This window comes from Kitasatospora sp. NPDC101183 (assembly GCF_044767945.1).
In the GTDB taxonomy this organism is placed as follows: Bacteria; Actinomycetota; Actinomycetes; order Streptomycetales; family Streptomycetaceae; genus Kitasatospora.
This window is the reverse complement of sequence record NZ_JBIWOW010000016.1, coordinates 115,344-171,458: the sequence shown is the minus strand read 5'-3', so window position 1 is coordinate 171,458 and position 56,115 is coordinate 115,344. Positions and strand designations below refer to the sequence as shown.

General features: G+C 72.8%; 51 protein-coding genes and 1 pseudogene (2 of these 52 running past the window's edge). 32 read left to right on the top strand and 20 right to left on the bottom strand.

The features are described from left to right. The 5 genes from ACIRRS_RS23590 to ACIRRS_RS23570 all read left to right on the top strand — a co-directional run. A protein-coding gene (locus tag ACIRRS_RS23590; RefSeq protein ID WP_402973970.1) for a heme-copper oxidase subunit III crosses the window boundary here: on the top strand, positions 1-434 show its 3' portion. It extends 187 nt beyond the left edge of the window; the window shows 434 of its 621 coding nt (coding positions 188-621); its start codon lies beyond the left edge, outside the window; its stop codon occupies positions 432-434. A gap of 187 nt (positions 435-621) precedes the next feature. Beyond that, positions 622-1,431 carry a c-type cytochrome gene (locus ACIRRS_RS23585; protein ID WP_402973967.1) on the top strand — a complete coding sequence of 270 codons (810 nt, stop codon included), beginning with the start codon at positions 622-624 and terminating at the stop codon, positions 1,429-1,431. 8 nt (positions 1,432-1,439) lie between these two features. Then, the gene (locus ACIRRS_RS23580) at positions 1,440-2,492 is read left to right on the top strand and encodes a Rieske 2Fe-2S domain-containing protein (protein ID WP_402973964.1); all 1,053 of its coding nucleotides are present in this window, start codon (positions 1,440-1,442) and stop codon (positions 2,490-2,492) included. Continuing rightward, complete coding sequence (locus ACIRRS_RS23575) at positions 2,489-4,150, top strand: cytochrome bc complex cytochrome b subunit (protein WP_402973962.1); 1,662 nt, start codon at positions 2,489-2,491, stop codon at positions 4,148-4,150. Before ACIRRS_RS23580 ends, ACIRRS_RS23575 begins: the two co-directional genes overlap by 4 nt. Positions 4,151-4,255: 105 nt before the next feature. Beyond that, on the top strand, positions 4,256-4,627 hold the full coding sequence (locus ACIRRS_RS23570; protein WP_402973959.1) for a GntR family transcriptional regulator: 372 nt from the start codon (positions 4,256-4,258) through the stop codon (positions 4,625-4,627). On the opposite strand, the gene ACIRRS_RS23565 is transcribed toward ACIRRS_RS23570, so the two are convergent. From ACIRRS_RS23565 to coxB, 4 genes are all read right to left on the bottom strand, one after another. After that, a complete protein-coding gene (locus ACIRRS_RS23565; RefSeq protein ID WP_402973956.1) occupies positions 4,628-5,887 on the bottom strand; it encodes an Ig-like domain-containing protein in 1,260 nt (419 codons plus the stop codon). Between the two features lie 189 nt (positions 5,888-6,076). Then, positions 6,077-6,493 (bottom strand): cytochrome c oxidase subunit 4, encoded by a 417-nt coding sequence (locus ACIRRS_RS23560; protein WP_402973954.1) that lies wholly within the window; start codon positions 6,491-6,493, stop codon positions 6,077-6,079. Beyond that, positions 6,493-8,268: a cytochrome c oxidase subunit I gene (gene ctaD, locus ACIRRS_RS23555; RefSeq protein ID WP_402973951.1), complete on the bottom strand. Its 1,776-nt coding sequence runs from the start codon at positions 8,266-8,268 to the stop codon at positions 6,493-6,495. Before ctaD ends, ACIRRS_RS23560 begins: the two co-directional genes overlap by 1 nt. Beyond that, positions 8,265-9,119 (bottom strand): cytochrome c oxidase subunit II, encoded by an 855-nt coding sequence (gene coxB / locus ACIRRS_RS23550; RefSeq protein WP_402973948.1) that lies wholly within the window; start codon positions 9,117-9,119, stop codon positions 8,265-8,267. Before coxB ends, ctaD begins: the two co-directional genes overlap by 4 nt. 363 nt (positions 9,120-9,482) lie before the next feature. Between coxB and ACIRRS_RS23545 the strand changes: the two genes are divergently transcribed. After that, positions 9,483-10,940: a cysteine desulfurase/sulfurtransferase TusA family protein gene (locus ACIRRS_RS23545; protein ID WP_402973945.1), complete on the top strand. Its 1,458-nt coding sequence runs from the start codon at positions 9,483-9,485 to the stop codon at positions 10,938-10,940. Between the two features lie 15 nt (positions 10,941-10,955). On the opposite strand, the gene ACIRRS_RS23540 is transcribed toward ACIRRS_RS23545, so the two are convergent. Next, on the bottom strand, positions 10,956-11,933 hold the full coding sequence (locus tag ACIRRS_RS23540) for a carbohydrate kinase family protein (protein WP_402973942.1): 978 nt from the start codon (positions 11,931-11,933) through the stop codon (positions 10,956-10,958). 272 nt (positions 11,934-12,205) lie between these two features. Between ACIRRS_RS23540 and ACIRRS_RS23535 the strand changes: the two genes are divergently transcribed. Further along, the gene (locus ACIRRS_RS23535; RefSeq protein ID WP_402973940.1) at positions 12,206-12,412 is read left to right on the top strand and encodes a hypothetical protein; all 207 of its coding nucleotides are present in this window, start codon (positions 12,206-12,208) and stop codon (positions 12,410-12,412) included. Positions 12,413-12,501: 89 nt separating this feature from the next. After that, a complete protein-coding gene (locus ACIRRS_RS23530; RefSeq protein WP_402973937.1) occupies positions 12,502-13,161 on the top strand; it encodes a hypothetical protein in 660 nt (219 codons plus the stop codon). Positions 13,162-13,236: 75 nt separating this feature from the next. Here ACIRRS_RS23530 and ACIRRS_RS23525 read toward each other — a convergent pair whose 3' ends face one another. Continuing rightward, the gene (locus tag ACIRRS_RS23525; protein ID WP_380223702.1) at positions 13,237-13,590 is read right to left on the bottom strand and encodes a HesB/IscA family protein; all 354 of its coding nucleotides are present in this window, start codon (positions 13,588-13,590) and stop codon (positions 13,237-13,239) included. 245 nt (positions 13,591-13,835) lie between these two features. Between ACIRRS_RS23525 and ACIRRS_RS23520 the strand changes: the two genes are divergently transcribed. Next, positions 13,836-14,696, top strand: coding sequence for a GNAT family N-acetyltransferase (locus tag ACIRRS_RS23520; RefSeq protein ID WP_402973934.1), 861 nt, complete (start codon positions 13,836-13,838; stop codon positions 14,694-14,696). A 109-nt stretch (positions 14,697-14,805) separates the two neighbouring features. On the opposite strand, the gene ACIRRS_RS23515 is transcribed toward ACIRRS_RS23520, so the two are convergent. Then, positions 14,806-16,173 (bottom strand): pyridoxal phosphate-dependent decarboxylase family protein, encoded by a 1,368-nt coding sequence (locus ACIRRS_RS23515; protein ID WP_402973931.1) that lies wholly within the window; start codon positions 16,171-16,173, stop codon positions 14,806-14,808. Positions 16,174-16,362: 189 nt separating this feature from the next. Continuing rightward, on the bottom strand, positions 16,363-16,827 hold the full coding sequence (locus ACIRRS_RS23510; RefSeq protein WP_402973928.1) for an Lrp/AsnC family transcriptional regulator: 465 nt from the start codon (positions 16,825-16,827) through the stop codon (positions 16,363-16,365). 340 nt (positions 16,828-17,167) lie between these two features. Between ACIRRS_RS23510 and nadA the strand changes: the two genes are divergently transcribed. Then, positions 17,168-18,352, top strand: coding sequence for a quinolinate synthase NadA (nadA, locus tag ACIRRS_RS23505; protein ID WP_402973925.1), 1,185 nt, complete (start codon positions 17,168-17,170; stop codon positions 18,350-18,352). A gap of 227 nt (positions 18,353-18,579) precedes the next feature. Here nadA and ACIRRS_RS23500 read toward each other — a convergent pair whose 3' ends face one another. Together ACIRRS_RS23500 and ACIRRS_RS23495 are read right to left on the bottom strand one after the other, a co-directional pair. Continuing rightward, on the bottom strand, positions 18,580-18,873 hold the full coding sequence (locus tag ACIRRS_RS23500) for a hypothetical protein (protein WP_402973922.1): 294 nt from the start codon (positions 18,871-18,873) through the stop codon (positions 18,580-18,582). Between the two features lie 30 nt (positions 18,874-18,903). Beyond that, on the bottom strand, positions 18,904-19,719 hold the full coding sequence (locus ACIRRS_RS23495; RefSeq protein WP_402973919.1) for a PspA/IM30 family protein: 816 nt from the start codon (positions 19,717-19,719) through the stop codon (positions 18,904-18,906). 301 nt (positions 19,720-20,020) lie between these two features. On the opposite strand from ACIRRS_RS23495, the gene ACIRRS_RS23490 reads away from it, so the two are divergent. Together ACIRRS_RS23490 and ACIRRS_RS23485 are read left to right on the top strand one after the other, a co-directional pair. Beyond that, a complete protein-coding gene (locus ACIRRS_RS23490) occupies positions 20,021-20,620 on the top strand; it encodes a DUF3043 domain-containing protein (protein WP_402973916.1) in 600 nt (199 codons plus the stop codon). Positions 20,621-20,796: 176 nt separating this feature from the next. Next, a complete protein-coding gene (locus ACIRRS_RS23485) occupies positions 20,797-21,519 on the top strand; it encodes a class I SAM-dependent methyltransferase (protein ID WP_402974120.1) in 723 nt (240 codons plus the stop codon). 1 nt (position 21,520) lies between these two features. On the opposite strand, the gene ACIRRS_RS23480 is transcribed toward ACIRRS_RS23485, so the two are convergent. Next, complete coding sequence (locus ACIRRS_RS23480; protein WP_402973914.1) at positions 21,521-21,721, bottom strand: hypothetical protein; 201 nt, start codon at positions 21,719-21,721, stop codon at positions 21,521-21,523. An 81-nt stretch (positions 21,722-21,802) separates the two neighbouring features. Between ACIRRS_RS23480 and cobU the strand changes: the two are divergent. From cobU to ACIRRS_RS23445, 7 genes and pseudogenes are all read left to right on the top strand, one after another. Then, positions 21,803-22,405: pseudogene (gene cobU, locus ACIRRS_RS23475) on the top strand (bifunctional adenosylcobinamide kinase/adenosylcobinamide-phosphate guanylyltransferase); the annotation flags it as partial. 28 nt (positions 22,406-22,433) lie between these two features. Next, on the top strand, positions 22,434-23,558 hold the full coding sequence (locus tag ACIRRS_RS23470; protein WP_402973911.1) for a nicotinate-nucleotide--dimethylbenzimidazole phosphoribosyltransferase: 1,125 nt from the start codon (positions 22,434-22,436) through the stop codon (positions 23,556-23,558). A 111-nt stretch (positions 23,559-23,669) separates the two neighbouring features. After that, positions 23,670-24,452 carry an adenosylcobinamide-GDP ribazoletransferase gene (locus ACIRRS_RS23465; protein ID WP_402973908.1) on the top strand — a complete coding sequence of 261 codons (783 nt, stop codon included), beginning with the start codon at positions 23,670-23,672 and terminating at the stop codon, positions 24,450-24,452. A 260-nt stretch (positions 24,453-24,712) separates the two neighbouring features. Further along, a complete protein-coding gene (locus tag ACIRRS_RS23460; protein WP_402973906.1) occupies positions 24,713-26,215 on the top strand; it encodes a leucyl aminopeptidase in 1,503 nt (500 codons plus the stop codon). 402 nt (positions 26,216-26,617) lie between these two features. Beyond that, the gene (gene lpdA / locus ACIRRS_RS23455) at positions 26,618-28,006 is read left to right on the top strand and encodes a dihydrolipoyl dehydrogenase (RefSeq protein WP_402973903.1); all 1,389 of its coding nucleotides are present in this window, start codon (positions 26,618-26,620) and stop codon (positions 28,004-28,006) included. An 88-nt stretch (positions 28,007-28,094) separates the two neighbouring features. Further along, positions 28,095-29,873 carry a 2-oxoglutarate dehydrogenase, E2 component, dihydrolipoamide succinyltransferase gene (gene sucB / locus ACIRRS_RS23450; protein ID WP_402973900.1) on the top strand — a complete coding sequence of 593 codons (1,779 nt, stop codon included), beginning with the start codon at positions 28,095-28,097 and terminating at the stop codon, positions 29,871-29,873. A 128-nt stretch (positions 29,874-30,001) separates the two neighbouring features. Continuing rightward, the gene (locus ACIRRS_RS23445; RefSeq protein WP_402973898.1) at positions 30,002-30,517 is read left to right on the top strand and encodes a DUF4240 domain-containing protein; all 516 of its coding nucleotides are present in this window, start codon (positions 30,002-30,004) and stop codon (positions 30,515-30,517) included. 11 nt (positions 30,518-30,528) lie between these two features. Here ACIRRS_RS23445 and ACIRRS_RS23440 read toward each other — a convergent pair whose 3' ends face one another. After that, positions 30,529-31,629: a DUF2510 domain-containing protein gene (locus tag ACIRRS_RS23440; protein WP_402973895.1), complete on the bottom strand. Its 1,101-nt coding sequence runs from the start codon at positions 31,627-31,629 to the stop codon at positions 30,529-30,531. A gap of 97 nt (positions 31,630-31,726) precedes the next feature. Next, the gene (locus tag ACIRRS_RS23435; protein ID WP_402973892.1) at positions 31,727-32,224 is read right to left on the bottom strand and encodes a GNAT family N-acetyltransferase; all 498 of its coding nucleotides are present in this window, start codon (positions 32,222-32,224) and stop codon (positions 31,727-31,729) included. Between the two features lie 63 nt (positions 32,225-32,287). On the opposite strand from ACIRRS_RS23435, the gene ACIRRS_RS23430 reads away from it, so the two are divergent. The 3 genes from ACIRRS_RS23430 to ACIRRS_RS23420 all read left to right on the top strand — a co-directional run bounded on the left by ACIRRS_RS23430 (position 32,288) and on the right by ACIRRS_RS23420 (position 36,326). Further along, on the top strand, positions 32,288-33,193 hold the full coding sequence (locus ACIRRS_RS23430; protein WP_402973890.1) for a TIGR01777 family oxidoreductase: 906 nt from the start codon (positions 32,288-32,290) through the stop codon (positions 33,191-33,193). A gap of 406 nt (positions 33,194-33,599) precedes the next feature. Continuing rightward, complete coding sequence (locus ACIRRS_RS23425) at positions 33,600-34,931, top strand: NAD(P)/FAD-dependent oxidoreductase (RefSeq protein WP_402973887.1); 1,332 nt, start codon at positions 33,600-33,602, stop codon at positions 34,929-34,931. A 162-nt stretch (positions 34,932-35,093) separates the two neighbouring features. Next, positions 35,094-36,326, top strand: coding sequence for a cation:proton antiporter (locus tag ACIRRS_RS23420; protein WP_402973884.1), 1,233 nt, complete (start codon positions 35,094-35,096; stop codon positions 36,324-36,326). Positions 36,327-36,396: 70 nt separating this feature from the next. Here ACIRRS_RS23420 and ACIRRS_RS23415 read toward each other — a convergent pair whose 3' ends face one another. Continuing rightward, on the bottom strand, positions 36,397-38,235 hold the full coding sequence (locus ACIRRS_RS23415) for a regulator (protein WP_402973882.1): 1,839 nt from the start codon (positions 38,233-38,235) through the stop codon (positions 36,397-36,399). Positions 38,236-38,649: 414 nt separating this feature from the next. On the opposite strand from ACIRRS_RS23415, the gene ACIRRS_RS23410 reads away from it, so the two are divergent. The 7 genes from ACIRRS_RS23410 (at position 38,650) to ACIRRS_RS23380 (ending at position 46,082) form a co-directional block, all read left to right on the top strand. After that, positions 38,650-39,423 (top strand): 3-hydroxybutyrate dehydrogenase, encoded by a 774-nt coding sequence (locus tag ACIRRS_RS23410; RefSeq protein ID WP_402973879.1) that lies wholly within the window; start codon positions 38,650-38,652, stop codon positions 39,421-39,423. A 135-nt stretch (positions 39,424-39,558) separates the two neighbouring features. After that, positions 39,559-40,899: an MFS transporter gene (locus ACIRRS_RS23405; RefSeq protein ID WP_402973877.1), complete on the top strand. Its 1,341-nt coding sequence runs from the start codon at positions 39,559-39,561 to the stop codon at positions 40,897-40,899. An 82-nt stretch (positions 40,900-40,981) separates the two neighbouring features. Then, positions 40,982-42,916 (top strand): helix-turn-helix domain-containing protein, encoded by a 1,935-nt coding sequence (locus ACIRRS_RS23400; RefSeq protein ID WP_402973874.1) that lies wholly within the window; start codon positions 40,982-40,984, stop codon positions 42,914-42,916. A 105-nt stretch (positions 42,917-43,021) separates the two neighbouring features. Then, entirely contained in the window at positions 43,022-43,795 is a 774-nt protein-coding gene (lipB, locus tag ACIRRS_RS23395) for a lipoyl(octanoyl) transferase LipB (RefSeq protein WP_402974117.1), read from the top strand. A gap of 140 nt (positions 43,796-43,935) precedes the next feature. Beyond that, positions 43,936-44,889 carry a lipoyl synthase gene (locus tag ACIRRS_RS23390; RefSeq protein ID WP_402973872.1) on the top strand — a complete coding sequence of 318 codons (954 nt, stop codon included), beginning with the start codon at positions 43,936-43,938 and terminating at the stop codon, positions 44,887-44,889. A gap of 210 nt (positions 44,890-45,099) precedes the next feature. Then, a complete protein-coding gene (locus ACIRRS_RS23385) occupies positions 45,100-45,312 on the top strand; it encodes a hypothetical protein (RefSeq protein ID WP_402973869.1) in 213 nt (70 codons plus the stop codon). Positions 45,313-45,392: 80 nt separating this feature from the next. Next, complete coding sequence (locus ACIRRS_RS23380; protein WP_402973866.1) at positions 45,393-46,082, top strand: DUF4191 domain-containing protein; 690 nt, start codon at positions 45,393-45,395, stop codon at positions 46,080-46,082. A gap of 108 nt (positions 46,083-46,190) precedes the next feature. Here the strand turns inward: ACIRRS_RS23380 and ACIRRS_RS23375 are convergent, their stop codons facing one another. Beyond that, complete coding sequence (locus ACIRRS_RS23375; RefSeq protein ID WP_402973863.1) at positions 46,191-46,658, bottom strand: RDD family protein; 468 nt, start codon at positions 46,656-46,658, stop codon at positions 46,191-46,193. 344 nt (positions 46,659-47,002) lie between these two features. Between ACIRRS_RS23375 and glnA the strand changes: the two genes are divergently transcribed. Continuing rightward, positions 47,003-48,415, top strand: a complete 1,413-nt coding sequence (glnA, locus tag ACIRRS_RS23370) for a type I glutamate--ammonia ligase (RefSeq protein ID WP_402973860.1) — start codon at positions 47,003-47,005, stop codon at positions 48,413-48,415. Positions 48,416-48,502: 87 nt separating this feature from the next. On the opposite strand, the gene ACIRRS_RS23365 is transcribed toward glnA, so the two are convergent. Together ACIRRS_RS23365 and ACIRRS_RS23360 are read right to left on the bottom strand one after the other, a co-directional pair. Then, positions 48,503-51,103, bottom strand: coding sequence for an ABC transporter permease (locus tag ACIRRS_RS23365; RefSeq protein ID WP_402973857.1), 2,601 nt, complete (start codon positions 51,101-51,103; stop codon positions 48,503-48,505). Next, positions 51,103-51,900: an ABC transporter ATP-binding protein gene (locus ACIRRS_RS23360; RefSeq protein WP_402973855.1), complete on the bottom strand. Its 798-nt coding sequence runs from the start codon at positions 51,898-51,900 to the stop codon at positions 51,103-51,105. The genes ACIRRS_RS23365 and ACIRRS_RS23360 overlap by 1 nt, the downstream gene beginning before the upstream one ends. A 207-nt stretch (positions 51,901-52,107) precedes the next feature. Between ACIRRS_RS23360 and ACIRRS_RS23355 the strand changes: the two genes are divergently transcribed. After that, positions 52,108-53,340 carry a sensor histidine kinase gene (locus tag ACIRRS_RS23355; protein ID WP_402973852.1) on the top strand — a complete coding sequence of 411 codons (1,233 nt, stop codon included), beginning with the start codon at positions 52,108-52,110 and terminating at the stop codon, positions 53,338-53,340. Beyond that, entirely contained in the window at positions 53,337-54,005 is a 669-nt protein-coding gene (locus tag ACIRRS_RS23350; RefSeq protein ID WP_402973851.1) for a response regulator, read from the top strand. The genes ACIRRS_RS23355 and ACIRRS_RS23350 overlap by 4 nt, the downstream gene beginning before the upstream one ends. Before the next feature lie 91 nt (positions 54,006-54,096). On the opposite strand, the gene ACIRRS_RS23345 is transcribed toward ACIRRS_RS23350, so the two are convergent. The 3 genes from ACIRRS_RS23345 to ACIRRS_RS23335 form a co-directional block, all read right to left on the bottom strand. After that, complete coding sequence (locus ACIRRS_RS23345) at positions 54,097-54,642, bottom strand: NADPH-dependent FMN reductase (RefSeq protein ID WP_402973849.1); 546 nt, start codon at positions 54,640-54,642, stop codon at positions 54,097-54,099. Beyond that, the gene (locus ACIRRS_RS23340) at positions 54,639-55,694 is read right to left on the bottom strand and encodes a MupA/Atu3671 family FMN-dependent luciferase-like monooxygenase (RefSeq protein ID WP_402973846.1); all 1,056 of its coding nucleotides are present in this window, start codon (positions 55,692-55,694) and stop codon (positions 54,639-54,641) included. Before ACIRRS_RS23340 ends, ACIRRS_RS23345 begins: the two co-directional genes overlap by 4 nt. A gap of 75 nt (positions 55,695-55,769) precedes the next feature. Continuing rightward, positions 55,770-56,115 carry the 3' portion of a DHA2 family efflux MFS transporter permease subunit gene (locus ACIRRS_RS23335; RefSeq protein ID WP_402973844.1) on the bottom strand. It continues 1,109 nt past the right edge of the window, so 346 of the gene's 1,455 nt are visible here — the last part of the coding sequence; its start codon lies off the right edge, out of view — the gene reads right to left on this strand; the stop codon is at positions 55,770-55,772.

Here is a 56,115-nt window from a genome sequence, read left to right as displayed (position 1 = left end):
CGCACGCCCTCAACGTCCCCTTCTCCGCGGGCAACACCACGATCCTGGTGCTCTCCTCGCTCACCTGTCAGCTCGGTGTGTTCGCCGCCGAGCGCGGGGACGTGAAGAAGCTCCGCGCGTGGTTCATCCTGACGTTCTTCATGGGCGCGATCTTCATCGGCGGTCAGATCTTCGAGTACACCGAGCTGGTCAAGAAGGACGGCCTCTCGCTGTCCTCCGACCCGTACGGCACGGTGTTCTACCTGACCACCGGCTTCCACGGCCTCCACGTGACGGGTGGTCTGATCGCGTTCCTGCTGGTCCTGGGACGGACGTACGCAGCCAAGCGATTCACGCACGAGCAGGCCACCGCGGCGATCGTCGTGTCGTACTACTGGCACTTCGTCGACGTCGTGTGGATCGGCCTGTTCGCGACCATCTACCTGATCAAGTAACCAGCTGATCAGGTCGCTGGCCACCGGCTGCGGCCCCCGCCCTCACCGGCGCAGGGCCGCTTCTGCCGGTGCCGACGCTCCCACCGACCGACCGCGCGCGCAGCCCTAGAGAGGCAGCCTCGTGCCGGCCAGACCGGCCGCCGGGTGCACCCACCAGTCGACCAGATCCTGACACCGGGGTTATTCCGTGAAAAAGCTCTCCGCACGACGGCGCCACCCATTGGCGGCGCTGGTCGTCCTACTCTTCGCCCTGGCGGCTACCGGGGGGCTGTACGCCGCGTTCGCGCCCGCCGACAAGGCGCAGGCCGAGGTCGCCGCGCAGTCGCTCGACATCGAAGAGGGCAAGAAGCTCTTCGCCGTCGGCTGCTCCTCCTGCCACGGTCTGAACGGCCAGGGCAGCAGCGACGGCCCGAGCCTGGTCGGCGTCGGCACCGCCTCCGTCGACTTCCAGGTCGGCACCGGCCGCATGCCCGCCCAGCAGCCCGGCGCCCAGGTGCCGCGCAAGAAGAACATCTACTCGCAGGCCGAGATCGACCAGCTCGCCGCGTTCATCGGCTCCCTGGGCCCCGGCCCGGTCACGCCGAAGCCGGAGCAGTACACCTCGACCAACCCGGAGGACATCTCCAAGGGCGGCGAGCTGTTCCGCACCAACTGCGCCCAGTGCCACAACTTCGCCGGCCAGGGCGGTGCCCTGACGAAGGGCAAGTACGCCCCGTCGCTCGAGGGCGTGGACGCCAAGCACATCTACGAGGCCATGCAGACCGGCCCGCAGAACATGCCGTCGTTCCCGGACAGCACCATGCCCGAGGAGCAGAAGAAGCAGATCGTGGCCTTCGTCCGCCACACCACCAGCGAGGAGCCCAACCCCGGTGGTCTCACGCTCGGCAGCCTCGGTCCGGTGACCGAGGGCCTGTTCGGCTGGATCTTCGGGCTCGGCACGCTCATCGCGGTCGCGATCTGGGTCGCCGCCCACACCACCAAGGCCAAGAAGTCATGAGCCACGACATGTCAGAAGAGAACCTGCCGGAGTCCCACGGCTCCGCCGGCGAGGTGGCCGAGCACGGCAACCCCTTCGCCGACCCGGGCCTGCCGGCCCACGAGCCGCGTCGCACCGACATCGACGAGCGGGCCGCCAAGCGCGCCGAGCGCCAGGTCTCGCTGATGTTCCTGGTCTCGATGCTCGCCACCGTCGGCTTCATCGCCTCGTACGTGGCCATCGACCCGGACAAGATCGTCTACATCTTCCCGCTGGGCAAGGTCAGCGCGCTGAACTTCGCGCTGGGCCTGACCCTGGGCGTCGCGCTGTTCATGATCGGCGCCGGTGCGGTCCACTGGGCCCGCACGCTGATGTCGGACGTCGAGATCCCGGCCGAGCGCCACCCGATCGAGGCCGACGAAGAGGTCCGCGCCGACGTCATCCAGCAGTTCAAGACCGGTGCCGCGGAGTCCGGCTTCGGCCGCCGCAAGATGATCCGCAACACGCTGATCGGCTCGATGGCGCTCGTCCCGCTCTCCGGCGTGGTCCTGCTGCGCGACCTCGGCCCGCTGCCCGAGAAGAAGCTGGCCGAGACCGGCTGGAAGAAGGCCACCGAGGCCCAGCCGCTGGAGCTCGTCAACATGAGCACCATGGAGGCCCTCAAGCCGGAGGACATCCTCATCGGCTCGCTGACCTTCGCGATGCCCAAGGGCATGACCACCCACGACGAGGACTTCCAGCAGCAGATCGCCAAGGACGCCCTCATGCTGGTGCGCATCGCGCCCGAGGACATCAAGGACGACAAGTCCAAGGGCCTCGGCTTCGAGGGCATCCTGGCCTACTCGAAGATCTGCACCCACGTCGGCTGCCCGATCAGCCTCTACGAGCAGCAGACGCACCACGCGCTCTGCCCCTGCCACCAGTCGACCTTCGACCTGGCGGACGGCGCGCGCGTCATCTTCGGCCCGGCCGGCCACCCGCTGCCGCAGCTGAAGATCACCACGAACGAGAAGGGCCACCTGGTCGCCACCGGCGACTTCGCTGAGCCCGTCGGCCCGAGCTTCTGGGAGCGTGCTCGATGAGTAGCGCGAGCAGCACCACCTCCGGTGCCGCCAAGCCCTCCAGCACGCGCGAAAAGCCCGCCAACAAGTGGGAAGCCGCCGCTGACTGGACGGACGGCCGGCTGGGGATCTACTCCCTCGCCAAGGCCAACCTGCGGAAGATCTTCCCGGACCACTGGTCCTTCATGCTGGGCGAGATCTGCCTCTACACGTTCGTCATCATCATCCTGACGGGCGTGTACCTGACGCTGTTCTTCAAGCCCTCCATGGGCGAGGTCATCTACGACGGCTCGTACATCCCCCTCAAGGGCATCGGCATGTCCGAGGCGTACAAGTCGACGGTCGACATCAGCTTCGAGGTCCGCGGCGGTCTTCTGATCCGTCAGATCCACCACTGGGCCGCCCTGGTCTTCGTGGCCGCGATGCTCGTGCACATGATGCGCGTGTTCTTCACCGGTGCGTTCCGCAAGCCGCGTGAGATCAACTGGGTCTTCGGCTTCCTGCTGCTGGCCCTGGGCATGTTCGACGGCTTCTTCGGCTACTCCCTGCCGGACGACCTGCTGTCGGGCACCGGTATCCGCTTCATGGAGGGCGCCATCCTGGCGACCCCCCTGATCGGCTCGTACCTGCAGATGTTCCTGTTCGGCGGCGAGTTCCCCGGCCACGACATCGTGCCGCGCTTCTTCACGATCCACGTGCTGCTGATCCCGGGCATCATGCTCGGCCTGCTGGTGGCGCACCTGATCCTGGTCTTCTACCACAAGCACACCCAGTGGGCGGGCCCGGGCAAGACGGAGAAGAACGTCGTCGGCATGCCGCTGATGCCGGTCTACATGGCCAAGGCCGGTGGCTTCTTCTTCCTGGTGTTCGGCATCATCGCCGCCATGTCGGCGATCGCCACCATCAACCCGATCTGGTCGTACGGCCCGTACCGCCCCGACCAGGTGTCCACCGACGCCCAGCCGGACTGGTACATGGGCTTCTCCGAGGGCCTCGTCCGCGTCATGCCGGGCTGGGAGATCAGCCTGTGGGGCCACACCCTGAACCTGGGCGTGTTCCTGCCGGTCATGGTGATCTTCCCGCTGGTCCTGGCCGCGATCGCGGTGTACCCGTTCATCGAGGGCTGGATCACCGGCGACAAGCGCGAGCACCACATCCTGGACCGCCCGCGCAACGCCCCGGTCCGCACCGGCCTGGGCGCCGCCTGGATCAGCCTGTACCTGGTGCTGCTGATGGGCGGTGGCAACGACCTGTTCGCCACCCACCTGCACCTGTCGATCAACTCGATCACGTACTTCGTCCGCGTGGCGTTCTTCGTGGTCCCGGTCGTCACCTTCATCGTCACCAAGCGCTGGTGCCTCGGCCTCCAGCGCCGCGACAAGGAGAAGGTGCTGCACGGCCGCGAGACGGGCGTCATCAAGCGCCTGCCGCACGGCGAGTTCGTCGAGATCCACGCCCAGCTGCCGCAGGGCGACCTGCACAAGCTCACCGCGCACGAGCAGGTCGCGCCGGTCGAGCTGCCGGCCCCGACGGACGAGAACGGCGTGGCCCGCAAGGCCGGCATCCTCACCCGTACCCGGGCCAAGCTGTCCCGCGGCTTCTACGGCAAGGGAAGCCAGATCCCCAAGCCGACCGCCGAGGAGCACCACGAGATCACCAGCGGCCACGGCCACCACTGATCCCGTACGCGCCACAGCGTCACCCCGAGGGCCGCTGACCAGAGTTCATCTGGTCGGCGGCCCTCGGGCCTTTCCGGTACCCGCCCGCACCCTCTGGAGCCCGCCGTGCAGCTGTCCGTCGACCCCGCCGCCGCCACTCCCCCGTACGAGCAGATCCGCGCCCAGATCGCCGACCGGGCCCGCTCCGGGGAGCTGCCCACCGGGCTGCGGCTGCCGACCGTACGGGCGCTCGCCGAGGAGCTGGGCCTGGCCGCCGGGACGGTCGCCCGGGCCTACAAGGAGCTGGAGGCGGACGGCGTGGTGGAGACCCACGGCCGCCGCGGGACCCTGATCGCCGCCACCGGGGACACCGCGCACCGGCTGGCCGCCGCGGCCGCCGCCGAGTTCGCCGAGCGGGCCGCCCGGCTGGGGCTGACCCGGGCCGAGGCCCTGGCCGCGGCGGACGACGCCCTGCGCGCGGCCCTGCCGGAGGGCTAGCTAGACCTCGGGGCGGATGATCCCGGCGGCCGGGGCCTGGCCGGCCGGGCCGGTGGTGCTCACGGGCTGCCCGAGGGCGCTGTGCTTGACCCAGGAGGCCCAGGAGACGTTCCAGTCCCCGAAGCCGTTGCCGAAGGGCTCCATCTCGGCGCCCTGGCTGTTGACGACCGTCACCAGGTCCCCCACCCGGGTGTTGTCGTAGAACCACTTGGCGTTGTCGGTGCTCATCCCGGTGCAGCCGTGGCTGACGTTGGCGTACCCCTGCGAGTCCACGGACCAGGGCGCCGCGTGGACGTACTCCCCGCTCCACGTCACCCGGGTGGCCCACAGCACGTCGAGGTCGTAGGCCTCCGTGCTGCCCGCGGCTATGCCGATCGTCTCGCCGTTCATCCGGACGGAGCGCTCCTGGCCGAGCACCACCTTGACGCCGTTGCGGGTGTCGAAGCCGGGCTTGCCGGTGGTGACCGGGATCGTCCGGACCACCTCGCCGTCGCGCTTGAGGGTGAGCTCGTGCGAGCCCGCGTCGATCACCGACTCGACGCGCTCGCCGATCCGCAGCCGCAGCGAGCTGCGGTCGCCGCCGTAGAGGCCGTCCGCGATCCGGCTGCCGGTGCCCTCGAAGGCCAGCGCGACGGTCGTCCCCGTGGGCCAGTACTCCTCGGGGCGGAAGTGCAGGTCCTTGTCGTCCACCCAGTACCAGGAGCCCGTGACGGCGGGCTGGGAGGTGACGGTCAGCGCCCGCTCGACCTCCTGACGGGCCTGCGGGTCCTTCACGGCCTCGGAGAGCTGGACGGTGAGGGGCTGGCCCACGCCGTAGACGCCGCTGCCGGAGGAGTCCGGGCCGAGCTTGGCGGTGAGCAGGCGCTGGGCGGCGAGGGTGCTGAAGTTCGCGGTGGTGTCGCCCCGGCCGCCCCGGCCGTCGTCGGCGGAGATCCTGACGGCGTACGCGGTGCCGGCCTTGAGGTGGCCGGTGGTCTGCCAGCTGTGCTGGTCGTCGGCGAGCCTTCCGGCGACCACCCGGCCGTCCGGGCCGACCACGGTGACGTCGGTGAGGCGGCTGCCCTCCACGGCGGTCACGGTGACCGGCTTGGACGGGTCGGCCCTGCCCTCCGCGGAGAGGTGCACCAGCGGGCCCGCGTCCACCCGGTGGGGCGCGGCCGTGTCGTCCTCCCCGCCGGAGGAGCAGGCGGCCAGCGGGGCCAGCACTGCCAGGGCCAGCGAGATGCCGCCGAGACCCGCGATTCCGCGCCTGTCGGCCATGACCGCCTCCGAAGGTTCGCACGATTGATCAGATCGTAGGAACAGCCCCCGGTCGAGCGACATCCGAGCGTCGTCTCGTTCGCCCGGGCGGGTGAGGCCGTCACTCCCGAGCAGGCAGGACACCTCGGGGGGAACGCGAAGGGCCGGCCCTCCCGTGCGGGAGGACCGGCCCTTGCGGGGAGGCGGAACCTACTGGTTCTGGTTCTCGCCCCGGTAGAACTCGAAGACCCATCCGAAGATGCCGATCAGGATGATCGGAGCGGCCCAGAACATCAGCCACCAGCCGAAGATCACGCCCAGGAAGGCCAGGGCGCCACCGAGGGCCAGCGACAGCGGCTGCCAGCTGTGCGGGGCGAAGAAGCCCAGCTCGCCGGAGTCGTCCGCGACCTCGGCCTCGGGGTTGTCACCCGCGCCGCTGTCCACCCGGCGGGCGGTGAAGGCGAGGTAGTACCCGATGAAGGCGCACAGCGAGAAGGCCAGGAACAGCGCCGTCGTGCCGGCGGCCTCGATGCCGAGGTCCGAGCCGTTGGTCCACAGGCCGTACGTGATGGCCATGGCCAGGACGAAGACCGACAGGCCCAGGAAGATCTTTCCCTGTTCCTTCATCAGACGTCACCCTCCGTCTTGCCCTTGCCCAGCTTCGGGGCGTCGTACTTCGCGGGGGTCACACCGGCGAGGTGCTTGGCCGGCTCGCCGTGGTTCTCCAGGTAGTCCAGCGCGGCGATCTCCGGGTGGTGGAGGTCGAAGGCCGGGGATTCGGAGCGGATGCGCGGCAGCGTGAGGAAGTTGTGCCGCGGCGGCGGGCAGGAGGTCGCCCACTCCAGGGAGCGGCCGAAGCCCCACGGGTCGTCCTGCTCGACCTTCTCGCCGTACTTGGCGGTCTTCCAGACGTTGTAGAGGAACGGCAGGATCGACAGGCCGAGCACGAAGGAGCCGATGGTCGAGACGGTGTTCAGCGTGGTGAAGCCGTCCGAGGCCAGGTAGTCGGCGTAGCGGCGGGGCATGCCCTCCGCGCCGAGCCAGTGCTGCACCAGGAAGGTCGCGTGGAAGCCGAAGAACAGCGTCCAGAAGGTGATCTTGCCGAGGCGCTCGTCCAGCATCTTGCCGGTCATCTTCGGCCACCAGAAGTGGAAGCCGGCGAACATCGCGAAGACGACGGTGCCGAAGACCACGTAGTGGAAGTGGGCGACGACGAAGTACGAGTCCGAGACGTGGAAGTCGATCGGCGGGGAGGCCAGCAGGACACCGGTCAGACCACCGAAGAGGAAGGTGACCAGGAAGCCGACCGTCCAGAGCATCGGGGTCTCGAAGCTCAGCGACCCCTTCCACATCGTTCCGACCCAGTTGAAGAACTTCACACCGGTCGGAACGGCGATCAGGAAGGTCATGAACGAGAAGAACGGCAGCAGCACCTGGCCGGTGACGTACATGTGGTGGGCCCACACCGTCACGGACAGACCGGCGATCGCGATGGTGGCCGCGATCAGGCCGGAGTAGCCGAACATCGGCTTGCGGCTGAAGACCGGGATGATCTCCGAGATGATGCCGAAGAACGGCAGCGCGATGATGTACACCTCGGGATGGCCGAAGAACCAGAAGAGGTGCTGCCACAGCATCGCCCCGCCGTTGGCGGGATCGAAGACGTGGGCGCCGAACTTGCGGTCGGCCTCCAGGGCGAACAGCGCGGCGGCCAGGACCGGGAAGGCCAGCAGGACCAGCACGGCGGTCAGCAGGGTGTTCCAGACGAAGATCGACATCCGGAACATCGTCATGCCGGGCGCGCGCATGCAGATGATCGTGGTGATGAAGTTGACCGCACCGAGGATCGTGCCGAAGCCGGAGAAGGCCAGACCCATGATCCACATGTCACCGCCGACGCCCGGCGAGTGCACCGCGTCGGACAGCGGGGAGTAGGCGAACCAGCCGAAGTTGGCGGCGCCGTTGGGGGTCAGGAAGCCCGCCACCGCGATGACCGAGCCGAACAGGTACAGCCAGTACGCGAACATGTTCAGACGCGGGAAGGCCACGTCCGGCGCGCCGATCTGGAGCGGCATGATCCAGTTCGCGAAGCCCGCGAACAGCGGGGTCGCGAACATCAGCAGCATGATCGTGCCGTGCATCGTGAACGCCTGGTTGAACTGCTCGTTCGAGAGGATCTGGGTCCCCGGGCGAGCGAGTTCGGCGCGCATGACCAGGGCGAGGATGCCGCCGATCAGGAAGAAGGCGAACGACGTGCCCAGGTACAGGGTGCCGATCGTCTTGTGGTCCGTGGTGGTGAGCCACTTGATGATGGTCGAACCCGGCTTCCGGGTCCGCTGCGCCCCGACCGTGACGGCCTCGGCGCCCCCGCCGGCCGCGGCGGGCTCGTTGAGGATGGTCACTTCTCTTCACTTCCCATGGTGATCAGGCCCGAGGGCACCGCACCCTTCTGGCCCTTGTCACGAAGCTCGGCCAGGTGCTTGTCGTACTCGGCGCGGTCGACGACCTTGACGTTGAACAGCATGCGCGAGTGGTCCGTGCCGCAGAGCTCGGCGCACTTGCCCATGTACTCGCCCTTGACGGTCGGGGTGACCTCGAACTTGTTCACCACGCCCGGGACGACGTCCATCTTCATCATGAAGTTGACGGGCCAGAAGTCGTGGATGACGTCACGCGAGGTGAGCCGGAACTGCACCGTCTCGTTGACCGGCAGCCAGAGCGTCGGCGCGTCCTTGGGGGTGCCGACCTCGTACGCCGCGGTCGTGTTGGCCGGGTCGGGGGTCTCGGTGTTCTCGTAGTTGAACGCCCAGCTCCACTGGAAGCCGACCACGTTCACGAAGTGCTGCGGCTTCTCCGAGACCTTGATCAGCTTCGACTCGTCGCGGGCGACGAAGTAGAAGAGGACCGAGACGATGATGATGGGGACCGCGGTGTAGAGCGCCTCGATGGGCACGTTGTACCGGGTCTGCGGGGGAACCTCCACACCGGTGCGGCTGCGCCGGTGGAAGATCACGCTCCAGATGATCAGACCCCACATCAGTACGCCGACCACCAGCGCCGCGATCCAGGACCCCTGCCACATCTGAAGGACCATGGGCCCTTCCTTGGTGACGGGGCTCGGGAGGCCAAGCCTGGGGAGGTCGTTGGCCGAGCAGCCGGTGGCGGTAGCGATGACGAGGCCCAGTGCCAGCGCCTGAGGCAGCTTCCGCCGCATCGTGCGCCGCGGCGAGCGGTCGGAGCCGTTGGGACTCACGTAGCGCCTTCCCGAAGTCTCGCCCGCCTTCGCGTCGCCCCGGGGAAGGTGGTGAGCCTCCCCGGCGACCCGTCCACGGGCACGGTTTGAATGCTTATGCGGGCCAAACCCTACTCCAGCCTTATGCGCTCCTGACGGGCAGCCCCCGGTAACGCGCCGCCCGGTCGCCCGATCAGGCCCGGTGGGCACTGCACCGCAGGTCATCGTAGGCATTCGAGGTCCGTACGCCCGATCGGGGGATGAGCTCGAACAACGCGGGTGACGGCTCGTCGGAGGCGGACGAAGCGGACATTCGGGGTGATCGACTGACGGCCGGTGAGGTAACGGATCGGCCCGTACCGGCCCCCGGGAGTGTCGTTAAATGTGACCGTGTACTTCGACGTGGCCTCGACGGCCCCTCTGCACCCCGTCGCCCGGCAGGCGCTGACCGCCGCCCTGGACGAGGGCTGGGCCGACCCGGCCCGGCTGTACCGCTCCGGCCGGCAGGCCCGGATGCTGCTGGACGCGGCCCGCGAGACGCTCGCCGCCGAGCTCGGCGCCCGGCCGGACGAGGTCTCCTTCACCGCCAGCGGCACCCAGGCCGTGCAGCTCGGCATGCTGGGCGCCCTCACCGGCAACCGGCGCCGGGGCTCGCACCTGGTGCACTCCGCGGTGGAGCACTCCAGCGTGCTGCACGTGGCCGAGCGCCACGAGGCGGGCGGCGGCGAGGTCGCGGTCGCCCCGGTGGACCGCACCGGACGCGTCGACCCGGAGGCCTTCGGCGCACTGCTGCGGCCCGACACCGCGCTGGCCGCGCTGCAGAGCGCCAACCACGAGGTGGGCACGCTCCAGCCCGTCGCCGAGACGGCCGAGCTGTGCGCCGGGGCCGGGGTGCCGCTGCTGGTCGACGCGGCGCAGAGCGCCGGGCGCCTCGCCGTCCCGGCGGGCTGGTCGCTGCTGACGGCCAGCGCCCACAAGTGGGGCGGGCCGCCCGGGGTCGGGGTGCTGGCGGTGCGCAAGGGCGTCCGCTACTCCTCCCCTCTGCCGGCCGACGAGCGCGAGGGCGGCCGGGTGCCCGGCTACGTCAACGTCCCGTCGATCGTGGCGGCCGCCGCCTCGCTGCGCGCCGTCCGCGCCGAGGCCGAGCGGGAGAACGCGCGGCTGCACGGGCTGGTGGAGCGGATCAGGGCCCGGGTGCCGCAGCTGGTGCCGGAGGTCGAGGTGGTCGGCGACCCGGTGCACCGGCTCCCCCACCTCGTCACCTTCTCCTGCCTGTACGTGGACGGCGAGGTGCTGCTCACCGAGCTGGACCGGGCGGGCTTCGCCGTCTCCTCCGGCTCCTCCTGCACCTCCTCCACGCTGACGCCCAGCCATGTGCTGGCGGCGATGGGGGTGCTCACCGAGGGGAACGTCCGGGTCTCCCTGCCGTACGGGACGGCCGAGGCGGACGTGGAGCGGTTCCTGGCCCTGCTGCCGGACCTCGTCGCCGGGATCAGGGCGCCGCTCGGGCTCAACTTCGCTCAGCCGCAAGGGAGTTCGGCGCCGCTGATCCCGCCCCGAGCCGAAGGGCGCGCCGGGTCGGAGCGCCCGGAGGCGAGCGGGCGAGTCACAGTCATCGACGCGCTGGGCAAGCGCTGCCCGCTGCCGGTGATCGAGCTGGCGAAGCGGATCGGGGAGGTGCCGGAGGGCGGCACCGTCGCCGTGCTGTCGGACGACGAGGCGGCCCGGCTGGACATCCCCGCCTGGTGCGCGATGCGCGACCAGGAGTACGCGGGCGAGGCCCCGGCCGCCGACTACGGCGGCGACCGGGGCTCGGCCTACCTCGTCGTCCGCAGGACGTAGAGGCGGGGGACGGGACTACTTGACCAGGTGGGCGCGGACGTCCTCGGTGGCCTCGGCGCCGTAGGCCTCCTCGAAGCGCTTGAGGAAGGCGGCCGGGCGCAGCTCGTACTCCTGGGTGCCGACGGTCTCGATCACCAGGGTGGCGAGCATGCAGCCGAGCTGGGCGGAGCGCTCCAGCTCCAGGCCCCAGGACAGGCCCGCCAGGAAGCCGGCGCGGAAGGCGTCGCCGACACCGGTCGGGTCGACCTTGGCCTCCTCCTTGGCGCAGCCGACCAGGATCGGGGCCTCGCCCTTGCGCTCGATCCGCACGCCCTTGCTGCCCAGGGTGGTGATGCGGGTGCCGACGCGGGTGAGGACCTCCTCGGCGTCCCAGCCGGTCTTGGTCTCGATCAGCGCGGCCTCGTACTCGTTGGTGAACAGGTACGCGGCGCCGTCGACGATCTCGCGGATGTCGTCGCCCTCCAGGCGGGCCAGCTGCTGGGAGGGGTCGGCGGCGAAGGCGTAGCCGCGGGTGCGGCACTCCTGGGTGTGGCGGACCATGCCCTGCGGGTCGTCCGCGCCGATCAGGACGAGGTCGAGGCCGCCGACGCGGTCGGCGATCGGCTTGAGCTCGATGTTGCGGGCCTCGGCCATGGCGCCCGTGTAGAACGAGGCGATCTGGTTGTGGTCCTCGTCCGTGGTGCACATGAAGCGGGCGGTGTGCCTGGTCTCGGAGATGTGGACGGACTCGCAGTCCACGTTGTTGCGCTCCAGCCAGCTGCGGTACTCGGCGAAGTCCGCGCCGGCCGCGCCGACCAGGACGGGGCGCAGGCCCAGGACGCCCATGCCGAAGGCGATGTTGGGCGCGACGCCGCCACGGCGGATGTCGAGGGTGTCGACCAGGAAGGACAGCGACACCGTGTGCAGCTGCTCGGCGACGAGCTGGTCGGCGAACCGGCCGGGGAACGTCATCAGGTGGTCGGTGGCGATCGAGCCGGCGACGGCGATACGCACGGATGGTCTCCTCAGGGTGGCGGCGGGGCCGGCGGTCAGAGTGCGGGCGAACCCGCCCACGGTACAGCGCGGCACGCGGCCCCCAGCACGAGTGCCAGGAATCTGCCACCAGGTACGGCCGTCGTGGCACCCTCCGCCGTCGAACGTGTACTACCCCCGGGTAGCACTGGTGGGCCGCGGGAACCCGTGCCTAGGGTCGGCCTCGGGGCCCCTGCCGGCCCCGCCGTCGCCCGTGGCGATGAGGCCACGGCCCTGGATCGGAGCGATGCCCGATGGTGACCCACCCCTCCTCCCCGCCCGTGCCGCGCGCCGAGGCGGACGAGACGCTCGACGCGCTGGTGAACTCCTCCCGGCGGCTGCGCCGCTTCTGGCCGCTGCCGGCCGCCGCCCCCCAGCCCGCCGCCCCGGCGCCGGTCGGGGTGCGGGTGCCGTCCGGGGCGCAGCGCATGGTGGCCGGGATGGCCGAGTACGGGTGGTGAGACCCGGGAACCGGATTCGCCCGGTTCACGTCACATCCGCGCGGAGCGGCCGAGCGGCGGCGCCGCTGAGCCCTCGGGAGGATGTGCAGATGGATCTGGAGACGATGCCCCGGCGCCGTCGCCGGGCGGTGGCCCTGGCCGGTGTGGCGCTCGCGGCGGTGATGGCGGTGGCCGGCTGCGACGGCGGTGGCGGCAAGAGCTCGGACTCGGTGGCCTCCACGGCCTCCGCGTCCCCGACGGCCGCGGCCTCCGCCTCGGGGAGCCCCTCCCCCACGGACGCCGCGACCACGGCGGCGCCGAGCGCCCCGGCGCAGCCGCCGTCCTCCTTCGACCCCACCCCGGCCTCGCCCGCCCCCGGGCGGCCGACCGGCGCGGCGACTCCCCCCCCGAACGGGATCGCCCCCGGGGAGCCCAACCCGGCCGGGACGTCCCGCCCGGCGATCGCCTACCGGGTCGACGGGACGAGCCACCTGACCGTCTACTTCTACGGCGGGGTCTGCACCACGTACGCGGTGAAGGCGGACGAGTCGACGCCGGGCAAGGTCGAGGTCATGGTGATCCCGGGCCGGCCGGTGACGCAGCCCGGGCAGGTGTGCACCGCGCTGGCCAAGCGGCAGGCGGCGGCCGTCGACCTGCGCTCCCCGCTGGCGGGGCGGACGGTGGTCGACAAGGAGAGCGGCCAGGAGGTGCCGATGCAGGGCGACGCCCACGCCGGGCCGGACCCGGTGACGCCGGACGGCGCCCAGTAGGAGCGCCCAGAAGGAGCGGATGCGGCGGCGGCCCCCGAGGTGATCACCTCGGGGGCCGCCGTTCGATCGTCAGGCCTAGCTGAACGAGTCGCCGCAGGCGCAGGAGCCGGTGGCGTTCGGGTTGTCGATCGTGAAGCCCTGCTTCTCGATGGTGTCGACGAAGTCGACGGTGGCGCCGCCCAGGTACGGGGCGCTCATGCGGTCGGTGACGACCTTGACGCCGTCGAAGTCCTTGAGCACGTCGCCGTCGAGCGAGCGCTCGTCGAAGAACAGCTGGTAACGCAGGCCGGAGCAGCCACCGGGCTGGACGGCGACGCGCAGCGCCAGGTCGTCGCGGCCTTCCTGCTCCAGCAGGGCCTTGACCTTGCCCGCGGCGGCATCGGTGAGGAGGATGCCACTCTCTACGGTGGTCTCGTCCTGGACGGTCATCTGCTTTCTCCCGGTCTTGGCGACGGTCTTCCGTCAGTCCCAACCACCCGGCGTCCGGTTTCAATTCCCCGGAGGACGAACGTTTTCGGCCCTCTGCCGGTGGCGGTCTTCCACGGGCCGGGTGTACCACCCGAGCCCCATACGTTCCCCATGCTCGCACAACCGGGGAGGGCCGGTCACCGCCGCGGACGCCGGGATCGGTGAACGGGCCCCGCGGCGGCGGCCCGGGCGCGAGGATGGTGGCCATGATCCTTCGCCAGGTCAAGGACACCGCCGAGGACGCCGAGACCGTCCAGGCCCTGTCCTTCGCCGCCTTCGCCGAGCCGTCCGCCGACGCGGCCCCGCCCCGGGCGACGCCCCTGCAGCTGGCCAGGACCAGACACCTGGCGCGCACCGATCCCGGGGGCTGCTGGCTGGCCTCGATCGACGGGGAGGCGGTCGGGGTGGTGCTGTCGCTGCGGCGGGAGGGGCTGTGGATGCCCTCGCTGTTCGCGGTGCGGCCCTCCGCGCGGGGCCGGGGCGTCGGGCGGCTGCTGCTGGAGCAGGCGGGCGGGCACGCCCGGGGGTGCCTGCGCGGGATGGTCTGCGCCTCCTCCTCGGGGGCGGCGGCGCGGCGCTACCGGCTGGCGGGGTTCACCCTGCACCCGGCGATGCGGCTGAGCGGGAAGGTGGACCGGGAGGGGCTGGTCGATCCCGGGGACATCCCGGTGCACCGGGGCAACGCGACCCACCTGCACCTGCTGGACTCGGTGGACCGGCGGCTGCGGGGCTCGGCCCACGGGGTGGACCACGAGCTGATGCTGGGGCACTTCGAGGAGCTGCTGGTCGCGGACGCGCTGGCGGGCAGCGGCTACTGCTACCGGGACGGCGGCCGGGTGCGGCTGCTGGCGGCCACCTCCAAGCGGATCGCCGCCCGGCTGCTGCGGGAGGCGCTGGCCCGGGTGCCGGACGGGGTGGAGGCGGAGGTGGAGTACCTCACGGCCGAGCAGGAGTGGGCGCTGGACGTCGGGCTGGAGGTGGGGCTGACCCCGCAGACCCGGGGCTTCGTCGGGTTCCGGGGGATGCGGCCGCCGACGCCGTACCTGCCGAGCGGGGCGTTCCTGTAGACGTGCGGACGTGGGGGGGGGGCCCGCCGGGGGGGGGGGGGGGGGGGGCGGGGGGGGGGGGGGGGGCGGCCGGGGGGGGGGGCGGCGCCCCCCCCCCGCGACGAGGGGCTCAGGCCATGGTGGCGAGGATCTCGCGGACCATGTCCATCGTGGTGCCCGGGTGCAGGAAGGCGAAGCGGGCGACGGTCTCGCCGTCCCAGCCGGTGGGGGTGACGAAGCCGATCTGGTCGGCGAGCAGCTGCTGCGACCAGCGGTAGTAGTCGTCGTTGGTCCAGCCGTTGCGCTTGAAGCAGACGGCCGAGAGCTGCGGGTCGAACAGCAGCTCCAGGTGCTCGCTCTCACGGATCAGCTGCGCGGTGTCCCGGGCCAGGGTGAGGCCGGCCTCGATGGCGTCGGTGTACGCCTGGACGCCGTGGACGGCGAGGGAGAACCACAGCGGCAGGCCGCGGGCGCGGCGGGTGAGGTGGTAGGCGTAGTCGGTGGGGTTCCACTCGTCGCCCTCGGTGTGCAGGACGTCCAGGTAGGAGGCGTCCTGGGTGTGCACGGCGCGGGCGAGCTGCGGGTTGCGGTAGATCAGCGCGGCGCAGTCGAAGGGGGCGAAGAGCCACTTGTGCGGGTCGACGACGAAGGAGTCGGCGTGCTCGATGCCGTTGTAGCGCTCGCGCACCGAGGGGGCGAACAGGCCCGCGCCGCCGTAGGCGCCGTCCACGTGGAACCAGAGGTCGCGCTCGCGGGCGACCTCGGCGAGGCCGGCGAGGTCGTCGACGATGCCCTCGTTGGTGGTGCCGGCGGTGCCGACCACGGCGATGACCGTCTCGGGGTCGGGGTCGGCGGCCAGGGCGGCGCGCAGGGCCTCGCCGGTGAAGCGGCGGTCGACGGTCGGGACCTTGAAGGCCTCGACGCCGATGATGTTGAAGGTGTTCTTGACCGAGGAGTGGACCTGGTCGGCGACGGCTATGCGCAGCCGCGCCTCCGGGCCGACGCCGAGCTTGCGGCGGGCCGTGTCACGGGCGACGACCAGGGCGGAGAGGTTGCCCGCCGAGCCGCCGGAGACGAAGCAGCCGCCGGCCGACTCGGGCAGGCCGGCCCGGTCGGCGATCAGGCGCAGCACCTGGTTCTCGGCGGCGATGGCGCCGGCCGCCTCCAGCCAGGAGATGCCCTGGAGGGAGGCGCAGGAGACGACCATGTCGAACAGCAGCGCGGCCTTGGTGGGGGCGCAGGGGATGAAGGACAGGTAGCGCGGGCTGTCGGCGGAGATGACGGCGCGGGACAGCTCGTGGTCGTAGAGCTTGAGCACGTCGGCCGGGTGGTTGCCGTCCTGGTTGAGCAGGCCGGCCAGCTGGGTGCGCAGGTGCTCGCCGTCGCCGGGGTGGTCGAGCGGGACGGGGTCGTACTGCAGCCGCTCCCGCATGTAGTCGAAGACCAGGTCGACCAGGTCGTTGTCGGGCCGGTGCATGCGGTCGGGTGCTGCGGACACGGCTGTCCCTCTCGGCGGTGGGGTGAAGGGGGCCGTCCGGTTCCGCGGGACGCTTCACCGCGTGGACCGGACGTGATCAGCGTAGGCAGCGGTGGGGCTTCCCCGCGCGTCGGAACGCGGCTGGTCAGGCAGCTTTCGGGCGTCTTCGGGCGGGTCTGCGCACGATTCCTGCGTACGGCTGTTCGATGGCTAGCCGATGAGCTGGGAGAGGACCACGGAGGAGCGGCTGCGCTGGACGCCGGGCTCGCGGCGGATGCGCTCGATCACGGCCTCCAGGTGGCGCATGTCGGCGGCGCGCAGGTGGACCAGGGCGTCCGGGTCTCCGGTGACCGTCCAGGCGGCGACGACCTCGGGGAACTGGCGCAGGCTGGCGAGGATCTCCTCGGGGGCCGTGCGCTCGCGGCAGTAGACCTCGACGAAGGCCTCGGTCTGCCAGCCGAGCACGCCCGGGTCGAGCACCACGGTGAAGCCGCGCACCACGCCCCGGGCCCGCAGCCGGTCGATGCGGCGGCGCACGGCGGTGGCGGAGAGGTTCACCTGCAGGCCGATCTCGGCGTACGAGGCGCGGCCGTCGCTGCCGAGCCGGGCGAGCAGGAGCCGGTCGGTCTCGTCCAGATCGGCCCCGACGACCTCGTGCGCTCGGCTGCTGCTCATCGGTGCGGGGCTCCACGGGGTCGTACGAGCGCCGGCGGGCGCCATTGCCCGGCCGACGTGTGCTGAAACGGTTCGCCGTCCATTCTGGCCGATGCCCGGTGCGAGTTCACCGCCGACAGATGACGGGAAGGGAGCGTCCTTCGAAATATCGGTCCGGCCCCGGCGGAACCCCCGGGGATTCCGGGCTCCGGGCCGCGCGGGCGCGCCTTTCCGTCGAGCGGTTCTCGTCACATCGACGGGATGGCCATCGTCACTCTGACGCTAACCGGTTAGAATAGATAGCGTCAGTTAGACGAAAAGGCCCCACCGCTAGATCGGCCGCACAGAAGGGCACCCGCCCGTGACCACCACCATCACCGAGACCCACGGCGTCGACCCCACTCCGACGCCGCTCGCTCTGCTGCTGCTCGGCCGCGAGGCCGACCCGAACAGCGAGCGCGGCGTCGACTGCCCCGGTGACCTCCCGCCGGCCTCGGACCCGAACCTCGTCGAGCGCGCCCGGGCGGCCAAGGCCGCCCTCGGCGACCGCGTCTTCATCCTCGGCCACCACTACCAGCGCGACGAGGTCATCGAGTTCGCCGACGTCACCGGCGACTCCTTCAAGCTCGCGCGCGACGCCGCGGCCCGCCCCGAGGCCGAGTACATCGTCTTCTGCGGCGTGCACTTCATGGCCGAGTCCGCGGACATCCTCACCAGCGAGCGCCAGCAGGTCGTCCTGCCCGACCTCGCCGCCGGCTGCTCCATGGCCGACATGGCCACCGCCGAGCAGGTCGCCGAGTGCTGGGACGCGCTGACCGACGCCGGCATAGCCGACGTGACCGTCCCGGTCTCGTACATGAACTCCTCCGCCGACATCAAGGCCTTCACCGGCAAGCACGGCGGCACCATCTGCACCTCCTCCAACGCCCAGCGCGCCCTGGAGTGGGCGTTCGAGCAGGGCCAGAAGGTCCTGTTCCTGCCCGACCAGCACCTCGGCCGCAACACCGCCGTGCGCGACCTGGGCCTCTCCCTGGACGACTGCGTGCTCTACAACCCGCACAAGCCGAACGGCGGGCTGACCGTCGAGCAGCTGCGGGACGCCAAGATGATCCTCTGGCGCGGCCACTGTTCGGTGCACGGCCGGTTCAGCCTGGACTCGGTGGCCGACGTGCGCGAGCGCATCCCCGGCGTGACCGTCCTGGTGCACCCCGAGTGCAAGCACGAGGTCGTCGCGGCCGCCGACATGGTCGGCTCGACGGAGTACATCATCAAGGCGCTGGACGCCGCCGAGCCCGGCTCCGCGTGGGCCATCGGCACCGAGCTGAACCTGGTGCGCCGCCTGGCCAAGGCGCACCCGGACAAGGAGATCGTCTTCCTCGACCGGACGGTCTGCTTCTGCTCGACCATGAACCGCATCGACCTGCCGCACCTGGTCTGGGCGCTGGAGTCCCTGGTCGAGGGCCGGGTGCCGAACGTGATCACCGTCGACCCGGAGACGGAGAAGTACGCCAAGGCGGCGCTGGACCGGATGCTGGCCCTGCCCTAACGACGGGCGGCCCGCCCCGAGCCGAAGGGCCCGCCGGTGTCGAAAGGGAGAAGCGACAAGCGAGATGGGGGTCCCCCCGGCCGGAGGCTGGGGGAGAGCGCCGGAGCGCCGACCGTCGACACCGGGTCAAGAGGGCCCGGAGGCGAGCGGGCGAGTAACGGCGAAGGGCGGGCCCCCTCCACTCGGAGGGGGCCCGCCCTTTCGTCTGGCAACAGCAGCCGGAGGTGCTACTCCGGGAAGCCCGGGATCACGCCCTCGCCCTCGGACAGCAGCAGGGCCCGGACCTCGTCCAGAGTCGCCTCGGCGCTGGGCAGGATCAGCTCGGACGGCTCCAGCGAGTCGTCCGGCAGCCGGGTGCCGTACCGCTTCACGGCGTCCAGCAGCTTGCCGTACGCCCTGCGGAAGTCGTCCTCGTCGCCCGACTCCACTGCGGTGAGCAGTTCGTCGTCGAGCTGGTTGAGCAGGTTCAGGTGGTCCTCCCCCACCTCGAACTGCCCCTCACCCATGACCCTCATGATCATGCCGCGCGTCTCCCTGGTCGTGGTTCTGGCTCAGCCCTTGTTGTAGTTGATCCGCGGGGTGTCCTGCGGGTGGGCGTCCTGCGGCGCCGGCTGGGGCTTGCCCTGCTCGATGGCGGCCGGCCCGGAGGTGGAGGACCCGCCTCCCAGCTCGGCCTTCATCCGCGCCAGCTCCAGCTCGACGTCGGAGCCGCCGGCCACACGCTCCAGCTCGGCCTCGATGTCGTCCTTGCGGCCGAGACCGCTCGCGTCGTCGAGCGCGCCGGAGGCGAGCAGTTCGTCGATCGCGCCCGCCCGGGCCTGCATCTGGGCGGTCTTGTCCTCGGCCCGCTGGATCGCCAGGCCGACGTCGCCCATCTCCTCGGAGATGCCGGAGAAGGACTCCGCGATGCGGGTCTGCGCCTGGGCAGCGGTGTAGGTGGCCTTGATGGTCTCCTTCTTGGTGCGGAAGGCGTCCACCTTGGCCTGGAGGCGCTGGGAGGCGAGCGTGAGCTTCTCCTCCTCGGCCTGCAGCTGCTGGTACTGCGTCTCCAGGTCGTTGATCTGGGACTGCATGTTGGCCTTGCGGGTCAGCGCCTCGCGTGCCAGGTCCTCACGACCGAGCGAGAGCGCCTTGCGGCCCTGGTCCTCGTACTTCGCCGACTGCTGCTGGAGCTGGGTCAGCTGGAGCTCCAGGCGCTTGCGCGAGGTCGCGACGTCCGCGACACCACGCCGTACCTTCTGCAGCAGTTCGAGCTGCTTCTGGTAGGAGTAGTCGAGCGTCTCACGTGGGTCTTCCGCCCGGTCCAAGGCTTTGTTCGCCTTGGAGCGGAAGATCAGCCCCATACGCTTCATGATTCCGTCGCTCATGGGCCTCGGGTGCCCCCTTCTCCGGCCTGCGGTCTCAAATCTCGTTACCAGACACGACGAGTGTATGTGCAGCGAGCCGTCCGCCGCAGTGCACCTGCCTGCAACAAGACTGCTACAGCGACCAGCGGCAGTTCCTCATCCCCCGGGTGGATCTGCGACTAGTCCCCCCCATCCTCCATCCGACTGATCCCCTACGGGAAGGCCCCGGGAAACCCCCATCCGGCCGCCGACCGGCCGATCGATATGCGTTTGGGTCCGATCGGACCGGTGGAAGCGCCCCCGGACCCCGTACGCTGGTGGTGTGTTCCGACGCCGTTCAGATGATGCCGCCGCCTCCTCCTCCGTGCTGGAGAAGCAGGACGAGACGCCCCAGGCCCGCCACCCCGAGGCCAAGAAGGGCCGCCCCACCCCCAAGCGCAGCGAGGCCGAGGCCACGCGTCGCACCCGGGTGACGGTCCCCAAGGACCGCAAGGAGGCCAGCCGCCAGGCGCGCGACCGGATGCGCACCGAGCGCGAGAAGGAGCGCCAGGCGCTGATGAACGGCGACGAGCGCCACCTGCCCGCTCGTGACAAGGGCCCGGTGCGCAAGTTCGCCCGCGACTTCGTGGACGCCCGCTGGTCGCTGGCCGAGTTCTTCCTGCCGGCCGCCGTGGTCATCCTGGTGCTCAGCATCGTCAAGGTCGGCGCCGTCCAGCAGCTGTCGACGCTGCTGTTCCTGCTGTTCTTCGTCTTCGTGATCCTGGACTTCGTCCGCCTCGGCTTCGGCCTGCGCAAGCAGCTGGCCGCGCGCTTCCCGGGCGAGAACACCCGCGGCGCCGTCGGCTACGGCATCATGCGCACCCTGCAGATGCGCCGGCTCCGCCTGCCCAAGCCGCAGGTGCGGCGCGGGGAGAAGCCCTGACCGCCGAACCGGTGGACTCCGGCTGGGCCCCGCCCTCCTGGGAGGGGCCCGGCCTGTACGCGCTGCCCGGACAGGGCGGCGGCGGGCACGACCGGATCGCCCAGGAGCGCCGGCTGCCCTCCCGCAGCGGCTCGTACGCGGGCGGCGCGGGCGCCTGGCTCGACCGGTTCGGGGGCCTGCGCGACTTCGTCCGGCAGGAGCTCGTCTCCCGCCAGCTCGCCGAGCAGCTGACCGGCCGGCACGGGCAGCGCGTCCTGGACATCGGCTGCGGCCAGGGCACCCAGGCCCTGCGGCTGGCCCGCGCCGGGCACTACGTCACCGGCATCGACTCCGACGCCGTCGCGCTCGGCGTCGCCCAGGAGGCGCTCGCCGAGGAGCCGGAGGAGGTCCGCGGCCGGCTCCAGCTGCTCGCCGGGGACGGCCACCAGTGCGGGCGCTGGTTCGGCCCGCGCAGCTTCGACGTGGTGGTCTGCCACGGCGTCCTGATGTACCTGCCCGACCCGGACCCGATGATCGCCTCGCTGGCCCGGCTGCTGGCGCCCGGCGGGCTGCTCTCCCTGCTGGTGCGCAACCGCGACGCGCTCGCGCTGCGGCCCGCCGCCGCCGGGGACTGGCGGGCCGCCCTGCACGCCTTCGAGAGCGACCGGTACTACAACCGGCTCGGGCTCGCGGCCCGCGCCGACCGGCTCGCCGACCTCACCGTCACCCTGTCCGAGGTGTCCGTGCCGCTGCGGCGCTGGTACGGCGTGCGCGTCTTCACCGACAACGCGCCCGACGACGCCGCGCCGCCGGTGGACGGGCGGCAGCTGGCCCAGCTCCTCGAGGCCGAGGACCGGGCCGGCCGCACCGACCCGTACCGGCAGGTCGCGGCGCTGCTGCACGTGATCGGGGCGAAGTAGCTCAGGCCCCGTGCAGGCTCATCGAGTAGACGACCTTGTCGTCCTCCAGCAGCACGGCGTTGTCCACGCCGTCCTCGGCGAGCTGCTTCCAGGTCTCGCCGATCCACGTCTCCGCGTCACCCTGGCCCGCGAACTCCTCCTGGCCGCCTGCCGGCGTCACCGCAGTGCCGTCCGCCTTCTCGTAGCGCCACGTCCAGACCATGCCCCGCTCCTCCCGCCGACTGTGTGCTGCGCACCCTAGCCTGCCCGCCCCGATCTTCCGTATGCCTGATCGGCGGCATCGGGCAGGATGGGCGCCATGGCGACCCTCCTCCCCCGCACGCTGCTGCTCGGCGGCGCGCGCTCCGGCAAGTCCACCCGCGCCGAGCAGCTGCTCGCCGACCACGAGGACGTCCTGTACGTGGCCACCGGCGGGACCCGGGACGGCGACGCCGAGTGGGCGCAGCGGGTCGAGCTGCACCGGGAGCGGCGACCGGCGAGCTGGCGCACCGCGGAGACCTGCGACCTGGAGGCCGTCCTCGCGGACGGGGCCGACCCGGCGCCGGTGCTGGTCGACTGCCTGGCCCTGTGGCTGACGGCCGTGATGGACGAGTGCGGGGCCTGGGACGACGCGGTCTGGGCGGGCGGCGGCGAGGCCGCCGTGCAGCGGCGCTGCGAGGCGTTGGCCACGGCCTGGGCGGCCACCGGGCGCACCGTCGTGGCGGTGAGCAACGAGGTCGGCATGGGTGTCGTCCCGGCCACGGCGGCCGGCCGGCGCTTCCGGGACACCCTGGGGCGGCTCAACATGGCGGTCGCCGACGCCTCGGAGCGGGTGCTGCTGGTGGTGGCCGGGCAGGTCGTCCGAGTCAAGGATGCCGCCGGGTGTCCTACGCCAGCCGTTGTCTGAACATCCGCTGCGTGTAGCCTTCCGCTCGATGGACACGACCGTGGATCTCGATATGTTCTCCTCCCTCGTCGAGCGCCCCGACGAGAGCGCGCGGCGGGCCGCCGAGGAACGCTGGCAGGAGGCCGACCGGCCGCGCGGCGGGCTCGGGAGGCTGGAGGAGCTGGGCAGCTGGCTGTCGTCCGTGCAGGGGGCCTCCCCCGTGCGGCCGGTCACCGCCCCCAAGGTGCTGCTCTTCGCCGGCGACCACGGCGTCGCCTCGCTCGGGGTCTCCCGGCTGCCCGCCACGGGCGGGACGGCGGCCCGGGTCCGGGCGGTGCTGGACGGCAGCGCGCCGATCGCCCGCCTGGCCTCGCGCTACGGCGCCGAGGTGCGGGTCGTCGACGTCGCGGTGGACGTCGACCCGGCCGACTTCCCGGACGAGGTGGTCGCCCACCGCGTCCGGCGCGGCTCCGGCCGCATCGACGTCGAGGACGCGCTCACCCCGGAGGAGACGGCCAGGGCCTTCCGGGCCGGCATGGCCGTGGCCGACGAGGAGGCCGACGCCGGCACCGACCTGGTGCTGCTCGGGGACCTCGGGGTCGGCTCCACCACCGTGGCCGGCGTGCTGATCGGCGCGCTGTGCGGGACGGACGCGGCCGCGGTCTGCGGGCGCGGCTCCGGCATCGACGACCGGGTGTGGATGGTCAAGTGCGCCACCATCCGGGACTCGCTGCGCCGGGCCCGTCCGGTGCTCGGCGACCAGTTGGCGCTGCTCGGCGCCACCGGCGGCGCCGACTTCGCGGCGATCACCGGCTTCCTGCTCCAGGCCGCCGTGCGCCGGCTGCCCGTGGTGCTCGACGGCGTGGTCTCCGCCGCCTGCGCGCTCGTCGCCCAGCGGATCGCCTTCCGGGCGCCGGAGTGGTGGCGGGCCGGGCAGGCCAACGGCGAGCCGGCGCAGGCGAAGGCGTACGACCGGCTGACCCTCACCCCCGTGCAGGACCAGGGCATCACCATGGGCGAGGGCGTCGGCGCGCTGCTGGCGCTGCCGCTGTTCCAGGCCGCCGGGGACACCCTCGCGGAGGAGGCCCCGGAGCCGGCCGCGCCGAGGGCGCCCCGGGAGCCGCTGCCGCAGCCGAAGCTGCCCTCGGCGGCGGACCTGCTGCGCAGGCTCTAGGACTCGTACGCGACGCACCCCGCTCCCGGTCCGGGCGCGGGGTGCGTCTTTTCGTCTTTTCGTCATTGCGTCATTGCGTCATTGCGTCAGCACAGGTGAGGAGCAGGGCCGATGAGCGAACGGGCCACGTGGGCCGAGGGGTTGAGGTTCGCGTTCGGGACGCTGTCGGTGCTGCGGGTGCGGGTGGAGCGCTGGGACCGCGCGGCCGGGGCGCGGGCGATGGCGGCTGCCCCCGCCGTCGGGCTGGTGCTGGGCGCGGTGGCGGGCGCGGCGGGCGCACTGGTGGCCTGGCGGGCCGGCGGGCTGCTCGGCGCCGTGACGGCCGTCGGCGTGCTGGCCGCGCTGACCCGGGGGCTGCACCTGGACGGCCTGGCGGACGTCGCGGACGGGCTGGGCAGCGGCAGGCCGGCCGAGGACGCGCTGCGGATCATGAAGCAGTCCGACATCGGCCCGTTCGGGGTGCTGACCCTCGTGCTGGTGCTGCTGGCCCAGGTGGCCGCGCTGGCCGGGCAGTTCGGGCACTCGCCGCTGCGCGGGGCGCTCGCCGTGCTCGCCTCGGCGGCGGCGGCCCGGTGCGCGCTGGCCTGGGGCTGTCTGAGGTCGGTGCCGGCCGCGCGGCCGGGAGGGCTCGGGGCGATGGTGGCGGCCACCGTCCCACCCGTCGAGGCGGCCGTCTCGACGGGTGTCGCCGCGCTCGCCGTGGCCGCGCTCGGACTGTTCGACGGAACGTCAGCCCTGCGCCTCCCGCTGGCCGTTGTGCTCGGTGCCGCGTGCGCCCGTCCCCTGCTCAGCCGGTGCGTGCGCCGGTTCGGCGGGATCACCGGGGACGTGCTCGGCGCGACGGCCGAAACCGCCGCCACCGGTGCGCTGTTCGCCCTGGCGTTGCTCGGCTGACACCGGGCGGCGCGTGATCCCACCATGCGGACTACCATGCGGGGAGCACCGCAGCCCTGCACCGTGGCAGGTCCTGCCCGCCCGGCGCGTACCGAGGAGCCGGGGCCTCCGGTGTGCGCGGCCGCGACGCGGGTGCGCACACCAGGGGGCCCGGACCAGGGGACGCGCCCGGCGGACCGGCCCGCTTCGGCGGCGGGTTGCGCCGGTGCGGCAGCCTCGCCGCGACCGGCCGTGGACCGCGAAAGAACAGGACGCATTACGTGACTGCATTGTCTGTGAGCACCTCCTCCGCCGCCTCGCTGCGCGCGGACGCGCTGGTGGTCGGTGTCGCGAAGGGCCCCAAGGGCATCGTGCCGGCCCCCGGCTCCGAGACCGTGAACGAGGCGTTCGAGGGCAAGCTGGCCGAGGTCCTCACCACCCTGGGCGCCACCGGCGCCGAGGGCGAGACCGTCAAGGTGCCCGCCCCCGCCGGCCTCAAGGCCGGGCTCGTGCTCGCGGTCGGCCTCGGCGAGACCCCCGAGGACGGTTTCGCGCTGGAGACGCTGCGCCGCGCCGCCGGTGTCGCCGCCCGTACCCTGGCCGGCGCCAAGAAGGCCGCGCTGGCCCTGCCGGCGGAGTCCGCCGCCGAGGTCGAGGCGCTGGCGCTGGGCGGCCTGCTCGGCTCGTACGCCTTCGGCGCCTACAAGGGCGAGGGCGGCAAGGAGCCGGTCGGCGAGCTGATCCTGCTGGCCCCCCGCAAGGGCAGCAAGGACGCGAAGGCCGCCGTGGAGCGGGCCACCGCGATCGCGGAGGAGATGAACCGCGCCCGCGACCTGGTCAACACCGCCCCGAACGACCTGAACCCGAAGAGCTTCGCGGCGATCGCCCAGGCGGCCGGCAAGGAGCACGGCCTCAAGGTCGAGGTGCTGGACGAGAAGGCGCTGGCCAAGGGCGGCTTCGGCGGCCTCATGGGCGTCGGCATCGGCTCGGTCAACCCGCCCCGCCTGGTGAAGGTGGCCTACACCCACCCGAAGGCCAAGGCCACCCTCGCCTTCATCGGCAAGGGCATCACCTACGACTCGGGCGGCATCTCGCTGAAGCCGGCCGGCCACAACGAGACCATGAAGTGCGACATGGCCGGCGCCGCCGCCGTGTTCGCCGCCGTGGTGGCCGCCAAGCGCCTCGGCCTGGCCGTCAACGTCACCGGCTGGCTGGCGCTGGCCGAGAACATGCCCTCCGGCTCCGCCACCCGCCCCGGCGACGTGCTGCGGATGTACGGCGGCAAGACCGTCGAGGTCCTGAACACGGACGCCGAGGGCCGCCTGGTGCTGGCCGACGCGATCGTGCGCGCCGGCGAGGAGCAGCCGGACGTCATCGTCGACGTGGCCACCCTGACCGGCGCCATGGTGCTGGCCCTGGGCAACCGCACCTTCGGCGTGATGTCCAACAACGACGAGCTGCGCGAGACCCTGCACGAGCTCGCGGGCGAGGTCGGCGAGCAGTCCTGGCCGATGCCGCTGCCGGCCGAGCTCAAGAAGGGCATGACCGAGTCGACCATCGCCGACCTCGCCAACATGGGCGAGCGGATGGGCGGCGGCCTGGTGGCCGGTCTGTTCCTGAAGGAGTTCGTGGCCGAGGGCGTCGACTGGGCGCACCTGGACATCGCCGGCCCGGCGTTCCACGAGAGCGCGCCGTACGGCTACACCCCGAAGGGCGGCACCGCGAGCGCGGTGCGCACCCTGGTCGCGTTCGCCGAGAAGACGGCCGCCGACGGCAAGGCCTGATCCGGCACACGCTCCGCGACGGGGCCCGGCGCATCGCGCGCCGGGCCCCGTTTCGCGCTCTCCGGGCGGTTACCTGCGAGTAGGGCGCGGACGCGGCCCGTACGGCTGTTCGCTGCGGGCGAAACTTTGTTCCGCAGTGCGGAAGAGGGCAGGTCGAACCCCCCGGAAGACGCCCGTCCGGCGGCTGTCAAGGCGGTCTTGAGCTGCGATGATGCCCTTCCGGCAGGGGTGTTCCCGCCCCGGTGACCACTCCGTGGGACTCCTGGGGGGCGGGCCCCGACATCAGCCACCGCGAACAAGTGCGAAGATGTATTTCCGGCACGACTGGGCGCCCCACAAAGGCTTCCGACCCACCGGACCGCGACCGGCCCGGCGACCCACCCCTTGCATGGAGGACGTGACGTGGCGAACGACGCCAGCACCGTTTTCGACGTAGTCATTCTCGGAGGCGGAAGCGGCGGCTACGCCGCGGCGCTCCGCGGCGCTCAGCTGGGTCTGAGCGTCGCCCTGATCGAGAAGGGTGAGCTGGGCGGCACCTGCCTGCACCGCGGCTGCATCCCGACCAAGGCGCTCCTGCACGCCGCGGAGATCGCGGACGAGACGAAGGAGGCCGCCGAGTTCGGCGTCCTGGCCACCTTCCAGGGCATCGACATCAACGGCGTCCACAAGTACAAGGACGACGTCATCGCCGGCCTGTACAAGGGCCTCCAGGGCCTGGTGGCGTCCCGCAAGGTCACCTTCATCCAGGGTGAGGGCAAGCTCTCCTCGCAGACCTCGGTGGATGTCAACGGCCAGCGCATCGAAGGCCGCCACATCGTCCTGGCCACCGGTTCCGTTCCGCGCTCGATCCCGGGCCTGGAGATCGACGGCAACCGCGTGATCTCCTCGGACCACGCCCTCAAGCTCGACCGCATCCCGAAGTCGGCCGTCATCCTGGGCGGCGGCGTCATCGGCGTCGAGTTCGCCTCGGTCTGGAAGTCCTTCGGCGTCGAGGTCACCATCGTCGAGGGGCTGCCGCACCTCGTCCCGCTGGAGGACGAGAACTCCTCGAAGCTCCTCGAGCGCGCCTTCCGCAAGCGCGGCATCAAGTTCGAGCTCAAGGCCCGCTTCTCGGGCGTGGAGTACACCGAGACCGGTGTGCGCGTCTCCACCGAGAACGGCAAGCAGATCGACGCCGACCTGCTGCTCGTCGCCATCGGCCGCGGCCCGGTCTCGGCCGGCCTGGGCTACGAGGAGAACGGCGTCGCGATGGACCGCGGCTACGTCCTCGTCGACGAGTACATGCGCACCAACGTGCCCACCATCTCGGCCGTCGGCGACCTCGCCCCGACCCTGCAGCTGGCCCACGTCGGCTTCGCCGAGGGCATCCTGGTCGCCGAGCGCCTGGCCGGGCTCAAGCCGGTGCCGATCGACTACGACGGCGTCCCGCGCGTGACCTACTCCAACCCGGAGGTCGCCTCCGTCGGCATCTCCGAGGCCAAGGCCGTCGAGCTGTACGGCAAGGACAAGGTCGTCACCCTCAAGTACAACCTGGCGGGCAACGGCAAGAGCAAGATCCTCAAGACCGCGGGCGAGATCAAGCTCGTCCAGGTCAAGGACGGCGCCGTGGTCGGCGTCCACATGGTCGGCGCCCGCATGGGCGAGCAGGTCGGCGAAGCCCAGCTGATCTACAACTGGGAGGCCCTGCCGGCCGAGGTCGCGCAGCTGATCCACGCGCACCCGACCCAGTCCGAGGCCCTCGGCGAGGCGCACCTGGCGCTGGCCGGCAAGCCGCTGCACGCGCACGACTGATCGCGCCCACCACTTCCGTTCCCGCAGTACTTCCGAGTGCTTCCCGAGTACTTCCCGTACGCAAGACTTGATAGGAGTCGCTGAAACCATGGCGGTCTCAGTAACACTGCCCGCGCTGGGCGAGAGCGTTTCCGAGGGCACGGTCACCCGCTGGCTCAAGGCCGAGGGTGAGCGTGTCGAGGTCGACGAGCCGCTGCTCGAGGTCTCGACCGACAAGGTCGACACCGAGATCCCGGCCCCGGCCTCCGGCATCCTGGCCTCGATCAAGGTCGCCGAGGACGAGACCGTCGAGGTCGGCGCCGAGCTGGCGATCATCGACGACGGTTCCGGCGCCCCGGTCGCCGCCCCGGCCCCCGTCGTCGAGGCCGCGCCCGTCGCCGCCCCGGCTCCGGTCGCCGCCCCGGCTCCGGTCGCCGCTCCGGCCCCGGTCGCGGAGGCCCCGGTCGCCGCTCCGGTCGCCGCCGCTCCGGCCGCCGACGCCACCCCGGTCCTGCTGCCCGCGCTGGGCGAGTCGGTCACCGAGGGCACCGTCACCCGCTGGCTCAAGGCCGAGGGCGACACCGTCGAGGTCGACGAGCCGCTGCTCGAGGTCTCCACGGACAAGGTCGACACCGAGATCCCGTCGCCGGTCGCCGGCACGCTGGTGAAGATCCTGGTCGGCGAGGACGAGACCGCCGAGGTCGGCGCCCAGCTCGCGCTGATCGGTGCCGCCGGTGCCGTCGCCGCCGCCCCGGCCCCCGTGGCCGCTCCGGCTCCGGTCGCCGCGCCCGCTCCGGTCGCCGCCCCGGCTCCGGTTGCCGCGCCGGCCCCCGTGGCCCCGGCCGCCCCCGTGGCCGCTCCGGCCCCGGTCGCCCCGGCTGCCCCGGCTCCGGTCGCCGCCCCGGCCCCCGTTGCGGCTCCGGCTCCGGTCGCCGCCGCTCCGGCCGCCCCGGTGGCCGACGCCGGTGACGCCTACGTCACCCCGCTGGTGCGCAAGCTCGCCGCCGAGCACGGTGTGGAGCTCTCCTCCGTCGCCGGCACCGGCGTCGGCGGCCGCATCCGCAAGCAGGACGTCATCGCCGCCGCGGAGGCCGCCAAGGCCGCCCCGGCCCCGGTCGCCGCCGCCGCTCCGGCCGCCGCGCCGAAGGCCGTCGCCGCTCCGTCCGCCCTGCGCGGCCAGACGGTCAAGATGACCCGCATGCGCAAGGTCATCGGCGACAACATGCTGAAGGCCCTGCACGAGCAGGCCCAGCTGACCAGCGTGGTCGAGGTGGACGTCACCCGGATCATGTCGCTGCGCGGCAAGGCCAAGGACTCCTTCCTCGCCCGCGAGGGCGTCAAGCTGTCCCCGATGCCGTTCTTCGTGAAGGCCGCCGCCCAGGCGCTGAAGGCCCACGCGGTCATCAACGCCCGGATCAACGAGGCCGAGGGCACCATCACCTACTTCGACACCGAGAACATCGGTATCGCGGTGGACTCGGAGAAGGGTCTGATGACCCCGGTCATCAAGGGTGCGGGCGACCTCAACATCGCCGGCATCTCGAAGAAGACCGCCGAGCTGGCCGAGAAGGTCCGCGGCAACAAGATCACCCCGGACGAGCTGTCCGGCGCGACCTTCACCATCAGCAACACCGGCTCGCGCGGTGCGCTGTTCGACACCGTGATCGTGCCGCCGAACCAGGTCGCCATCCTGGGCATCGGCGCCACCGTCAAGCGCCCGGTGGTCATCGAGGCCGACGGCGGCACCGCCATCGGCATCCGCGACATGACCTACCTGTCGCTCTCCTACGACCACCGCCTGGTGGACGGCGCCGACGCCGCCCGCTACCTGGTCGCGGTCAAGGAGATCCTGGAGGCCGGCGAGTTCGAGGTCGAGCTCGGCCTGTAAGGCACAAGGGACCGTGAGGAACCCCGTGTCGTCCCCGGACGGCGCGGGGTTCCTCCGTCGGTGCGGCCCCACGCCGCACCGGATCGTGGCATGCGCGTGAGCGCCCGAACGGGGATGCTGGAGCGGTGATGGACGAGACGGACTTCTGGCAGATCATCGACGACACCCGGGACGCCGCCGACGGCGATCCCGACGAGCAGGCCGACCTGCTCGTGGAACGGCTGGTCCAGCTCACACCGGACGACGTCATCGACTTCGCCCGGCTCTTCGAGGCGCGCTTCGGCCGCGCGTACCGCACCGACCTCTGGGGCGCCGCGTACCTGCTCCTGGACGGCGCCTCCGAGGACACCTTCGACTACTTCCGCTGCTGGCTCATCGGCCAGGGCCGCGAGGTGTTCGAGGGCGGCCTGGCCGAGCCGGACGACCTGGCGGACCTGCTGCCGGAGTTCGACGAGGAGGAGGACGGCGAGGCCGAGGACCTCGGCTACGCCGCCGACGAGGCGTACGAGCGGCTCACCGGGCTGCCGCTGCCCGAGGTGGGCGGCGGCCAGCCGGGCCGGCCGTACGGGGCGCCGCTGGACTTCGACGACCCGGACGTGATGGCCAAGCGCTTCCCCAAGCTGTGGGAGCGCTACGGGGATTGAGCCCCCGCTGGTCAGACCGTGCCGCTCGCGGAGCCGTCCTGGCGGATGCCCTTGAGGATCTGGTCGAGCGCCGTCGGGTCCGGCGCCTGCGGGTCGTCGTCGACCCCGCCCTCGAAGACGACGAAGCCGCCGCCCTTGGCCGGGACGGCGGCCAGCAGGACGTAGCCCTGGGTGCCGTCCGAGGTGCGGATGTGCCAGCGGGTCGCGTAGCCGAGGACGCCCGCGACGGTCACGGTGCCCGAGCCGGAGTCGGTGTGGGTGGTGATGCCGGTGAAGATCTGCCCGGCGTAGACCGGCATCGCGGCGTCGGCGGCGGCCTTGGCGGTGAGGCCCTGGATGGCGTCCTTCTCGACGGAGAACTGGCCGCGGATGCAGGCGCCGCCGGTCGGGCAGGTGTAGCGGCCGCTGCCGAGGTAGACGGTGGAGTGCGCCGAGTTGGTGGCGGCGTCCCAGCCATCGAGCACCGGGACGGTGATCGAGTGCTGGGTGTCCGGGACGGTCGACTTGACCGTGGGCAGGGGTTTCGGCGGCGCGACCGTGCTGGTGGTCGGGGCGGGCCTGGGCGGCAGCGTCCGGCTGGTGACGACGGGGTCGGGCGTCGGGCCGGAGTCCGGGGTGCCGTCCGGGCCGCCTATCAGGATGTAGGCGGTGAGCGCGCCGATGGTGACCACGGCGGCGGTGATGCCGGCGACCAGGCCCGGCCGCACCCGGCGGGGGCCCTGGGGCCGGTAGCCGGGGCCCGGGTAGCCCGGCCCTGGGTAGCCGTAGCCCGCCGCGCCGGGGGTCTCCTGGCCGGGGTAGCCGTAGCCGGGGGTGGTGGCGCCCGGGTAGCCGTAGCCGGCGTCCTGCGGGGCGCCGTAGCCGTAGCCGGGCCTCGGGGGCACCGACGGGGCCGCGGGCGGGGCCGCCGGCGGGGGCGGTGCGGGCTGGGACGCGGGCCGGCCGTCCGGCGGCTGCCAGGGCTGGGTCGCGGCGTCGGCGATCCCGGCGCCGCCGTGCGGGAGCGGGCGCACCTGCTCCGTCCAGGCGTGGCCGTCCCACCAGCGCTCGTGACCGGGGGTGCCGTCCGCACCGGGGACCGGGTACCACCCGGGAGGCGTCGAGTTGCTCACGGCCGTACGGTACCCGGCGGGGTGCGGGTCGAGACAGGGAGGTTGTGTCACGACTCTGCACCACCGCCGCAGGTGTTCTGACGGATCGTCAGGCTTTTCACGCGGTGAGGCGGCGGGCCATCCACACGTCGTCCACGTACCGTCCGTCGATCAGGAACTCCTCGGCGAGCGTGCCCTCGACGGTGAAGCCGCAGCGCTCGTAGAGGTGGCGGGCGGGGGCGTTCCAGCCGAGCACCCGCAGGGTCAGCTTGCGGGCGCCCCCGGCGCGGGCGGCCTCGCAGGCCGCCTCGACCAGGAGGCGGCCGACGCCCCGGCCGCGCAGGGAGCCGTCCACGCAGAGGCCCTGGATCTGGCGGACGTGCCGGTTGCAGGCCAGCGGGGTCGACGGGACCTGGCGGACGTAGCCGACGATCCGGCCGTCCAGCTCGGCCACCAGGAACTGGTCCGGGGTGTGGCCCTCGTCGAAGATGCTCTCCCGTTCGAGCGGCGCCGGGGAGACCTCGGAGAGGGTCGACCAGGCGGCGCGGTCGAGGTCGGCGAGGGCGCGGCCGTCCTCGGGACGGGCGGGTCGGATCATCGGTTCATCGGCAGACATGCGCGTCAGCCTATTGAGCGCGCGTACGAACGTCGCGGCCGTGAGCGCTGCGAGGATGGGCGCATGCGCATCGCTGTCACGGGTTCCACGGGATTGATCGGTTCTGCACTCGTCCGCTCCCTGCTGGCGGACGGTCACGAGGTGGTGCGGCTCGTCCGGCGCCGCTCCCGCACCGGGCCGCAGGCGGACGGGAGCACGGCCATCGGCTGGAACCCGCTGCTCGGCCAGGTCGAGCGCGAGGGGCTGGCCGGGGTCGAGGCGGTGGTGCACCTGGCGGGCGCCGGGGTCGGCGACCACCGCTGGACGGAGCCGTACAAGCGGGAGATCCGGGAGAGCCGGGTGTACGGCACCGAGACGCTGGCCGTCGCCCTGGCCGAGCTGAAGGAGCCGCCGCGGGTGTTGGTCAGCGCCTCCGCCGTCGGCTGGTACGGGCAGACCGGGGACCGGGTGATCGACGAGGACTCCCCCGCCGGGGACGACTTCCTGGCCGAGGTGTGCGTGGAGTGGGAGGCCGCCGCGCGGCCGGCCGAGCGGGCCGGGATCAGGGTCGTCCACCCACGCACCGGGCTGGTGCTCTCCGCCGCGGGCGGCGCCGGGGCCCGGCTGTTCCCGCTGTTCAAGCTGGGGCTGGGCGGGCGGCTCGGCGACGGGCGGCAGTACTGGAGCTTCGTCTCGCTGGCCGACGAGGTCGCCGCGCTGCGGTTCCTGATCGACCGGGAGGACCTGTCGGGCGCCTTCAACCTGACGGCCCCGGAGCCGGTGACCAACGCCGAGCTGACGGCGGCGATCGGGCGGGTGCTGCGGCGGCCGACGCCGTTCCCGGTGCCGGACCCGGTCCTGCGGGCAGTGCTCGGGGAGATGGCGGTGGAGGTGGTCGGCAGTCACCGGGTGGTGCCCCGGCGGCTGTTGGAGGCGGGGTTCCGCTTCGCGCACCCGGACGTGGACTCGGTGGTGCGGGCGGCGGTGTGACGGCGGTACGGGCGCTGCGGTGACGGGGGTGCGGGCGGCGTAGGCCTCCTACGGTCTCCGCCCTGGCCACGGGCATATGCCGGGCCCGGGCGGGCCGCGCCGGGGCGACGCTCGGACGTCCCTCGAACCGGGCTCGGGGAGGGGGCGCACGGGAGCACACGGCGGGCGCGTCGCACGCCCCCGGTGACCGTACGCGCCCGCCTGCCAGGGAACCCGGTCGCCACGGCGCACTGTCCGTGACCGCGCCCCCGCCCGGTGCCGCACGACCCCTCCTGGCTCCCGGATCGAGCCCGATGCGTCTGTCTGATGCTCACATCGACTGGGCATCACATCGTCGGACCGTGCCCGGCACCCCGCTGCCCGCGTAGGCCGGAGCCCCGGGAACCCCATGGGAGGGAGCACCCCAGTGCCCACGTACGACTTCACCCGCCGTGCCCGCCGACCGTCCGACCCGGACGTCGTCGTGGTCGGCGCCGGACTCGCCGGCCTGACCGCCGCCCGCGCGCTGACCGGCTACGGACTCTCCGTCCAGGTCCTGGAGGCCGCCGACCGCATCGGCGGCCGGATGGCCACCCGCGAGCAGGACGGCTTCCGGCTCGACGACGGCAGCCACCTGCTGAACACCGCCTACCCCGAGCTGCGCCGCGCGCTCGACCTCGACCGCCTGGACCTACGCCTGCTCGCGCCCGGCGTGCTCGTCCACAGCGCCGGACGCCGCTACCGCGCCGGCGACCCCCACCTCACGACCGCCCGGCAGGCCGCCCTCCGCGCCCCGCTCGGCAGCCCGCTCGACAAGGCCCGGCTCGGCAGCCGCCTCGGCCGGCTCGCCACCACCCCGGCCGCCCGGCTCCAGGCCCGCCCGGAGACCACCGCCGCCAGGGCCCTCGCCGGCCACGGGCTCGCCCCGCGCACCGTCGACGGCTTCCTGCGCCCCCTGCTCAGCGCGCTGCTCGGCGACCCGGCCCTCGGGACCAGCAGCCGCATCGCCGACCTGGTGCTGCGCTCGTACGCGCGCGGGCGTCTCTGTCTGCCCGCCGGCGGGATCGCGGCCGTCCCGGCCCAGTTGGCCGACGCGCTGCCCGCCGGCACCGTGCGCACCGGGGTGCGGGTCACCTCGATCGCCGCCGACGGCGTGGAGACCGCCGGGCACGGGCGGATCGGCGCCCAGGCCGTCGTGGTCGCCACCGACGCCCGCTCCGCGGCCGAGCTGCTGCCCGGGCTGCGGGTGCCGGACTTCCACCCCGTGACCACCTTCTTCCACGCGGCCGACCGCTCCCCGCTGAGCGAGGCCGTCCTGCTGCTCGACGGCGACCGGCCCGGCGGACACCCGCCGCTGGTGTCGCACTCGCTGGTGCTCAGCGAGCTGCACCCCTCGTACGCGCCGGAGGGCCAGACCCTGATCGCCACCACCGTGCTCGGGCGGCGGGCCTTCGACGCGGGCGGGCCGGCCGGGCTGGAGCCCGCCGTACGGGCACGGCTCGCGGAGCTGTACGGCGCCTCGGCGGCGGGCTGGCAGTTCCTGAGCGTGCGCCACGTCCCGGACGCGCTGCCGGCGATGCCGCCGCCGCACAACCTGCGGCGGCCCGTGCGGCTGCTGGCCGGGCTGTACGTCGCCGGGGACCACCGGGACACCAGCACGGTGCAGGGGGCGCTGGTGTCCGGGCGGCGGGCGGCGCGGGCGGTGCTGCGCGACCTGGGGGTGCCGGCCTCGGCGCGGGAGGAGGAGGCGGCGGCCTGACGGGCTGACGGGGCGGCGGGGTCTCGGGGGTTCTCCGGGGGCCTCTCGGCAGGCGGCGTGCCAGGATGCGGGTATGACCGTTCTGACCGCTCATCGGATGAATCTGATGATTTCGCCGCCTCCGATGGCCCACCCGGTTCCGACCGCCCGACCGGTCTCCGGGTGAGCGGCGGAGCGCAGCCGCTGGCGCTGATCCTGATCCCCGCGGCGGCCGTGGCCGCGCCGCTCCTGGCGGACCGGCTGCTGCGGTGGGTCGCCGTGCCGACGGTCGTGTTCGAGATCGTGCTCGGCGTGCTGATCGGCCCGGACGTCCTGAACTGGGCGCACGTGGACTCCCTGGTCGACGCGCTGTCCCAGTTCGGCCTGGCCATGCTGATGTTCCTGGCCGGCTACGAGATCGACTTCGGCCGGCTGCGCGGCGGCCCGCTCCGACGGGCGGGCGCCGCGTGGCTGGTCTCGCTGGTGCTGGCGCTCGGTGTCGGCGCGCTCGTCAACCGCGACCCGCTGAACGGCGCCTTCGCCGGGCTCGCGCTCACCACCACCGCGCTCGGCACGATCCTGCCGATCCTGCGCGACTCCGGTGAACTGTCCAGCCCCTTCGGCTCGTTGGTGATGGCCACCGGGGCCGTCGGGGAGTTCGCGCCGATCATCGCGATCGCCGCGCTGCTCAGCGGCAACTCCCCCGCCCGCACGGCCGTCATCCTCGGCGCCTTCGCCGTGATCACCGCCGTCGCCGTGCTCGGGGCGCGCCGGCCGCGCCCGGCCTGGGCGACCAGGTTGATCGAGCGCACGCTCCGTACGTCCGGTCAGTTCGCGATCCGGGCGGTGATCCTGGTGCTCGCCGCGATGGTCGCGGCCGCGCTCTGGCTCGACCTGGACATGCTGCTGGGCGCCTTCACCGCCGGGATCGTCTCGCGGCTGCTGCTCTCGGACATCCGGCAGGAGGAGGAGGAGGAGGAGGTGATCGAGGCGAAGCTGGAGAGCATCGGGTTCGGGTTCCTGGTGCCGGTGTTCTTCGTGGTCAGCGGGATGAAGTTCGACCTGGACTCACTGCTGGACGACCCGGGCACGCTGCTGCTCGTCCCGGTGTTCCTGCTCCTGCTGCTCGCCGTGCGCGGGGTTCCGGCCGGGCTGCTGGCCCCGGCGGGGCTGGGCCCTCGGGACCGCGTCGGGCTCGGGCTGTACGGGGCGACGGCGCTGCCGCTGGTCGTGGTGATCACCACGCTGGAGGTGGACGCCGGGCACCTGCCGTCCTCGACGGCGGCGGCGCTGGTGGGCGCCGGGATGCTGTCGGTGCTGGCGTTCCCGCTGGTGGCGCAGCGGGTGCGCGGCGGCGCCCGGCCGTCGGCGCCGGCCGGGCCGGGGCGGGAGAGGGGCCGGGCCGAGAGCTGGTGAGCAGCTCCCGGCCCCCGTGCGGTCGGTCGTACGGTCGGGTGCGCGGTCAGGTGCGCGGTCGGTCGTGCGGTCAGATCACCCCCGCCTGGCGGGCCGTCTCCTCGAAGGCCCGCGCGACCTGGCTGCCCCGGTACGGGGTGAGGCGGCGGTGGAAGTCGCGGACGTACTCCAGCGAGCGGGCGGAGCGCATCTCCCCCGCCGCGCGCAGCGCGTCCGTGGCCATGGTGCAGGCCTCGTCGAGGTCGCCCATGCCGAGGCGGGCGGTGGCCAGGACGAGCCGGCAGAAGATCCGGCTGCGGGCGTAGGCGGGCGAGCGCAGCCGCAGCGACTTCTCGGCGTGCTGGGCGCAGGTGCGCCACTGCTGGAGGTCGCGGTAGCAGTGGGCGAACTCGTCGGAGAGCTGCGCCTCGTCGAAGTACCGCGCCCAGGAGGAGAGTTCGTCGCCGCTGCGGGCGGCGGCGAGGGCCCGCTCGGAGCGTACGAGGGCGGTGGTGCAGGAGCGGACGTCGCCCAGCAGGCCGTGTCCGCGCGCCTCGGCGGCGTGCATCAGGGCCTGGACGGTGGGCGGCACGGCGGTGCCCACACCCTGCTGGGCGACCCTGGCGAGCTGGACGGCCTCGCGGCCGTGGCCGAGGTGGACGGCCTGCTGGCTCATCGTCACCAGCACGTAGCCGCCGAGCGCGCGGTCCCCCGCGGCCTGGGACAGGCGCAGGGCCTGGACGAAGTAGCGCTGGGCGAGGCCGTGCGCGGCGATGTCGAAGGACGTCCACCCGGCGAGCCGGGTGAGGTCGGCGACGGCGCCGAACAGGGCCCGGCCGATCTGCTCGCCGTAGCGGCCGCGCAGCATCGGCTCGGCCTCGCTCTCCAGGTAGCGGACCAGGGCCTGGCGGGCGTGGCCGCCGCCGTAGGCGTGGTCGAGCGCGCGGAAGAGGTCGCCGACGGCGCGGATGGCGGCGATGTCCCCGCGGCCGACGCGCAGGGTGGGCCGGGTCTCGCGGGCCGGGTCGGAGTACGGGGGCTCGACGGCGGCGGGCGGGCGGCGGCTCTGGGTGGGGACGCGGCCGATGGCGGCGGCGGTGCCGGTGGTGCGGGCGGTGGGCGTGACGCCCGGTGCGTGCGGCTGGCCGGGGCCGACGGGGGTGCCGGGGGCCTGGCCGCGCGCCGGTCCCGTGGGGGACGCGCCGGGCGGGGACGTGCCGGGGCCGGCGGCGTCCGGGCGGGGCAGGGTGGAGCCGTCCCGGGCGACCCGCTCGTCGGTGCGGCCGATCAGCCAGTCCCGGCTGGGGACGACCAGGCCGGCCGGGGTGAAGGCGATGCGGCGCAGCTCGGACTGCGGGCCGTTGTCCTTGCGCCACATGCTGGCGACGATGTCCACCGCCTCCTGCGGCGTCTCGGCGAACTCCAGCCCGGCGTACACCGGGGCGCAGGCGTCCAGGCCGAGGTCCTGGGCGGTGAGGCGGCGGCCGAGGCGGCGGGTGAAGACCTCGGCGATGAGGGCCGGGGTGGCTCCGCGGGGCTGCTGGCCGCGCAGCCAGCGGGTGACGGAGGTCTTGTCGTAGCGCAGGTCGAGGCCGTGTTCGAGGCCGAGCTGGTCGACGCGGCGGGCGAGGCCGGCGTGGGAGAAGCCGGCCTCCTCGATGAGGGCGGCGAGCTGGCCGTTCTGCGGGCTCGGGCCGGTGTGGGCCTTCGCGGGGGCGGGCGCGGCGGGGTCGTGCGGGTCGTGAGGGTCCCGCCGGTCGTGAGGGTCCCTCGGGTCCCTCGGGTCGCGCCGGTCCTCGGGCGTGGCCTGGGCCGGGAGCCGCAGCTCGTCGTCCGTCAGCACGTCGGCGGCCACGGCGTCCTCGGCCGGCGCGTCGTCGGTCAGGACGTCGGTGTTCAGGAGGTCCGTGCCCAGGGCATCGGTGGTCATGGAGTCGGGGGCGTCCGGAAGGGCCCGGCCGACCGGACCTCGGTGCTGGCCGAGCGGGTCGAGCGGTCCGTACGCCGGGCTGTCGGTAGCAGGCCGTTGGGGCATGTCAGTCAACACCTCTCGGACGTCGCACCGGGCTCTACCAGCGCTTCGGCTGCCTGGGGCGGCGCCCCCTGTCGGGAATCGGCGTGAATGTAGCGAGCATTCGGGCGCTATGGGTGGATCTGACCGAGCAATCCTCCGAACGGGTGAAGCAACCGCGCCCATTGTGGGGAAGCGCGGAGGGGACGGGTTTGGCATTCCGGGGGCGAACCGTCTCTCGGCCCGCATGGGCGCCACCACCACAGTCCGCAGGGCCGCTGTAGCGGCCCGCCACATGGGAGCCGGGCCGCCGGATTCCTAGCGTTCTCGGCCATGGACACCACTTCAGCCCGCTCCTCGGACCGCCCCCTGGACGGCCGTACGGCCCTGGTCACCGGCGCCGCCTCGGGCATCGGCCGGGCCTGCGCCGAGGCCCTCGCGGAGGCCGGCGCCCGGGTCTACGTCGTCGACCTCGCCGCCGAACCCGCCCGGGAGGTCGCCGGCCTCATCGGCGGGCGGGCGGTCGTCGCCGACCTCTCCGACCCGGAGGCCGTGGACGCCCTGCCGGACGACGCCGACATCGTGGTCAACAACGCCGGGCTCCAACACGTCGCCCCCGTCCACGAGTTCCCGCCCGAGCGGTTCGCGCTGATCCAGCGCGTCATGGTCGAGGCCCCGTTCCGCATCCTGCGCCGCACCCTGCCCCACATGTACGCCCGGGGGTGGGGCCGCGTCGTCAACATCTCCTCCGTCCACGGCCTGCGGGCCAGCGCCTTCAAATGCGCGTACGTCACCGCCAAGCACGGGCTGGAGGGGCTCAGCAAGACCGTCGCCCTGGAGGGCGCCCCCCACGGCGTCACCAGCAACTGCATCAACCCCGGCTACGTCCGCACCCCGCTCGTCGAGAAGCAGATCGCCGCCCAGGCCCTCGCCCACGGCATCCCCGAGGAGGAGGTCGTCGAGCGGATCATGCTCGACCGCACCGCCGTGAAGCGCCTCATCGAGCCCGCCGAGGTGGCCGCCCTCGCCCTCTACCTGTGCACCCCCGCCGCCACCCACCTCACCGGCGCCAGCCTCCCCCTCGACGGCGCCTGGACGGCCCACTGAGGCCTCGACCCGGCCCATGGGGCCTGGTGACACAACCTCCTCCGTGACTGTGTACGTCGCCCACATGGGCGCGGGGGCGGGGGGTTCCTACCTTGTGGCGACGTCGTCTCCCCCTTGGAAAGGGATGTGGTGGGCATGGCCGGTGTGGTGGGGCGGGGGTCACTCCCGCGGGTGGTGGCCGCGAGCCTGATCGGGACCACGATCGAGTGGTACGACTACTTCTTGTACGGAACAGCCGCGGCGCTGGTGTTCGGGAAGCTGTTCTTCCCCAACACCGATCCGCTGACGGGGACGCTGCTGTCCTTCCTCACCTACGCGATCGGGTTCGCGGCGCGGCCCGTCGGAGCGCTGGTGTTCGGGCACTTCGGGGACCGGATCGGGCGCAAGAGGCTGCTGGTGGTGAGCCTGCTGCTGATGGGCGGGTCGACGACGGCGATCGGGCTGCTGCCGACCTACGGGTCCATCGGGGTGGCGGCGCCGGTACTGCTGACGGCGCTGCGGCTCGTCCAGGGCTTCGCGCTCGGCGGGGAGTGGGGCGGGGCCGTGCTGCTGGTGTCCGAGCACGGGGACAGCCGGCGGCGCGGGTTCTGGGCCTCGTGGCCGCAGGGCGGGGCGCCGGCCGGGAACCTGCTGGCGGCCGGGGTGCTCTCCCTGCTGACGGCGACGCTCTCGGACGAGGCGTTCCTGTCCTGGGGCTGGCGGGTGCCGTTCCTGCTGTCGGCCCTGCTGGTCGCCGTCGGGCTGTGGATCCGGCTGGCGGTGGAGGAGTCCCCGCTGTTCCGGCAGGCGGTGGCGAACCGTCCGGCGGACGAACAGCCGCCGCTGGTGGGCGTGTTGAGGAACCACTGGCGCGAGGTGCTGGTGGCCATGGGCGCGCGGATGGCGGAGAACATCTCGTACTACGTGATGACGACCTTCGTCCTGACCTACGCCGTCAGCCACGCCCACTTCGGCAAGCAGAGCGCGCTGAACGCCGTCCTGATCGGCTCGGCGATCCAGTTCGCGCTGATCCCGCTCTTCGGCGCCCTCTCGGACAGGGTCGGGCGCAAACCCGTCTACCTGGTGGGCGCGGTCGGCGTCGGCGTCTGGGCGTTCGTGTTCTTCGGACTCGTCGACACCCGCTCCTTCACCCAACTGGTCGTGGCCGTGACCGTCGGACTGGTCTTCCACAGCGCGATGTACGCGCCCCAGGCAGCCTTCTTCTCCGAGCTGTTCGCGACCAGGCTGCGCTACTCCGGCGCCTCCATCGGCGCCCAGTTCGCCTCGGTGGCCGCCGGCGCCCCCGCGCCGCTGATCGCCACCGCGCTGCTCAAGGACTACGGCAGCGCCACCCCCATCGCGGTGTACGTGGCGATCGCGGCGGCGATCACCGTCCTCGCCGTACTGTGCGGCCGGGAGACCCGGGGGCAGGACCTCGCCGAGATCGAGGAGCAGCCGGCGGAGGGGGCGGTGAGCCGAAAGCCCGCTGTGGCGTAGGGCGTTCGAGCGGCTACCATCGCGATCTCCCGCACCCGTCGGAACGACGCCGATTGGCGGCCCGCCCCATGAACCACCCCGGATGAACCACCCCGACGAGAACACCGACGAGAACGCCGCGCCCGCGCTGCGGCGGCTGCTCGACCTGCTCGCCTCCGGCGCCGCCACCGAGGACTTCGCCGAGGTACTGGCCGACGCCCGCCGCCGCGGTGCGTCGGCCACCGTCCTCGCCGAGATCGACGACGCCACCTGGCAGGCCCTGCGGGTGCACCGCACCCTGCGTCAACACCGGCGCCGCGAGGCCGAGTTGACCGCCCTCTTCGACACCGCCGGGGACCTCGCGGCCTCCCGGGAGCTGGACACCGTCCTCCAGGCGATCGTCCGCCGCGCCCGGATGCTGCTCGGCACCGACACCGCCTACCTGACCCTGCCGGACGAAACCGCCGGCGACACGTACATGCGCGTCACCGACGGCTCGGTCTCCGTCCTCTTCCAGACCCTGAGGCTCAGCCTCGGCGACGGCCTGGGCGGCCTGGTGGCGCAGACCGCCCGCCCGTACGCCACCCCCGACTACCGCCGCGACGAGCGCTTCCACCACACCGGCACGATCGACGCGGGCGTGCTGGACGAGGGCCTGGTCGCGATCATCGGGGTGCCGCTGCTGCTCGGCGGGCGGGTCATCGGCGTGCTGTTCGCCGCCGACCGCTCCTCCCGCGCCTTCTCCCCCGACGAGGTCGCGCTGCTCTGCACCCTGGCCGCGCACGCCGCGATCGCGCTGGACACCGCCAAGTCCCTCGCCGACACCAGCGCCGCGCTCGCCGAGCTGAACGCCGCCAACGAGCTCGTCCGGGCGCACTCCGCCGCCGTCCAGCGCGCCGAGCAGGCGCACGACCGACTCACCGACCTGGTCCTGCGCGGAGCGGAGGTCCCCGACGTGGCCGCCGCCGTCGCGCACCTGCTCGGCGGGGAGATCGCCGTCCTCGACGCCGAGGGCGAGCCGCTGGCCGGGCGCTCCACCCCGCCCGCCGCCGAACTGGCCGCCGCCGTGGCCGCCTCCCGCGCCGAGGGCCGGTCCGTACGGCACGGACGGCTGTGGGTCTGCGCGGTGCTCGCCGGGCACGACGTGCTCGGCACCCTGGTGCTGCGCGGCCGCCCGGACCTCGACGACGCCGACCGGCGGCTGTTCGAGCGGGCCAGCGTGGTCACCGCCCTGCTGTTGCTGCTGCGCCGCTCGGTCGCGGAGACGGAGAACCGCGTCCGCGGCGAGCTGCTCACCGACCTGCTGACCGCCCCCGAGCGCGACCCGGCCGGGCTCACCGCGCGCGGGCGCCGCCTCGGCGTCGACCTCGCCCGCCCGCACCTGGTGCTCGTCGCCGAGCCCGCGGACCGTACGGACGGCGCCGAGCGGGAGCGGCTCGCGGGCGCGGCCCGACGCTACCTCTTCGGCTCCCGGGGCGTCGGCGCGGAGCACGGGGAGGCGGTGGTCCTGCTGGTGCCCGGGGCCGAGTACTCGGCGGGTGGCGAGGACGCCGAGGAGACCGCCCGGCAGGCCGCCGACCGGCTCGCCCGGCTGGCCGGCTTCCCCGTCACCGTCGGCGCCGGCCGCCTCGCTGCGGGCCCGCCCGCGCTGGCCGCCTCGTACGCCGAGGGCCTGCGCTGCGTGCGCGCCCTGCGGGTGCTCGGCCGCGCCGGGGAGGGGGCCTCGGCCCGGTCGCTCGGCTTCCTCGGGGTGCTGCTCGGCGACGGCCACGACGTGGACGGCTTCGTCTCCTCCGTGCTCGGCCCGCTGCTCGACTACGACGCCCGGCGCGGCACCGAGCTGGTGCGCACCCTGCGCGCCTACTTCGACTGCGGCGGCAGCCTCACCCGGGCCAAGGAGGAGCTGCACGTCCACGTGAACACGGTGGTGCAGCGGCTGGACCGGGTGGAGGCGCTGCTCGGGCGGGACTGGAACGAGCCGGAGCGCTCGCTGGAGCTGCAGTTGGCACTGCGGTTGCGGCTGCTGGCGGGCGACTGAAAGGGCCCGCACGGCTTGCGGAGGCGGCGGCGTACAGTGGCGAGGTTGGTCTCGAACGCCTGGCAAGGAGCAGTAGCGGTGAGCGAGAACGTTCAGTTCGTTCGCATGGGCATAGGCGAGCGCGCCGTCCCCTACGAGGAGGCGTGGGCGGAGCAGCAGCGGCTGCACGCCCTGCGGGTCGCGGACGAGATCCCCGACACCGTGCTGCTGCTGGAGCACCAGCCCGTCTACACGATGGGCAAGCGCACCAACCCCGCCGACCTGCCGCTGGACGGCACCCCGGTGGTCGAGGTCAACCGGGGCGGGGAGATCACCTGGCACGGCCCCGGCCAGCTGGTCGGCTACCCGATCGTCAAACTGCCCGACCCGATCGACGTGATCGCGTACGTGCGCCGGCTGGAGGAGTCGCTGATCCGCGCCGCCGCCGAGTTCGGCATCGGGACCACCCGGGTCGAGGGCCGCAGCGGGGTCTGGGTGCTCGGCGAGTCGCTCCCGGACGCCGTGGTGGACCCGTCCCAGGTGCTGGACATCGGCAAGCTCACCCTGCGCATGGGCCTGCCGCTCGGCATCGACCCGCGCCTGGCCGGCCCCGAGTACGCGCCCTCCAACGCCGGGCAGCGCGGGGACGACCGCAAGCTCGCCGCGATCGGCGTGCGCGTCGCCCGCGGGGTGACGATGCACGGGTTCGCGATCAACTGCGACCCGGACATGACCTGGTTCGACAAGATCGTCCCGTGCGGCATCCGGGACGCGGGCGTCGCCTCGATCTCCGGCGAGCTGGGCCGCGACGTCACCGTGGCCGACGCCCTACCGACCGTCGAACGGCACCTGGCGGAGGTCCTCGCCGAACTGCCGGAGCCGGCCGCCGTCGGCCGCTGAGGCCCCGCCTCCCGGGAGCACCCGGGAATCTACCGGCCGGTAGCCGCGTTGCCCTGCGATTGCAGGGCGGCAGGCCCGGCGAAGCCCGTACAACCACAGGCGTACCCTGGGGGTACCCCGTCTAGTTCTAGGAGTCGCACGTGTCCGCTGTCGCGCCCGACGGCAGGAAGCTGCTCCGCCTGGAGGTCCGCAACAGCGAGACCCCCATCGAGCGGAAGCCCGAGTGGATCAAGACCCGCGCGAAGATGGGCCCGGAGTACAACGCCCTCCACTCGCTGGTGAAGAAGGAGGGGCTGCACACGGTCTGCCAGGAGGCCGGCTGCCCCAACATCTTCGAGTGCTGGGAGGACCGCGAGGCGACCTTCCTCATCGGCGGTGACCAGTGCACCCGCCGCTGCGACTTCTGTCAGATCGACACCGGCAAGCCCGCCGAGTTCGACCGCGACGAGCCGCGCCGGGTCGCCGAGTCCATCGTCACCATGGACCTCAACTACGCCACCATCACCGGCGTCGCCCGCGACGACCTGGAGGACGGCGGTTCCTGGCTGTACGCCGAGACCGTGCGCCAGGTGCACGCGATGACGGCCGAGCGCGCCGCCGGCCGTACCGGCGTCGAGCTGCTGATCCCCGACTTCAACGCGGTGCCCGAGCAGCTGGCCGAGGTCTTCTCCTCCCGCCCCGAGGTGCTGGCGCACAACGTCGAGACGGTGCCCCGGATCTTCAAGCGCATCCGCCCGGCCTTCCGCTACGAGCGCTCGCTGGACGTCATCACCCAGGCCCGCGCGGCCGGGCTGGTCACCAAGTCCAACCTGATCCTCGGCATGGGCGAGACCCGCGAGGAGGTCAGCCAGGCGCTGGCCGACCTGGTGGGCGCCGGCTGCGAGCTGATCACCATCACGCAGTACCTGCGGCCCTCGCTGCGCCACCACCCGGTGGAGCGCTGGGTGAAGCCGCAGGAGTTCGTCGAGTTGCAGGAGGAGGCCGAGGAGCTCGGCTTCGCCGGGGTCATGTCGGGCCCGCTCGTGCGCTCCTCGTACCGGGCCGGACGGCTGTACCGGCAGGCGCTGGAGCGCCGCGAGCAGGCGGCGGTCTGACGGCGGCCCGACCGTGATCCGACCGGGGCGTCGGGTCACCGGCCGTTTCGAGCCATGCGAAGGGCGGAGCCACGGCTCCGCCCTTCGGGTTTCACCGCGCTTTGACCACCTGGTCACGGGCTGGTAACACGGGGTGGGGACGATGGACCCGTTGCCATCGTTCGATTCTTCTCAGCCACACCACCTCAGCCACGAGGGGAGCTGTTCGGCATGCGGATGCAGGTGCGGATCGGGACCGTCGGCACGGTCGGGGCGGCGCTGCGGTTCGCCGAGAGCGTCCTGCTGGCGCCCGGCCAGCGGCACGCGCGCCGCAACGCCTGGGCGGCGGTGTGCGAGAACCGCCGGCACGCGGCGGACCGGGTGCACGCGGCCGCGCTGTCCGCCTCCGCGGACCCCGGGACGGCGGGGCGGAACCGCCGCTGACCAGGCTCCCTGGTCACGGTTCGGGCGAACGGGGACCCGGGCTTGGATATCCCGTACCGGTGCCACGTACCATGAGCGTTATGGCGAGGGAAACATCCGAGAACCCCGGGCGGCTCAAGCAGATCCGCCAGGCGTACAAAATGACCAAAGAGGTCGACCCCAAGATCGGCCTGATCATTGCCGGCATCGGTCTGCTGACCTTCGGCGTGTTCCTCGCCATCGGCTTCGCGATCGACCACCCGATCTACCTGGGCATCCTCGGGTTCATCGTGGCCGTGCTGACCGTGGCGATCGTCTTCGGGCGCCGCGCCGAGCGTGCCGCGTTCGGGCGGATGGAGGGCCAGCCGGGCGCCGTCGCGGCCGTGCTGAGCAACATCCGCCGGGGCTGGAGCTCGAACACCACCCCGGTCGCGGTCACCCGCAACCAGGACGCGGTCTACCGCGCGGTGGGCCGGGCCGGCATCGCGCTGATCGGCGAGGGCAACCCCAACCGGGTGCGGCAGCTGCTGCTCTCCGAGAAGAAGAAGATGGCCCGCATCGTCGGCGACATCCCCGTCCACGACATCGTGGTGGGCAACGGCGAGGGCGAGATCCCGCTCAAGAAGCTCCAGATCCACCTGATGCGCCTGCCCCGGGCCATCACCGCCGCCCAGGTCACCGAGACCAACGACCGGCTGCGCGCACTGGGCGACCTGCTCTCCAAGGCTCCGATCCCCAAGGGTCCGATGCCGAAGGGCGCCCGGATGCCCAAGGGCGGTCAGGCCCGCTGACCCCCTCCCCCTTCGACCGGTAACGCCGAACGGCCCCGCTGAGATCTCTCTCGGCGGGGCCGTTCGTTCGTTTCGCTCGTTCCCGTTTCGTTCGTTCCCGGGGGTGCCTCAGATCCGGACCTCGACGGTGCCCACGGCCTTGTCGTGCAGACCGCGGGTGTCGCGGTCCCAGACCAACGGCGGGACGATCAGGCAGAGCAGCAGGGTGCGCAGCAGGACCTGCGGGATGGTCGCGCGCCGCCCGTCCAGGCGGACGACCCGCAGGCCGAACAGCCGCTTGCCGACGGTCGTGCCGACCGTGGAGAGCAGGAGGGCCGTGACCACGAAGAACAGCGGGGTCGTCCAGAGGTTGGCCTGGCCCGCGTCACCCTTGGCGATCAGTCCGTACGAGATCATCGAGACCAGCCAGCTGTCGACGAGCAGCGCGCCGATCCGCCGGCCCGGCCCGGCGATCGAGCCGGGGCCCTCCTTGGGCAGGCCCAGGCGCTCTCCGCGGTAGCCGAAGTCCGCGCCCATCTTCTCGGCGGCGGCCTTGGGGCCGTCGATCCACGATCCCAACGCTTCTCTGGTGTCCACGAATCCACACTAACCGGGCTCACGCGCGGGCCGGGCATCGGCTCCCCCTCGGCGGGGCGGGCTCGCGGGTGCTCCGCGCGCTCCGCGTACGGGCTCCGCGTGCGTGCTCCGCGTACGGGCTCCACGCGCGGGTGAATCGCGATCAAGGGCGTGATCGAGGGCCCGGTGAAGTGGTCCAGACCACTTCTCGGAGGCGCCCCAGGTGGGCGGGGTGGTTTGCCCGGTCCCGTACGCCTTTGCCGCCCGTTCGGCGGCGGTGGTTAACATCGAGGAAACGAACGGGTCACCGACCGGAAACGACCCGTTCCTAGGGTGAGCCCCAATTCGCGAGCCGAGGAGGATGGATGTTCAACAACGCCGCCGAAGTGAAGCAGTTCATCCAGGACAACGACGTCAAGTTCGTCGACGTGCGCTTCTGTGACCTGCCCGGCGTCCTGCAGCACTTCTCCGTACCCGCGGCGACCTTCGACCCGTCCGAGATCCTGATGTTCGACGGTTCGTCGATCCGCGGCTTCCAGGCCATCCACGAGTCCGACATGGCCCTCGTCCCGGACCTCGCCACCGCCCGCCTCGACCCGTTCCGGGCGGAGAAGCACCTCAACATCAACTTCTTCATCCAGGACCCGGTCACCGGCGAGGCGTACAGCCGCGACCCGCGCAACGTCGCCAAGAAGGCCGAGGCCTACCTCGCCTCCTCCGGCATCGCCGACACCGCGTTCTTCGGGCCCGAGGCCGAGTTCTACGTCTTCGACTCGGTGCGCTTCGACACCAGCGCGAACGCGTCCTTCTACCACATCGACTCGGAGGCCGGCGCCTGGAACAGCGGCGCCGCCGAGGGCGACGCGCGCGGCTACAAGGTCAAGTACAAGGGCGGGTACTTCCCCGTCCCGCCCGTGGACCACTTCGCCGACCTGCGCGCCGAGATGTCCCTGGAGCTGGCCAAGGCCGGCCTGGAGGTCGAGCGCCAGCACCACGAGGTCGGCACGGCCGGACAGGCGGAGATCAACTACAAGTTCAACACGCTGCTGCACGCGGCCGACGACCTGATGCTGTTCAAGTACATCATCAAGAACGTGGCCTGGCGGGCGGGCAAGACCGCCACCTTCATGCCGAAGCCGATCTTCGGCGACAACGGCTCGGGCATGCACGTCCACCAGTCCCTGTGGACCGAGGGCTCCCCGCTCTTCTACGACGAGCAGGGCTACGCGGGCCTCTCCGACACCGCCCGCTACTACATCGGCGGCCTGCTGCGGCACGCGCCCTCGCTGCTGGCCTTCACCAACCCCTCGGTGAACTCCTACCACCGCCTGGTGCCCGGCTTCGAGGCCCCCGTCAACCTCGTCTACTCCCAGCGCAACCGCTCGGCCGCGATCCGCATCCCGATCACCGGCTCCAACGCCAAGGCCAAGCGCATCGAGTTCCGCGCCCCGGACCCGTCCTCCAACCCCTACCTGGCGTTCTCCGCCATGCTGATGGCCGGCCTCGACGGCATCCGCAACAAGATCGAGCCGCTGGAGCCCGTCGACAAGGACCTCTACGAGCTCGCCCCCGAGGAGCACGCCAACGTCCCCCAGGTCCCGTCCTCCCTCCCCGCCGTCCTGGAGGCCCTCGAGGCCGACCACGAGTACCTCCTCGCCGGCAACGTCTTCACCCCGGACCTGATCGAGACCTGGATCGACTTCAAGCGCACCAACGAGATCGCCCCCATCGCCCTGCGCCCCCACCCGCACGAGTTCGAGCTGTACTACGACCTGTAGGAGCGCAGGGCGACGTCTTGCCGTTTCCGCAGGTCAGCGTCTCGCTGACCTGCGGAAGCGGCGGCCGGGCGGGAACGCGGCGCGTTGCTAGTCCGCGGCCAGGGCGGAGAGGATGTCGAGGCGGGCCGCACGGGCGGCCGGGGTCAGGGCGGCGAGGACGCCGGCGATCACGGCGGCCGCGGCCAGTTCCGCGAGGGTGGTCCAGGGCACCGACAGGACGGTTTGGCCCTCGCCCGCCATGCGGTGGAGGGCGATGCCCCAGGCGATGCCGAGCGCCAGTCCTGACAGGGCCCCCAGGGCGGTGATCACGACCGACTCCAGGCGGACCATGCGGCGGACTTCGCGGCGTGAGGCGCCGACGGCGCGCAGCATGCCGATCTCGCGGGTCCGTTCCCCGACCGACATGGCCATCGTGTTGGCCACGCCCAGCACCGCGATGACGACCGTGAGGGCCAGGAGCCCGTACGCCATCGAGAGCATCTGGTCGGCGCTGCTTCGGACGGACGCCTTGTAGGCCGCCCGGTCCTGCACGGCCAGTTGCGGATACCCGGCCAGCGCCGTGGTGAGCGCCTTCCCGACGGCTGTCGGGTCCGCGCCGCGGGCCGCGAAGGCGAACAGGGTGGTGTCGGACGCCGTGGGGGCCAGGGTGGACAGGACGTCGAATCCGACACTGGGCGCGAGTCGTACCCGGCCCATCGACATGCCGGACGGTTCCTGGCGTTGAACGGCGCCGATCGTCAGGGTCACCGGGGGGCCGCCCGGTCCGGCGAGGGTGACGTGGCCGCCGATGCCGACGCCGAGTCGCTCGGCCATGGCGTCCACGAGGACGATCCGGCCCTGGGCGAGCGCGGCCCGCGGATCGCCCGCGGTGTAGGTCTCGTGCATCGCGGCGGGGAAACCGGGCTCGTCGCCGTAGACGGGGGTGGACAGCGTGGTCGCTCCCGCGGTGAGCGTGGCCCTGGTGATCCGTTCCCTGACGACCTCGCCGATTCCCGGGACGCGCCGCGCCGCCTCGGCGGCCTCGGGCCCGAACTGCGCCTGCGCGTGCTGTCCGCTGATGATGAAGTCCGCGCCGAGCATCCGGTCGGTGCGAGCCGCCATGGAGTCCGAGGCGGAGGCCGCCGAGACGGCCATCGCCGTTGCCACGCAGATGCCGATCATCAGCGCGGCGGAGGTGGCGGCGGTGCGGCGCGGGTTGCGCAGCGTGTTCCCGGCGGCGATCGCGCCGATCGGCCCGAAGAGCCGCGGGAAGGCGGCCGTCAGGACCGGGACGGCGCCGCGGACGAGGGCGGGCCCGAGCGGGAAGAAGGCGATCAGGGTCAGGATCATGCCCGGCGCCGTCGCCGCACGGCCCGCGATCAGCAGACCGACACCGGCCAGCAGCAGCGCCGCGCCGGTCAGCGTGCGGCCCCGGCCGGGCCGGGTGCTCGGCGCGGCCGCCTCGCGCAGGGCGGCCATCGGCGGGATGCGTCCCGCACGCCGCGCCGGGATCACCCCGGCGGCCAGCGTGGCCACGGTGCCGACGGCGTAGCCGACCAGCACGGCGTCGGGCCCGACGACCAGCGAGGTCGGGCCCAGGTCGAGGCCGAAGGAGGCCATCGCCTCGTGCAGCCCCACGGCCAGCCCGATCCCGGCGCCGATGCCGAGGGTCGAGCCCAGGAGGCCGAGGACCAGGGCTTCGAGCAGCACGGACCGGTTCACCTGCCGACGGCTCGCGCCGATCGCGCGCAGCAGGCCGAGCTCGCGGGTCCGGGCCCCGACCAGCATCGAGAACGTGTTGAAGATGAGGAGCACGCCGACCAGGACGGCCACCACCGCGAAGCCCGTCATCACCATGCCGAGGAAGTCGGTGGTCTGCCCGGCCCCGTTGTCCGGGCTCACGGCGGTCGGATCCTTGGCCTGGACCTGCACCGCGCCGCCCAGGGCGGCCGCGAGGCTGCGACGGAGGTCGGCGGGCGTCACACCGGCGGCGGCCTCCACCCGGATCGAGGTGGCCGCGCCGGGCTTGCCGAGCAGCCGCTGCTGGGCGGTGGCGGTGTCGACGTAGACGCGGGTGTTGCCCTGGCCGGCGGCCTTGAAGTCGGCGATGCCGGTGACCCTGGCCTCGAACGTGCCGGGGACGGCGACCACCCGGATCGTGTCCCCGATCCGTACGTGGGCGCGGTCCGCCGAGATGCGGTCGAGCACGGCCTCGTCGGGGCCCTGCGGGGCCCGGCCGCCGGCGAGACGCACCGGCGACCGGCCGGAGTCGTACCAGTTGCCCGCCAGTACGGGGATGCTGCTCTTGGCGCCGAGGCCGGAGACCCCGCCGGCCGCGTCGATCGCCTTGTTCTGCGCATCGGTCAGCGTCGCGGTGTCGACCGTGACGTCGGGATACGCCGCCGCCACGCCCGGCACGGCGCGCACCTTCCCGACCAGGGTGTCGGCGTCCGGCAGCGTGCCGCCCTCGCCGACCACGGCCCGCTGCACCGCGTCGCCGACCTCGGCCGGCTCCGTGCCCGCCGGCAGCGGGGCGGTGACGGTGACGTCCGGGGCGCTCGCCGCCGCCGCGTCGTCCAAGGCGCCGTTGATCGTGCCGGTGAAGATCATCGTGCCGGTGACGAAGGCCACCGAGAGCACCACGGCGAGGCAGGACATCGCGAGTCGTCCCGTGTGCGCGAAGATGCCGCGCAGCGCCACCTTCAGCATCAGCGGTGCCCCTCGCCCTGGCGCATGCGGTGCAGGACGGCCTCGGCGGTCGGGGACCGCAGCTCGCCGGCCACCCGGCCGTCGGCGAGGAAGACCACGCGGTCGGCGAAGGACGCGGCGGTCGGGTCGTGGGTCACCATGACGACGGTCTGTTCGAGCTCGTCCACGCTCCGGCGCAGCAGCCGCAGTACCTCCGTCCCGGCCTGGGAGTCCAGGTTCCCCGTGGGCTCGTCGGCGAACACGATGTCCGGCCGGCCCGCGAGGGCGCGGGCGCAGGCGACCCGCTGCTGCTGCCCGCCGGACAGTTCCGAGGGCCGGTGGCGCAGCCGGTCCGCCAGGCCGAAGGTCACCAGGATCTCGTTGAGCCAGGCCCGGTCGGGCGTGCGGCCCGCGATCGCCATGGGCAGGGTGATGTTCTCGAGGGCGGTCAGGGCCGGGATGAGGTTGAACGCCTGGAAGATGAAGCCGATCCGGTCGCGGCGCAGCTCGGTGAGCTCGCGCTCGCGCAGCGCGGTGAGCTCGATGTCGTCGATCCAGATCCGGCCGCCGTCCACCGAGTCCAGGCCCGCCAGACAGTGCATCAGGGTCGACTTGCCCGAGCCGGACGGGCCCATGATCGCGGTGAACGCGCCGCCCTCGATCTCGATGTCGACGGCGTCCAGAGCCGTGACCGTCGCGTCGCCCGTGCCGTGGATCCTGGTGATCTTCTCGCCGCGGGCGGCGAGCTCGGAGACGGGAACCGGTGCCCGGCCGGAGCCCGGTGCTCGATCCGGAGCGGGTGGTCGGTCGAGAGTCATGCGGATGCTCCATCCTTCGCGGATCGTCAGGTGTCGGACGGCCTCCACGATGGCGGCCGCGGCCCGTCCTCCGGATCAGGCCGGGGCACGGATTCGGTGTCCCGCCCCGGGCCCGGACACCGTGTGCGCCCCTGGCCCGAGGTACAGGTCCGAAGATGCGACCGCAGACGGATGCCGCGCCCACGCGGCCGCGGCTAGCGTCGGGACGTGCACCTTCGGCCCCCGCTCACCAAACGGCTGACCCGCGCCCAACTCATCGGGCTGGACGTCGCGGTCGGCGCGGCGCTCCTGCTGTGGGGGCGTCCCACCGACGCCCAGCTCGCCACCGCCGGGCTCTCGCTCCCGGGCTGGTACCCGCTGTTGACCTTGCTGGCCTGCGCGGTGGCGGCCAGACGGCTGTGGCCCCGACTGGCCCTCGGGGTGTCGCTGGCGACGTACGCCACGATGGCGGCCCACGGGTTCGTCAAGTTCCCTTCGCTGGCGGTCGCGTTCTGCCTCTACCAGTTCGCGCTCTCGCAGCCGCGGTCCCGGGCCGTGGCCGGCCTGGTGCTCTCCGAGGCCGTCGTCGGCGTCGGCATGGCGATGGGCGGCGGCTCGGTGCTCTTCGACGACGCGTGGGCCGCGATGTGGTTGGGGCAGAGCGCGCCGATCGTGGCCTTCTGGGCGGCCGGCATGATGATCAGGTCGCAGCGCGCCTACGACGCCGGGCTACGGGCCCAGGCGGAACGCCGGGCACAGGCCCGCGTCGAGGAGGCGCAGCGGACGGTCATCGAGGAACGCCTGCGCATCGCCCGCGAGTTGCACGACGTGATGGCCCACAGCATGAGCGTGATAGCCGTCCAGGCCGGCGTCGGCCGCCACGTCATCACCGGACACCCTGACGAGGCCGCCAAAGCGCTGACCGCGATCGAGACGGTCAGCCGCACGGCGCTGCGCGAGATGCGGGCCCTGCTCGACGTGCTGCGGGAGGAGTCGCCCGCCGACGACGCGGCGGCCGCCTCGGACCTGGCGAAACCCGGCCTGGGCGACCTCCCCTTCCTGATCGAGCAGACCGGCCGGACCGGGCTCCAGGTCGAGCTGCGGATCAGGGGCACCGCCCGGCAGCTCCCGCCGTCGATCGACCTGGCCGGCTACCGGATAGTCCAGGAAGCGCTGACCAACTCCGTCAAGCACGCTGCGACCGCCCGCGCCCGGGCCCAGGTCAGCTACCACCCGGACGGCGTCGAGATCGAGGTGACCGACGAGGGCCGCGACCGCGCCGGTCCGTCCGGCCGCCCCGGCCCCGCCGCCGCGCCCGACAGCCCTGGCGACCGTGTCGGTCACGGCCTGATCGGCATGCGCGAACGGGTCGCGCTCTCCGGCGGCGACTTCGCCGCCGGCCGCCTCCCGCTCGGCGGCTTCCGCGTCTGGGCCCGGTTCCCCACCGGGGAACCGGCGTGAGCGGGGACGTGCGGGTGGTGATCTGCGACGACCAGGCCCTCGTCCGCGCCGGCTTCCGCGTGCTCGTCGACACCACGCCGGGCCTCACGGTGGTCGGCGAGGCCCGCGACGGAGCCGAGGCGGTCGAGGTCGTCCGACGGGAACGGCCCGACGTCGCCCTGATGGACATCCAGATGCCCGGGATGGACGGGATCGAGGCCACCCGGCGACTGCTCGGCGGCGAGGACCCGCCACCGGTGCGGATCCTGATCCTCACCACCTTCGACCTCGACCGCTACGTGTTCACCGCGCTCCACGCGGGCGCCAGCGGCTTCCTGCTGAAGGACACCCCGCCGGAGGACCTCCTCTCGGCCATCGGCGTCATCGCCGACGGCGAGGCTCTGCTCTCCCCCCGCGTGACCCGGAAGCTGGTGGCCGAGTTCACCAGGCGCCCCCAGGTCGCGGTCGGAGCGGACCGCCGCCTCGACGGGATCACCGACCGGGAGCGCGAGGTCCTCGTCCTGATCGCGCAGGGCATGTCCAACACGGAGATCGCCGACGACCTGCACCTGTCGCACTCCACCGTCAAGTTCCACGTCGGCAGACTCCTCGCCAAGCTCGCTGCCCGGGACCGGGCCCAGCTCGTCATCGCCGCCTACGAGGGCGGCCTCATGAACCACCGGTGAGTCGGCCGTCCCGCTTCCGGCCCGCGGAGAAGCCGACCGGCCGCTGCCCGGGTCTTCGGGCCCGGGCAGCGGCCGTTGTGCGTCGGTGGGATCAGCGGGGCGTGAGGGCGGTGGCGAAGCGGGTGAGTTCGGAGACGGCCGTGTCGATGCGGGTGGTGAGGTGGGTGCGGGCGGCGGGGTCGGTGAGGTCGGCGCGTTGGGCGACGAGGTGGGTGGGGACGGCCCAGCCGTCGAGGGCGCGGACGACGGTGCGGAGGTGGTCGCAGGCGCCGGAGGCGTTGTGGAGGCTGGTGGCGGTGGCGGCGACCAGGACGGGGCGGTCGGCGAGGGAGCCGTCGGGGAGGTGGTCCAGGAGGTTCTTGAGGGCGCCCGAGAGGCTGCCGTGCTGGACCGGGGTGGCCAGGACGACGGCGTCGGCGGCGGCCACCTCCTTGTAGAGGCGGTCGACGGCCGGTTCCCGGAGCAGTTCGCCGCTGCGGTAGCGGTCCGGGTCGAGGGCGGGCAGGGCGAGGAGGGTGCGGTCGAGCTCGCCGGCCGTGAAGTGCCCGGTGGCTTCGGCCCGTTCGGCGATCAGCCGGGTGAGCGCGTGGCAGCTGGACGTGCCGGCGACGGTGCCGGTGACCAGCAGGAGGTTCACGACGCCGCTCCGCGCGCGGCCCAGGCGTCCTTCAGCAGGGCCAGGTGCTCCAGGCCGGCCAGCACCTGGTCGGGGTCCACGCCGAAGTCGATCAGGCAGGCCACCTCGTCGATGCCGAGCGCGTCCAGGCGCTCCAGGGTCGCCAGGCCGTCCTCGACGGTGCCGAACAGGCCGCCGGTGTCGAAGTACCGGTCGAAGGAGCGCTGGACCAGGAACTCCAGGTCGTCCTCGTCGAGTTCGTCCGGGTCGACGCCCGGGAGGATGTCCCCGGCGGCCTTCATGATCAGGCCGATCGAGCTGCGGATGTAGTCGGTGAAGGGCTGTCGGACGAGCTCGCGGACGGTGTCGCGGTCGGTGCCGAGGAAGGTGTGCAGCATCAGCGCCACCTGGCCCGCCGCTCCCCCGGCGCCCTCGGGCAGGGCGGCGCGGTAGGAGGCGATCTTCTTGGCCAGGTCCTCGAGGTCCTGGCCGAGGAGGTGGGTGAGCAGGCCGAGGCCCTGCTCGCCGGCCTGCCGGAAGGTGTCGGGGCTGCCCGCGCTGGTGAGCCAGACCGGCAGTTCGGGCTGGACGGGCGCGGGGTAGCTGCGCACGGCCGCCGGGACGCCGTCGCCGTTGGGCAGCGTGATCTCCTCCTGGCGCCACAGCCGCCGGACGGTCTCGATGGTGTCGGTCAGCACCTCCTTGCGTCCGGCGTAGTTCTCCGGGCGCAGGACGAAGTCGTTGGCGTGCCAGCCGGAGGCGAAGGACAGCCCCACCCGGCCCTCGGAGAGGTTGTCGACCACCGACCACTCCTCGGCGATCCGCACCGGGTGGTGCAGCGGGCCGACGACGCTGCCGGCCCGGATGCCGATCCGCTCGGTGACGGAGGCCAGCGCCGCGCCGATGACCGCCGGGTTGGGGTACTGGCCGCCGAACTCGTGGAAGTGCCGCTCCGGTGTCCAGACCGCGCTGAAGCCGTGGGTGTCGGCGAACCGCGCCCCCTCCAGCAGCAGGCGGTACTGCTCCCGTCCACGACCTTGGCCGTCCGCGAAGTAGAAGAGACTGAAGTGCACGTGCCTTGCCCCCCTTGGCGCAGGTGGTTGCGGGCCCGGACGGGTGCCGGTGGCCCGGTGGTAGTGGCTGGACGGTCAGGACTCGTCGGCGACCGCGTCGGCGGCCGCCGGCCGGGAGCGCCGGACCAGCAGGGTGACCAGGGCGCCGGCCACGAGGAAGCCGACCGGCAGCAGGTAGGTGGAGCGGACGGCGTCGGTGGTGTCGCCGTGGTCGAGGCGGGTCTGCAGGAGCGCGCTCACCGAGGCGCTGCCGAGCAGGCTGCCGGTGAGCCGGGTGGTGTTGAACAGGCCCGACGCGGCGCCGGACATGGCGGGCTCGATCTTCTCGAAGGCGACCACGCCGGCCGGGGCGTAGGCCACGCCCATGCCGAGGCCCACGAAGACCAGGCCGGGCAGCAGGGCCGTCCAGCTGGAGTCGGCG

Excerpts from the sequence above, each read along its gene's own strand:
- ACIRRS_RS23580 (WP_402973964.1), top strand. The coding sequence starts at position 1,440 with ATGTCAGAAGAGAACCTGCCGGAGTCCCACGGCTCCGCCGGCGAGGTG.
- ACIRRS_RS23575 (WP_402973962.1), top strand. The coding sequence starts at position 2,489 with ATGAGTAGCGCGAGCAGCACCACCTCCGGTGCCGCCAAGCCCTCCAGC.
- ACIRRS_RS23565 (WP_402973956.1), bottom strand. The coding sequence starts at position 5,887 with ATGGCCGACAGGCGCGGAATCGCGGGTCTCGGCGGCATCTCGCTGGCC.
- ACIRRS_RS23560 (WP_402973954.1), bottom strand. The coding sequence starts at position 6,493 with ATGAAGGAACAGGGAAAGATCTTCCTGGGCCTGTCGGTCTTCGTCCTG.
- ACIRRS_RS23535 (WP_402973940.1), top strand. The coding sequence starts at position 12,206 with ATGGTGACCCACCCCTCCTCCCCGCCCGTGCCGCGCGCCGAGGCGGAC.
- ACIRRS_RS23530 (WP_402973937.1), top strand. The coding sequence starts at position 12,502 with ATGGATCTGGAGACGATGCCCCGGCGCCGTCGCCGGGCGGTGGCCCTG.
- ACIRRS_RS23525 (WP_380223702.1), bottom strand. The coding sequence starts at position 13,590 with ATGACCGTCCAGGACGAGACCACCGTAGAGAGTGGCATCCTCCTCACC.
- ACIRRS_RS23520 (WP_402973934.1), top strand. The coding sequence starts at position 13,836 with ATGATCCTTCGCCAGGTCAAGGACACCGCCGAGGACGCCGAGACCGTC.
- ACIRRS_RS23510 (WP_402973928.1), bottom strand. The coding sequence starts at position 16,827 with ATGAGCAGCAGCCGAGCGCACGAGGTCGTCGGGGCCGATCTGGACGAG.
- ACIRRS_RS23500 (WP_402973922.1), bottom strand. The coding sequence starts at position 18,873 with ATGATCATGAGGGTCATGGGTGAGGGGCAGTTCGAGGTGGGGGAGGAC.
- ACIRRS_RS23495 (WP_402973919.1), bottom strand. The coding sequence starts at position 19,719 with ATGAGCGACGGAATCATGAAGCGTATGGGGCTGATCTTCCGCTCCAAG.
- ACIRRS_RS23480 (WP_402973914.1), bottom strand. The coding sequence starts at position 21,721 with ATGGTCTGGACGTGGCGCTACGAGAAGGCGGACGGCACTGCGGTGACG.
- ACIRRS_RS23470 (WP_402973911.1), top strand. The coding sequence starts at position 22,434 with ATGGACACGACCGTGGATCTCGATATGTTCTCCTCCCTCGTCGAGCGC.
- ACIRRS_RS23465 (WP_402973908.1), top strand. The coding sequence starts at position 23,670 with ATGAGCGAACGGGCCACGTGGGCCGAGGGGTTGAGGTTCGCGTTCGGG.
- sucB (WP_402973900.1), top strand. The coding sequence starts at position 28,095 with ATGGCGGTCTCAGTAACACTGCCCGCGCTGGGCGAGAGCGTTTCCGAG.
- ACIRRS_RS23445 (WP_402973898.1), top strand. The coding sequence starts at position 30,002 with ATGGACGAGACGGACTTCTGGCAGATCATCGACGACACCCGGGACGCC.
- ACIRRS_RS23435 (WP_402973892.1), bottom strand. The coding sequence starts at position 32,224 with ATGTCTGCCGATGAACCGATGATCCGACCCGCCCGTCCCGAGGACGGC.
- ACIRRS_RS23430 (WP_402973890.1), top strand. The coding sequence starts at position 32,288 with ATGCGCATCGCTGTCACGGGTTCCACGGGATTGATCGGTTCTGCACTC.
- ACIRRS_RS23415 (WP_402973882.1), bottom strand. The coding sequence starts at position 38,235 with ATGACCACCGATGCCCTGGGCACGGACCTCCTGAACACCGACGTCCTG.
- ACIRRS_RS23410 (WP_402973879.1), top strand. The coding sequence starts at position 38,650 with ATGGACACCACTTCAGCCCGCTCCTCGGACCGCCCCCTGGACGGCCGT.
- ACIRRS_RS23405 (WP_402973877.1), top strand. The coding sequence starts at position 39,559 with ATGGCCGGTGTGGTGGGGCGGGGGTCACTCCCGCGGGTGGTGGCCGCG.
- ACIRRS_RS23400 (WP_402973874.1), top strand. The coding sequence starts at position 40,982 with ATGAACCACCCCGACGAGAACACCGACGAGAACGCCGCGCCCGCGCTG.
- lipB (WP_402974117.1), top strand. The coding sequence starts at position 43,022 with ATGGGCATAGGCGAGCGCGCCGTCCCCTACGAGGAGGCGTGGGCGGAG.
- ACIRRS_RS23385 (WP_402973869.1), top strand. The coding sequence starts at position 45,100 with ATGCGGATGCAGGTGCGGATCGGGACCGTCGGCACGGTCGGGGCGGCG.
- ACIRRS_RS23380 (WP_402973866.1), top strand. The coding sequence starts at position 45,393 with ATGGCGAGGGAAACATCCGAGAACCCCGGGCGGCTCAAGCAGATCCGC.
- glnA (WP_402973860.1), top strand. The coding sequence starts at position 47,003 with ATGTTCAACAACGCCGCCGAAGTGAAGCAGTTCATCCAGGACAACGAC.
- ACIRRS_RS23365 (WP_402973857.1), bottom strand. The coding sequence starts at position 51,103 with ATGCTGAAGGTGGCGCTGCGCGGCATCTTCGCGCACACGGGACGACTC.
- ACIRRS_RS23360 (WP_402973855.1), bottom strand. The coding sequence starts at position 51,900 with ATGACTCTCGACCGACCACCCGCTCCGGATCGAGCACCGGGCTCCGGC.